The organism is Brachybacterium halotolerans subsp. kimchii, assembly GCF_020792675.1.
Taxonomy (GTDB): Bacteria; Actinomycetota; Actinomycetes; order Actinomycetales; family Dermabacteraceae; genus Brachybacterium; species Brachybacterium halotolerans.
Genome location: NZ_CP086254.1, coordinates 2,268,353 through 2,323,942 on the forward strand (window position 1 = coordinate 2,268,353; position 55,590 = coordinate 2,323,942).

General features: G+C 71.9%; 55 protein-coding genes (2 of these 55 only partly in view). 30 read left to right on the forward strand and 25 right to left on the reverse strand.

Going from position 1 to position 55,590, the window contains the following annotated elements; all coding sequences use genetic code 11:
• Positions 1-691: the 5' portion of a methyltransferase domain-containing protein gene (locus Bra3105_RS10195; RefSeq protein ID WP_228356599.1), read on the reverse strand. The gene continues 134 nt to the left of window position 1, outside the view; only the first 691 of its 825 coding nucleotides appear in the window; the start codon lies at positions 689-691; the stop codon falls past the left edge of the window.
• Positions 688-1,650, reverse strand: coding sequence for an EamA family transporter (locus tag Bra3105_RS10200; RefSeq protein WP_228356600.1), 963 nt, complete (start codon positions 1,648-1,650; stop codon positions 688-690). The genes Bra3105_RS10195 and Bra3105_RS10200 overlap by 4 nt, the downstream gene beginning before the upstream one ends.
• A 71-nt stretch (positions 1,651-1,721) precedes the next feature.
• Here Bra3105_RS10200 and Bra3105_RS10205 point away from each other — a divergent pair, with 71 nt between their 5' ends.
• From Bra3105_RS10205 to Bra3105_RS10215, 3 genes are all read left to right on the forward strand, one after another.
• A complete protein-coding gene (locus tag Bra3105_RS10205; RefSeq protein ID WP_228356601.1) occupies positions 1,722-2,714 on the forward strand; it encodes a LysR family transcriptional regulator in 993 nt (330 codons plus the stop codon).
• Positions 2,711-3,754: a cation diffusion facilitator family transporter gene (locus Bra3105_RS10210; RefSeq protein ID WP_228356602.1), complete on the forward strand. Its 1,044-nt coding sequence runs from the start codon at positions 2,711-2,713 to the stop codon at positions 3,752-3,754. The genes Bra3105_RS10205 and Bra3105_RS10210 overlap by 4 nt, the downstream gene beginning before the upstream one ends.
• 95 nt (positions 3,755-3,849) lie before the next feature.
• The gene (locus Bra3105_RS10215) at positions 3,850-4,269 is read left to right on the forward strand and encodes a YccF domain-containing protein (protein ID WP_200503262.1); all 420 of its coding nucleotides are present in this window, start codon (positions 3,850-3,852) and stop codon (positions 4,267-4,269) included.
• A gap of 27 nt (positions 4,270-4,296) precedes the next feature.
• Here Bra3105_RS10215 and Bra3105_RS10220 read toward each other — a convergent pair whose 3' ends face one another.
• The 4 genes from Bra3105_RS10220 to Bra3105_RS10235 are packed head-to-tail and all read right to left on the reverse strand — an operon-like array spanning position 4,297 to position 6,051.
• Complete coding sequence (locus tag Bra3105_RS10220; protein WP_228356603.1) at positions 4,297-5,046, reverse strand: VOC family protein; 750 nt, start codon at positions 5,044-5,046, stop codon at positions 4,297-4,299.
• Positions 5,047-5,056: 10 nt separating this feature from the next.
• Complete coding sequence (locus Bra3105_RS10225; protein WP_228356604.1) at positions 5,057-5,455, reverse strand: serine/threonine protein phosphatase; 399 nt, start codon at positions 5,453-5,455, stop codon at positions 5,057-5,059.
• 55 nt (positions 5,456-5,510) lie between these two features.
• The gene (locus Bra3105_RS10230; protein WP_200503265.1) at positions 5,511-5,771 is read right to left on the reverse strand and encodes a Txe/YoeB family addiction module toxin; all 261 of its coding nucleotides are present in this window, start codon (positions 5,769-5,771) and stop codon (positions 5,511-5,513) included.
• A 1-nt stretch (position 5,772) separates the two neighbouring features.
• Positions 5,773-6,051, reverse strand: a complete 279-nt coding sequence (locus tag Bra3105_RS10235) for a type II toxin-antitoxin system Phd/YefM family antitoxin (protein WP_200503266.1) — start codon at positions 6,049-6,051, stop codon at positions 5,773-5,775.
• 147 nt (positions 6,052-6,198) lie between these two features.
• Here Bra3105_RS10235 and Bra3105_RS10240 point away from each other — a divergent pair, with 147 nt between their 5' ends.
• The 4 genes from Bra3105_RS10240 to Bra3105_RS10255 all read left to right on the forward strand — a co-directional run bounded on the left by Bra3105_RS10240 (position 6,199) and on the right by Bra3105_RS10255 (position 9,777).
• Positions 6,199-7,083: an oxidoreductase gene (locus tag Bra3105_RS10240; RefSeq protein WP_228356605.1), complete on the forward strand. Its 885-nt coding sequence runs from the start codon at positions 6,199-6,201 to the stop codon at positions 7,081-7,083.
• Positions 7,084-7,148: 65 nt separating this feature from the next.
• On the forward strand, positions 7,149-8,000 hold the full coding sequence (locus Bra3105_RS10245; protein WP_228356606.1) for an alpha/beta fold hydrolase: 852 nt from the start codon (positions 7,149-7,151) through the stop codon (positions 7,998-8,000).
• Positions 7,997-9,310, forward strand: coding sequence for an MFS transporter (locus tag Bra3105_RS10250; RefSeq protein ID WP_228356607.1), 1,314 nt, complete (start codon positions 7,997-7,999; stop codon positions 9,308-9,310). Before Bra3105_RS10245 ends, Bra3105_RS10250 begins: the two co-directional genes overlap by 4 nt.
• Before the next feature lie 26 nt (positions 9,311-9,336).
• Positions 9,337-9,777 carry a VOC family protein gene (locus Bra3105_RS10255; RefSeq protein WP_228356608.1) on the forward strand — a complete coding sequence of 147 codons (441 nt, stop codon included), beginning with the start codon at positions 9,337-9,339 and terminating at the stop codon, positions 9,775-9,777.
• Positions 9,778-9,809: 32 nt separating this feature from the next.
• On the opposite strand, the gene Bra3105_RS10260 is transcribed toward Bra3105_RS10255, so the two are convergent.
• On the reverse strand, positions 9,810-10,388 hold the full coding sequence (locus Bra3105_RS10260; RefSeq protein WP_228356609.1) for a TetR/AcrR family transcriptional regulator: 579 nt from the start codon (positions 10,386-10,388) through the stop codon (positions 9,810-9,812).
• Between the two features lie 143 nt (positions 10,389-10,531).
• On the opposite strand from Bra3105_RS10260, the gene Bra3105_RS10265 reads away from it, so the two are divergent.
• Entirely contained in the window at positions 10,532-10,882 is a 351-nt protein-coding gene (locus Bra3105_RS10265; protein WP_228356610.1) for a hypothetical protein, read from the forward strand.
• 45 nt (positions 10,883-10,927) lie between these two features.
• On the opposite strand, the gene Bra3105_RS10270 is transcribed toward Bra3105_RS10265, so the two are convergent.
• Positions 10,928-11,620: an aspartate/glutamate racemase family protein gene (locus tag Bra3105_RS10270; RefSeq protein ID WP_228356611.1), complete on the reverse strand. Its 693-nt coding sequence runs from the start codon at positions 11,618-11,620 to the stop codon at positions 10,928-10,930.
• Positions 11,621-11,952: 332 nt separating this feature from the next.
• On the reverse strand, positions 11,953-13,824 hold the full coding sequence (locus tag Bra3105_RS10275) for an HNH endonuclease signature motif containing protein (RefSeq protein WP_228356612.1): 1,872 nt from the start codon (positions 13,822-13,824) through the stop codon (positions 11,953-11,955).
• Between the two features lie 418 nt (positions 13,825-14,242).
• Here Bra3105_RS10275 and Bra3105_RS10280 point away from each other — a divergent pair, with 418 nt between their 5' ends.
• Together Bra3105_RS10280 and Bra3105_RS10285 are read left to right on the forward strand one after the other, a co-directional pair.
• Positions 14,243-15,577, forward strand: coding sequence for an FAD-binding oxidoreductase (locus Bra3105_RS10280; RefSeq protein WP_228356613.1), 1,335 nt, complete (start codon positions 14,243-14,245; stop codon positions 15,575-15,577).
• Positions 15,578-15,697: 120 nt separating this feature from the next.
• On the forward strand, positions 15,698-16,474 hold the full coding sequence (locus tag Bra3105_RS10285) for an alpha/beta fold hydrolase (protein WP_228356614.1): 777 nt from the start codon (positions 15,698-15,700) through the stop codon (positions 16,472-16,474).
• Here Bra3105_RS10285 and mraY read toward each other — a convergent pair.
• The 5 genes from mraY to Bra3105_RS10310 form a co-directional block, all read right to left on the reverse strand.
• On the reverse strand, positions 16,444-17,544 hold the full coding sequence (gene mraY / locus Bra3105_RS10290) for a phospho-N-acetylmuramoyl-pentapeptide-transferase (protein ID WP_228356615.1): 1,101 nt from the start codon (positions 17,542-17,544) through the stop codon (positions 16,444-16,446). The two genes, Bra3105_RS10285 and mraY, sit on opposite strands and share 31 nt — an antisense overlap.
• Positions 17,541-19,613: a HelD family protein gene (locus Bra3105_RS10295; protein WP_228356616.1), complete on the reverse strand. Its 2,073-nt coding sequence runs from the start codon at positions 19,611-19,613 to the stop codon at positions 17,541-17,543. Before Bra3105_RS10295 ends, mraY begins: the two co-directional genes overlap by 4 nt.
• Positions 19,614-19,819: 206 nt before the next feature.
• Positions 19,820-21,556, reverse strand: coding sequence for an ABC transporter ATP-binding protein (locus tag Bra3105_RS10300; RefSeq protein WP_323188813.1), 1,737 nt, complete (start codon positions 21,554-21,556; stop codon positions 19,820-19,822).
• 8 nt (positions 21,557-21,564) lie between these two features.
• The gene (locus tag Bra3105_RS10305) at positions 21,565-24,282 is read right to left on the reverse strand and encodes an ATP-binding cassette domain-containing protein (RefSeq protein WP_228356618.1); all 2,718 of its coding nucleotides are present in this window, start codon (positions 24,280-24,282) and stop codon (positions 21,565-21,567) included.
• A complete protein-coding gene (locus Bra3105_RS10310) occupies positions 24,282-24,968 on the reverse strand; it encodes a TetR/AcrR family transcriptional regulator (protein ID WP_228356619.1) in 687 nt (228 codons plus the stop codon). The genes Bra3105_RS10305 and Bra3105_RS10310 overlap by 1 nt, the downstream gene beginning before the upstream one ends.
• A 155-nt stretch (positions 24,969-25,123) precedes the next feature.
• On the opposite strand from Bra3105_RS10310, the gene Bra3105_RS10315 reads away from it, so the two are divergent.
• Positions 25,124-25,666, forward strand: a complete 543-nt coding sequence (locus tag Bra3105_RS10315) for a DinB family protein (RefSeq protein ID WP_228356620.1) — start codon at positions 25,124-25,126, stop codon at positions 25,664-25,666.
• 75 nt (positions 25,667-25,741) lie between these two features.
• Complete coding sequence (locus Bra3105_RS10320; RefSeq protein WP_228356621.1) at positions 25,742-26,215, forward strand: nuclear transport factor 2 family protein; 474 nt, start codon at positions 25,742-25,744, stop codon at positions 26,213-26,215.
• Positions 26,216-26,240: 25 nt separating this feature from the next.
• On the opposite strand, the gene Bra3105_RS10325 is transcribed toward Bra3105_RS10320, so the two are convergent.
• Positions 26,241-26,843, reverse strand: coding sequence for a TetR/AcrR family transcriptional regulator (locus Bra3105_RS10325; protein WP_228359636.1), 603 nt, complete (start codon positions 26,841-26,843; stop codon positions 26,241-26,243).
• Positions 26,843-27,241, reverse strand: a complete 399-nt coding sequence (locus Bra3105_RS10330; RefSeq protein ID WP_228356622.1) for a hypothetical protein — start codon at positions 27,239-27,241, stop codon at positions 26,843-26,845. The genes Bra3105_RS10325 and Bra3105_RS10330 overlap by 1 nt, the downstream gene beginning before the upstream one ends.
• A 96-nt stretch (positions 27,242-27,337) precedes the next feature.
• Here Bra3105_RS10330 and Bra3105_RS10335 point away from each other — a divergent pair, with 96 nt between their 5' ends.
• The gene (locus Bra3105_RS10335) at positions 27,338-27,706 is read left to right on the forward strand and encodes an ArsR/SmtB family transcription factor (protein ID WP_228356623.1); all 369 of its coding nucleotides are present in this window, start codon (positions 27,338-27,340) and stop codon (positions 27,704-27,706) included.
• The gene (locus Bra3105_RS10340) at positions 27,681-28,169 is read left to right on the forward strand and encodes an SRPBCC family protein (RefSeq protein WP_228356624.1); all 489 of its coding nucleotides are present in this window, start codon (positions 27,681-27,683) and stop codon (positions 28,167-28,169) included. The genes Bra3105_RS10335 and Bra3105_RS10340 overlap by 26 nt, the downstream gene beginning before the upstream one ends.
• A 12-nt stretch (positions 28,170-28,181) precedes the next feature.
• Here the strand turns inward: Bra3105_RS10340 and Bra3105_RS10345 are convergent, their stop codons facing one another.
• Together Bra3105_RS10345 and Bra3105_RS18560 are read right to left on the reverse strand one after the other, a co-directional pair.
• Positions 28,182-28,952, reverse strand: coding sequence for an NUDIX hydrolase (locus tag Bra3105_RS10345; RefSeq protein ID WP_200503761.1), 771 nt, complete (start codon positions 28,950-28,952; stop codon positions 28,182-28,184).
• Between the two features lies 1 nt (position 28,953).
• On the reverse strand, positions 28,954-30,993 hold the full coding sequence (locus tag Bra3105_RS18560; protein ID WP_323188814.1) for a nicotinate phosphoribosyltransferase: 2,040 nt from the start codon (positions 30,991-30,993) through the stop codon (positions 28,954-28,956).
• Between the two features lie 102 nt (positions 30,994-31,095).
• Between Bra3105_RS18560 and Bra3105_RS10360 the strand changes: the two genes are divergently transcribed.
• Entirely contained in the window at positions 31,096-32,694 is a 1,599-nt protein-coding gene (locus Bra3105_RS10360; protein WP_228356625.1) for a phospholipase D family protein, read from the forward strand.
• Positions 32,694-33,131 carry an ASCH domain-containing protein gene (locus Bra3105_RS10365; RefSeq protein WP_228356626.1) on the forward strand — a complete coding sequence of 146 codons (438 nt, stop codon included), beginning with the start codon at positions 32,694-32,696 and terminating at the stop codon, positions 33,129-33,131. Before Bra3105_RS10360 ends, Bra3105_RS10365 begins: the two co-directional genes overlap by 1 nt.
• Before the next feature lie 76 nt (positions 33,132-33,207).
• Here Bra3105_RS10365 and Bra3105_RS10370 read toward each other — a convergent pair whose 3' ends face one another.
• Positions 33,208-34,299, reverse strand: coding sequence for an FUSC family protein (locus Bra3105_RS10370; RefSeq protein ID WP_228356627.1), 1,092 nt, complete (start codon positions 34,297-34,299; stop codon positions 33,208-33,210).
• 191 nt (positions 34,300-34,490) lie between these two features.
• Between Bra3105_RS10370 and Bra3105_RS10375 the strand changes: the two genes are divergently transcribed.
• The gene (locus Bra3105_RS10375; protein ID WP_228356628.1) at positions 34,491-36,101 is read left to right on the forward strand and encodes a purine-cytosine permease family protein; all 1,611 of its coding nucleotides are present in this window, start codon (positions 34,491-34,493) and stop codon (positions 36,099-36,101) included.
• A gap of 337 nt (positions 36,102-36,438) precedes the next feature.
• Complete coding sequence (locus Bra3105_RS10380; RefSeq protein WP_228356629.1) at positions 36,439-37,101, forward strand: cysteine hydrolase family protein; 663 nt, start codon at positions 36,439-36,441, stop codon at positions 37,099-37,101.
• A 144-nt stretch (positions 37,102-37,245) separates the two neighbouring features.
• Here Bra3105_RS10380 and Bra3105_RS10385 read toward each other — a convergent pair whose 3' ends face one another.
• Positions 37,246-40,428 (reverse strand): laminin G domain-containing metallophosphoesterase family protein, encoded by a 3,183-nt coding sequence (locus Bra3105_RS10385; RefSeq protein ID WP_228356630.1) that lies wholly within the window; start codon positions 40,426-40,428, stop codon positions 37,246-37,248.
• A gap of 232 nt (positions 40,429-40,660) precedes the next feature.
• Here Bra3105_RS10385 and Bra3105_RS10390 point away from each other — a divergent pair, with 232 nt between their 5' ends.
• Positions 40,661-41,329, forward strand: coding sequence for a DUF5701 family protein (locus Bra3105_RS10390; RefSeq protein ID WP_323188815.1), 669 nt, complete (start codon positions 40,661-40,663; stop codon positions 41,327-41,329).
• Positions 41,330-41,439: 110 nt separating this feature from the next.
• On the opposite strand, the gene Bra3105_RS10395 is transcribed toward Bra3105_RS10390, so the two are convergent.
• The 3 genes from Bra3105_RS10395 to Bra3105_RS10405 all read right to left on the reverse strand — a co-directional run bounded on the left by Bra3105_RS10395 (position 41,440) and on the right by Bra3105_RS10405 (position 44,085).
• Entirely contained in the window at positions 41,440-41,979 is a 540-nt protein-coding gene (locus Bra3105_RS10395) for a class I SAM-dependent methyltransferase (RefSeq protein WP_228356631.1), read from the reverse strand.
• A gap of 190 nt (positions 41,980-42,169) precedes the next feature.
• Complete coding sequence (locus tag Bra3105_RS10400; protein ID WP_228356632.1) at positions 42,170-42,628, reverse strand: HIT domain-containing protein; 459 nt, start codon at positions 42,626-42,628, stop codon at positions 42,170-42,172.
• Between the two features lie 98 nt (positions 42,629-42,726).
• The gene (locus tag Bra3105_RS10405) at positions 42,727-44,085 is read right to left on the reverse strand and encodes a CoA transferase (RefSeq protein WP_228356633.1); all 1,359 of its coding nucleotides are present in this window, start codon (positions 44,083-44,085) and stop codon (positions 42,727-42,729) included.
• A gap of 80 nt (positions 44,086-44,165) precedes the next feature.
• On the opposite strand from Bra3105_RS10405, the gene Bra3105_RS18565 reads away from it, so the two are divergent.
• From Bra3105_RS18565 to Bra3105_RS10425, 4 genes are all read left to right on the forward strand, one after another.
• Complete coding sequence (locus Bra3105_RS18565; protein WP_323188816.1) at positions 44,166-45,248, forward strand: acetyltransferase; 1,083 nt, start codon at positions 44,166-44,168, stop codon at positions 45,246-45,248.
• Positions 45,249-45,342: 94 nt separating this feature from the next.
• Positions 45,343-45,792, forward strand: a complete 450-nt coding sequence (locus Bra3105_RS10415; protein WP_228356634.1) for a pyrimidine dimer DNA glycosylase/endonuclease V — start codon at positions 45,343-45,345, stop codon at positions 45,790-45,792.
• A gap of 66 nt (positions 45,793-45,858) precedes the next feature.
• Positions 45,859-46,404 carry a DUF488 domain-containing protein gene (locus Bra3105_RS10420; RefSeq protein WP_228356635.1) on the forward strand — a complete coding sequence of 182 codons (546 nt, stop codon included), beginning with the start codon at positions 45,859-45,861 and terminating at the stop codon, positions 46,402-46,404.
• Between the two features lie 81 nt (positions 46,405-46,485).
• Positions 46,486-47,052, forward strand: coding sequence for a hypothetical protein (locus tag Bra3105_RS10425; RefSeq protein WP_228356636.1), 567 nt, complete (start codon positions 46,486-46,488; stop codon positions 47,050-47,052).
• 89 nt (positions 47,053-47,141) lie between these two features.
• Here the strand turns inward: Bra3105_RS10425 and Bra3105_RS10430 are convergent, their stop codons facing one another.
• Positions 47,142-47,822: a MerR family transcriptional regulator gene (locus Bra3105_RS10430; protein ID WP_407650875.1), complete on the reverse strand. Its 681-nt coding sequence runs from the start codon at positions 47,820-47,822 to the stop codon at positions 47,142-47,144.
• Positions 47,823-47,999: 177 nt separating this feature from the next.
• Between Bra3105_RS10430 and Bra3105_RS10435 the strand changes: the two genes are divergently transcribed.
• The 4 genes from Bra3105_RS10435 to Bra3105_RS10450 all read left to right on the forward strand — a co-directional run bounded on the left by Bra3105_RS10435 (position 48,000) and on the right by Bra3105_RS10450 (position 52,630).
• Positions 48,000-49,049 carry a DoxX family protein gene (locus Bra3105_RS10435; protein WP_228356637.1) on the forward strand — a complete coding sequence of 350 codons (1,050 nt, stop codon included), beginning with the start codon at positions 48,000-48,002 and terminating at the stop codon, positions 49,047-49,049.
• Positions 49,050-49,195: 146 nt separating this feature from the next.
• Positions 49,196-49,825: a DUF3159 domain-containing protein gene (locus tag Bra3105_RS10440; protein ID WP_228356638.1), complete on the forward strand. Its 630-nt coding sequence runs from the start codon at positions 49,196-49,198 to the stop codon at positions 49,823-49,825.
• A complete protein-coding gene (locus tag Bra3105_RS10445; protein WP_228356639.1) occupies positions 49,822-51,690 on the forward strand; it encodes a S9 family peptidase in 1,869 nt (622 codons plus the stop codon). The genes Bra3105_RS10440 and Bra3105_RS10445 overlap by 4 nt, the downstream gene beginning before the upstream one ends.
• Before the next feature lie 136 nt (positions 51,691-51,826).
• Entirely contained in the window at positions 51,827-52,630 is an 804-nt protein-coding gene (locus Bra3105_RS10450; protein WP_267061618.1) for an NAD(P)H-dependent oxidoreductase, read from the forward strand.
• Positions 52,631-52,969: 339 nt separating this feature from the next.
• Here the strand turns inward: Bra3105_RS10450 and Bra3105_RS10455 are convergent, their stop codons facing one another.
• Complete coding sequence (locus Bra3105_RS10455; RefSeq protein WP_228356640.1) at positions 52,970-53,671, reverse strand: TetR/AcrR family transcriptional regulator; 702 nt, start codon at positions 53,669-53,671, stop codon at positions 52,970-52,972.
• A 64-nt stretch (positions 53,672-53,735) separates the two neighbouring features.
• On the opposite strand from Bra3105_RS10455, the gene Bra3105_RS10460 reads away from it, so the two are divergent.
• The 3 genes from Bra3105_RS10460 to Bra3105_RS10470 all read left to right on the forward strand — a co-directional run.
• On the forward strand, positions 53,736-54,491 hold the full coding sequence (locus Bra3105_RS10460; protein WP_228356641.1) for an SDR family oxidoreductase: 756 nt from the start codon (positions 53,736-53,738) through the stop codon (positions 54,489-54,491).
• Between the two features lie 27 nt (positions 54,492-54,518).
• Complete coding sequence (locus Bra3105_RS10465; protein ID WP_228356642.1) at positions 54,519-54,845, forward strand: nuclear transport factor 2 family protein; 327 nt, start codon at positions 54,519-54,521, stop codon at positions 54,843-54,845.
• 275 nt (positions 54,846-55,120) lie between these two features.
• Positions 55,121-55,590, forward strand: partial view of a phosphotransferase family protein gene (locus Bra3105_RS10470; RefSeq protein ID WP_228356643.1) — the 5' end (the start) only. 529 nt of this gene lie beyond the right edge of the window; 470 of the gene's 999 nt are visible here — the first part of the coding sequence; its start codon is at positions 55,121-55,123; its stop codon lies beyond the right edge, outside the window.

Below are 55,590 nucleotides of genomic sequence, written 5' to 3' on the forward strand. Positions count from 1 at the left end.
CGACGGCGCCCGCGGTGATGCGCTGCGAGGAGGATCCGGCCCAGAAGGCGCGGTCGGCGGGGGTCGCGTAGCACCAGGTGCCCGCGCCGGGCTCCACGTCGCCCAGCCCCGCCTCGAGCGCCCAGCCCAGCAGGCGCCGGCCGGCGTCGGGCGTGCCGCCGTTGTCGGCCATGGCCTCGATGAACAGTTCGCGCCAGCGGTCCAGGCCCGGCAGCTCGGGCCACCAGCGGAAGGCACCGTAGTCGGCCTCGCGGGCGGAGACGATGCCGCCGGGCGCGGTCACGCGGCGCATCTCGGCCAGCACGCGCACGGGGTCGGCGACGTGGTGGAGCACCTGGTGGGTGTGGGCGATGCCGAAGGAGCCGTCCGCGAAGGGCAGGTGGTGGGCGTCGGCCGCGCGGACCTCGACGCCCTCGAGGCCCTGACGGGCGAGCTCGTCGCGGGTGATCCCCGCGGACTCCTCCGAGACCTCGATCGCGGTGACGTTCTCGGGGCCGACGATGCGGGCGAGGTCCGCGGTGATCGTGCCCGCGCCGCTGCCGACGTCGAGCACCCGCATGCCCTCGCGCAGGTGCGGGAGCAGGTGCGCGGCCGAGTTCTCGGCGGTGCGGTGGCGGTGGGAGGAGAGCACCGCGTCCTCGTAGCCGTGGGTGTAGTGGTGCTCGTGGCCGGGACCGGGGTGCTCGCTCATGGGCGCGACGCTACGCGCGCCTCCTCGGGCCCGGGCGCAAGTCTCGCCATCTGACGTTCCTGGTCGGGCACGGCTCCTTCGGCCCGTCGTGCCCGCCGCGGCGCCCACGAGACCAGCAGCACCCCGCCGACCACGAGCACTCCCCCGGCCAGCTCGAGCGGGGCGACGCCCTGGGAGAGCACGATCCAGGCCGCGCTCATCCCCACCACGGGCACCAGCATCGAGAAGGGCGCGACGGACCCCGCGGGATGGCGCGACATCAGCCAGCTCCAGATCCCCGAGGCGACCAGCGTCGCGATGACCACCGTGTACAGCAGGCCGAGGATCGCGAGCAGGCCGCGGGAGGTCAGGAGACCGTCGGCGGAGGCGGCGATGCGCTGCGGCCCCTCGACGAGGAGGGAGAGCGCGAGCGTGGGGATCGGGGGGATCACCGACATCCAGAGCACGAGCCGCAGCGGCTGCGTCGAACGGGCCTCGCGCGTGCAGATGTTGCCGATCGCCCAGCCGAGGCCCGCGAGCAGGGTGAGGACGAAGGGCCAGATGGCGGCGTTCTCCGCCCGGTGCCAGCCGACGACGGCGAGGCCGAGGACCGCCACCGCGATCCCGATCCCGGCGCGCCGGCCCAGCGATTCGCGGGTGAACAGGACGCCGAGGAGCACCGTGAACGGGGCCGAGGCCTGCAGCACGAGGGAGGCGAGGCCGGCGGGCATGCCCAGCGTCATCGCGATGTAGAGCAGGGAGTACTGGGCGACGCCGAAGCCGAGCCCGTAGCCCAGCAGCCAGCGCAGCGGGACCTGCGGCGGGCGCACGAGCAGCACGGTGGGGATCGCGATGAGGGCGAAGCGCAGGGCGACCAGGAACAGCGGCGGGAACTGGGCCAGGGAGGCGTCGATCGCCAGGAAGTTGACGCCCCAGATCGCGGCGACGGCGATGGCGAGGAGGCGATGGCGGCTGGGCATGGGTCCACGGTGCACCCGCGATCCCTTCAGCACAATCGCAGAGTTCTGCATCGTCGTTGTAGCGTTCCTGCATGGACGTGCGTCATCTGGAGCTGCTCCGCGAGTTCGCTGCGCGCGGCAGCGTCACCGCCGTCGCCGCCGCGACCCACCGCACCCCGTCGGCCGTCTCGCAGCAGCTGCGCGCCGCCCAGCGCGACCTGGGGGTGCAGCTCGTGCGCCCGCAGGGACGGGGCCTGCGGCTCACCGAGGCCGGCGAGCTGCTGGCCCGCGGCGGGGACGAGGTCGCCGAGGCGGTCGCCGGGGTCGCCTCCCGGCTCGACGACCTGCTGGGCGCGCCCAGCGGCACGGTCGACGTGCTCGCCCTCGCCAGCGCCGCCGTCTACCTCTACCCGCAGCTGGTGTCGACGCTCGAGGGCTCAGGGATCGACCTCGTCCTGCACGACGACGACATCGCCGAGACCGCCTTCGCCCAGCTCACGGCGGACCACGACATCGTCATCGGCCATTCGCTCGCCGGTCCGGCACCCAAGGGCAGCGAGCGCTGCCGGGTCGTCCCGCTGGGGTCGGAGCCCCTGGACGTGGCGATGGCCGCCGATCATCCGCTCGTCTCCCGCGCGTCCCTCACCGCCGCCGACCTCGCGGACCAGGAGTGGATCGGCGTGCCCGAGGGGTTCCCCTTCGACCGCGTGCTGCAGACGATCTCGCTGGCCACGGGAACGCACCTGCGCGTGGCCCAGCGCCTGCGCGACAACCACCTCATCGAGGCCCTCGTCGCGCGCAGCGACCTCCTCGCGATCCTCCCGCGCTTCACCACGCGCACCGATCGCGGGATCGCCCTGCGCCCCGTGGAGGGCGTGCCCACCCTGCGCCACGTGAGCGCCCTCATGCGCCCGGACGCCGCGCAGCGCTCGGCGGTGCGGCGCGTGCTCGAGGTGCTGCGCGAGGCGGCCGACGCGGCGACGCAGGCCGCCGCGGGCGCACAATGGACGGGCGCACAGCGGACGGCCGGACCGAAGGTCGACACGGCCCGCAGCACCGGAGACGAGGAGAGGGACGAGGCATGAGCACAGCCCCGCAGGAAGCTCACCCGGCGCCGCTCGCGCCGACCCCGCAGGCAGGGGAAGACTCCGGCGGCTCCTCCGGCAGCGGCCTCACCGTCATCCTCGCCTTCGGGGCGAACCTGCTGGTGGCGATCGCGAAGTCGATCGTCGCGGCCCTCACGGGATCCGCCTCGATGCTCGCCGAGGCCGCGCACTCCTGGGCCGACACCGGCAACGAGGTCTTCCTGCTGATCGGCGAGCGCCGCGCCCGCAAGCCGGCCGACGCCGCCCACCCGATGGGCTACGGCCGCTCGGGCTACGTGTGGGCGATGTTCGCCGCGATCGGCCTGTTCGCCGTCGGTGCCGGGGTGTCGATCTGGCACGGCATCCAGTCGCTCGGCGCGAGCGGCGACGAGGGAGCCGACTACACCTGGGGCTACGTGGTCCTCGGCATCTCCTTCCTGCTCGAAGGCACCTCGTTCCTGCAGGCCCTGCGGCAGACGCGCGCGGGGGCGAAGCGGCGCCGGATCAGCCCCCTGCGCTACGTGCGCACCACGTCCGACCCGATGCTGCGCGCGGTGTTCGCCGAGGACTCCGCGGCGCTCGTGGGGCTCGTGATCGCGGGACTCGGACTGTTCCTGCACCAGATCACGGGGAACGCGATGTGGGACGCGCTCGGCTCGATCCTCGTCGGCGTGCTGCTGGGCGTGATCGCCGTGATCCTCATCGGCCGCAACGCCTCGCTGCTCACCGGCGAGGGCGGGACGCCGCTGGTGAGGAACCGTCTGCTGGCGATCCTCGAGGAGAACCCCGACATCGAGACGGTGACCTTCCTGCACACGGAGTGGATCGGCGCGAACAAGCTCTTCGTGGTCGCGTCCGTGGACGTGGTGGGCGACGTCAAGGAATCCGAGCTGCGCGAGAAGGTGCAGGCCGTGGAGGATCTGCTCGAACGCGAGGACGACGTGGAGCGCGCGCTGCTGACGCTCGCGCGCCCCGGCGACACAACCCGGCTCGAGCCCTCGCCGCTGCCCGACTGGTACGAGCCGGACGACGAGGGCTGAGGGCCCGGGTCCGGGCCGGGGCCCGAGAACCGCACGCCGAGGACCGGGGGAAACCCCCATCGACGCCCCCGCGCCGCCCCGCCTACGATCGGGGCATGCGTGGAATCCTCACCCTGATCCTCAACATCATCTGGCTGCTCACCGCGGGCTGGTCGCTGTTCCTCGGCTACGTGCTGGCCGGGATCATCGCCTGCATCCTGGTGGTCACGATCCCCTTCGGCCTGGCGTCGTTCCGGATCGCCGGCTTCGTGATCTGGCCCTTCGGGCGCGAGGTCGTGGACACCCATCGCGGCGGCGCCATGAGCGCCGTGGGCAACGTCATCTGGTTCCTGGTCGCCGGGCTGTGGCTGGCGATCGCGCACGTGCTGACCGCCGTCGCGCAGGCCGTCACGATCATCGGCATTCCGCTGGCCTGGGCGAACATCAAGCTGATCCCGGTCACCTGCTTCCCCTTCGGCAAGGAGGTCATCTCCTCCTCCGATGCCCGGGCGCAGATGTTCCCGACCGCCCGCTGAGGGCGGCCGCCCCGGCGAGGGCCCCGCTCAGGCGCCCGACGGCGCGGGCAGCACGCAGAACTCGTTGCCCGAGGGGTCGGTGAACACCCGCCAGGGCAGGTCGCCCCAGTCGGGGTGCAGCTCAGCGCCGCCGCGCGCGACGATCCCTGCGGCACCCGCGTCGGCGTCCTCGCCCGCTCCGAGCCGCACGTCGAGGTGCATCCGGTTCTTGCCGTCGGCCGCGCCCTTCGGAGCGGGCTCCGCGCACATCTCGAGCAGCGGCCCGCGGCGCGAGGGGTGGCGCAGGGACGCGTCGGCGACGCCCGCGACCGGCGTCCATCCCGTCAGCCACGACCAGAACTCCCGGTCGCGCGCGGGATCACTCGAGTCCAGGGGCAGCGCCGCGATCGGCCCGGTGCCGCGATAGGCCGCGCGCTCCTCCATCACGCAGAAGGGGTTGCCCTCGACGTCGGCCAGCACCACCCACGGCACGTCGCCCTGTCCGATGTCCAGGTGCCGCGCGCCGAGCGCGAGGGCCCGTTCGACGATCTCGGCCTGAGCGGCCCCGCCGAGCAGGTCGAGGTGCAGGCGCAGCGGCTCGGTCGGCGGCACGGGGACGGGCTGGAGGCAGACGTCGAGGAAGGCACCCGGATCGGGGTCGGTCCCGGGATCGAGGTGCACGCGCATCTCGACGCCCTCCGGCCCGTCGGTGAGGGGCTCGGCGTCCAGCAGCCGCCGCCAGAAGCCGCCCATTCGGTGCGGGTCGACCGCGTCGATGACGATGTTCTCGAGATGCACGGCGTCCCCCTCAGCGCGCGGCGCCCGCGAGCCGCAGCCGGTCGGTGGGCAGCGCGACGTCGATGCCGCCCACGAGGTCGATGGCCTTGGCGACGTGGGCGGACATGTTCTCGATCGCGCGGCCGACGACGACGCGGTCCCGATCGATCTCGCGGATGCGCACGCGCGTCCACCCCGCCTCCTCCTGCAGCAGCCAGTCCTCGGCGAGGAGCCGCAGGCCGATCCCGTCGAGCACGGCCTCCGCCTCGTCGAGGTCCATCGGCTCGCCGCGGCGCTGCCACAGCAGGTCGTAGGGGACGAAGCCGCCGTCGGCGGTCATCTCCATGTAGCCCACGTGCTCGCCGTCCTCGGCGCGCAGGTGGTCGAAGACGTCGGCCGCATCGGGACGCGGGGAGGCTCCAGTGCTCATGGCGTGCGAATCTACGCGGCGCCGTCGGGGATGGCGAGGGGTTTGCGCGCCGGGCTCACCCGTAGTGGTACCGGCACGCGGCGATGCGCACTTCGTCCGCGCCCACGAGCTTGTAGACGAGCCGGTGCTCGTCGGTGATCCGGCGGGACCAGTAGCCGGCGAAGTCGTGCTTGAGGGCTTCGGGCTTGCCGATCCCCTCGTTCCCGTTCCGGGCGATGTCCTTGAGGAGCGCATTGATGCGGCGGAGCACCCGACGATCCTGCGCCTGCCACCAGAGGTAGTCCTCCCAGGCGTTCTCGTCCCAGACCAGCCGCATCTCAGGCCCGATCCGGATCCGGACCGTTGTCCTCGATCAGCTCGTGCTCGCTGCCGGCCCCGGACTCGAGTCGCTCCATCGCGTCCAGGAGACGGCGAGCATTGCGAGGCGACCGCATGAGATACGCGGTCTCGCGCAGCGACTCGTAGTCCTCGAGCGAGAGGATCACGACCGGGTCGTGCCCCGCACGGGTGACGACGACCTCCTCGCGGTCGTCGACGACGCCGTCGAGCACCTCTGCGTAGCGCGCACGGGACTCCGTGTAACTCATCGTCTTCATGACCGCCTCGCCTCTCGTGCCGCACTCCGATCACAACCTGTACAGAAAAGTGTACGCATCGCCGGAGCGCTCGTCGAGAGCCGAGGCGCATTCCGCCCACAGCGCACCCGTTGGCGCTCCCCGTCGGCGAGGCGCAGGATGGCCCCCATGAGCACTGGACACATCGGAGACCTCACCGTCCGCCGCGTCGGATACGGCGCCATGCAGCTCGCCGGCCCGGGCGTCTTCGGACCGCCCGCCGATCCCGAGAACAACAAGAAGGTGCTGCGCCGCGCCGTCGAGCTCGGCGTGGACCACATCGACACCGCCCAGTTCTACGGCCCCGACGTCGTCAACGACCTCATCCGCGAGGCCCTGCACCCCTATCCCGAGAACCTGCGTCTGGTGACGAAGGTCGGCGCGCAGCGCGGCGAGAAGGGCGAGTGGCTGCCCGCGGGCGAACCCGATCAGCTCGTCGAGCAGGTCGAGCAGAACCTGCGCGCCCTGGGCACCGAGCAGCTGGCGATGGTGAACCTGCGCCGCTACGAGCTCGACGCCCCCGGCGGCGAGGAGCCGGACCTCGAGGAGCAGCTCGCCGCCCTCGTCACGCTGCGCGAGCAGGGCAAGATCGCCCAGATCGGCATCTCGAGCGTCCCGGCGGCCACGGTGCGCCGCGCGGTCGAGGCGGCCGACGTGGTCTCGGTGCAGAACCCCTACTCGATCCTGGACCGCTCCGGGCAGGAGGCGCTCGAGGTCGCCCGCGAGCACAGCCTGGCCTTCGTCCCGTACTTCCCGCTGGGCTCGGCCTTCACGGGCGGCCCCGAGAAGATCGCGGCCGATCCGCGCATCGCCGCCGTCGCCCAGAAGCACGGCGTCGCGCCCACGCAGGTCGCTCTGTCCTGGCTGCTCGCCCAGTACGAGAACGTGCTGCTGATCCCCGGCACCGCCTCCGTCGCCCACCTCGAGGACAACCTCGCGGTCGACGACATCGCGCTGGACCCCGAGGACCTCCTACAGCTCGCGAAGGTCGAGGAGTCCCCCGTCGGCCACTGACCGGGCACGCCCCGGCGCGCGGGACGGCTTTGCCGCTCCCGCGCGGCGAGGACTACCGTCGGCCCGTGCCGAAGATCCCCTCCCCCGCCGACGGCGCCCGCATCGCCTATGACGTGACCGGCTCCGGGCCCGCGGCCGTCCTCCTCCACGGCTCCGTGCTCTCGCGCGCGATCTGGCGCGCCTACGGGTACGTCGACGCGCTGAAGAGCGACCGCACGGTGATCCGCATCGACCTGCGTGGGCACGGACGGTCCGACGCCCCACACGAGGCGTCGGCCTATACTCAGGGCGCGTTCGTCGCGGACCTGATGGCCGTCCTCGACGCCGAGGGCATCGAGCGCGCGGCGCTGATCGGCTACTCGCTCGGCGCGCGCATCGCCGTCACCGCGGCCGTGCGCCGCCCCGAGCGCGTGACGCACCTGGTCTCCCTGGGCGGCTCCGCCTCCGCGCAGCAGGGCTCCGTGGACACCGTGTTCTTCCCCGGCACGGTCGAGACCCTGCGCAGCGAGGGCATGGAGGGCTTCTGCCAGGCGCAGGGCCTGGGACCCGAGGTCACCGGCCGACGCGACCGCGGCACCCGCACGGCCTTCCTCGCCGCCGATCCCCTGGCGATGGCCGCCCTGTTCACGGCGACCGAGACGACCCCCGGCATCCCCGACGCCGAGCTCTCCGCGTGCCCGGTCCCCGCACTGTGGATGGCCGGAGATCGCGACCATCCCCGCTTCGAGGAGTCCGAGCGTGCGGCGGCGCTGATGCCCGACGCGCGCTTCGTCCCCCTGCCCGGCCGCACCCATGCCGCGACCCTCGCCCCGGCAGAGCCGATCCTCGAGCAGGTCCTGCCGATGCTCGGCGCCGCGTCCTCATCCACGTCCGCCTCCGCCCCCTCCCCCGCATCGACGCGTCAGGAATCCGCATGACCACCTCCTCCTCACCCTTCTCCCCCGCTTCCGGCGCTCCCGCCGCCTCCGTCCTCCCGGCCCCGCATCCGCGCCGCTGGCTGATCCTGGTGCTGGCATGGGCGGCCTTCACGATGACCTCGCTCGATCGCTCCGTGTGGGGCCCGGCGGCGCCGAGCGTGGGCCAGGCCCTCGGGGTCGCGCTCGCCTCCCTGGGCGTGTTCGCGACCTGCTACTACATCGGCTACGTGGTCTCGAACTTCCTGGGCGGACTGGCCTCGGACTGGGTGGGGCCGCGTGTGGTGCTCACCGCGTCGATGGTGCTCGCGGGCGCCGGGATGGTGTTCTTCGGCAGCGTCGAGTCCTTCGCACTGGGCCTCGTGGCGCAGGCGCTCGTCGGCTTCTTCGCCGGAGCCGACTACTCGGCGGGCGCGAAGTCGATCTCCTCGTGGTTCTCGGGACGCGAGCGGACCTTCGCCGTCGGCCTGTTCACGACCGCGACGTCGCTGGGCACGGTGGTCGCGAACCTCGTGGTGCCCACGATGATCGCCGAACACGGCTGGCGGCTCTCCTACCACCTGTTCGGCGCGATCTCGATCGTGCTCGGCCTGGTCATCGCCGTGCTGCACAGGTCCCGGCCCCCGCAGGCCCAGGGCGCCGAGCTCGCGACGCCGGCGGCGCCGCGCACCCCGCACCTGGGACGTGTGCTGCGCAGCCGAGACCTGATCGTGCTGGGCATCGCCGGCTTCTTCTCCCTGTGGGGCACGTACGGCTTCATCACCTGGTCGAACACCCTGATGATCGAGGGCAAGGGCATCGACCCGGTGCACGCGGGCGGGATCGTCGCCCTGTTCGCGATCACCGCCGTGGTGATGAAGCCCGTGATCGGCCTGGTGGCGGGGCGCGTGCCCTTCCACCGCAAGTACCTGGCCGCAGGCATCCTCGTGCTGTTCGCGCTCATGCTGCTGGTGTTCGGGGCGCTGGGCTCCCTGCCGGCGTTCTACATCGCGGCGCCCGTGCTGGGCTTCGCGGCCTACTGCTACTCGCCGATCCAGAACGCCCTGATCCTCGACTACGCGGGCGCGGGCGACTCCGGCTCGGCCGCGGGCACGCTCAACGCGGTGTGGCAGCTGGGCAGCGTCGTGGTGCCGACGGTGGTGGGGGCGGTATTCGCCTCGACCGGCTCGGTCTACTCCGCGTTCGTGACCCTCGCGATCGGCCCGCTGCTCGCGGCGCTGCTCATGCTGCCGCTGAGCGGGAGGTTCCGCTCGGCCGCACCGGAGGACGAGGCCACGGCGACCGCGCCCGCGACGGGTCCCGCGGCAGGCTGAGCACCGTCCGACACGAGGAGCACACCATGGACCAGCGTATCACCCTCATCACCCTCGGGGTCTCCGACCTCCGCCGCTCGACGTCCTTCTACGAGGCGCTCGGCTGGCGGGGCCAGGAGGTCGAGGAGACCGTGTTCTTCCAGGCAGGAGGCATGGGACTCGTCCTGTGGAGCCGCGAGAAGCTCGCCCGGGACTCGGGCGTCCCCGGTCTTCCGTCGGGCGACGGGTTCGACGGGTTCGACGGGATCATCCTCGCCCAGAACCTGCGATCGGCCGCGGAGGTCGACGAGCTCATCGCACGCGCCGAGTCCGCCGGTGCCGCGATCACGCGGGCGCCCGCGGAGACGTTCTACGGCGGCTACGCCGGCTGTTTCGCGGATCCTGACGGCCACCTCTGGGAGATCGCCTTCAACCCCGGGTTCCCGCTCGAGGACGACGGGTCGCTGCGCATTCCTGAGCTGGGCTGAGGGAGGGGTTCGGCCGCCCCGCCACGCACGTTCTACGCGGGAGCAGCCGCGCCGAGGCCGTGTCCCCAGTGCGCGACGAGCCGTCCGTAGGCCTGCGTCACCCTCTCGAGATCTCCGGTGGCCTCGAGGTCGAGCACGAGGCCGCGCACGATCGCGAGAAGCTCCGTGGCCGCCACACGGGCCTCCTGCGCGTCGAGACCGCAGGCGGAGAAGCCGAGCGCGAACTGATCGAGCCAGTCCTCGCTGAGCCCTCGTCGGACGCCCTGGTCGTCGTCGGGCTGCGCGAGCCGCGCCTGGGCCGCGACCTCTCCGAACAGGCGGAAGCTCCCGCGGGCCTCGGGGCTCGTGAACCAGCGCCACGCGTCCGGAAGGCGTCCGACGAAGTCCGCGTCCGCCGGCAGGGCTCGGCGCATGTCCGCGAGCTCGTCCTCGCGCGCACGGGCCACCGCCAGCGCCATGAGCGAGTCCCGAGAGCCGAAGTGGTGGACGAGCATGCGCCCGCTCGTCCCCGCGGCGGCCGCCAGTCGCTGCAGCGTCGCTCCGGCCAGCCCGTTCGCGATCAGATCGGCGGCGACCCGACGCACCAGCTCATCCCGGTGCTTCTGATCCACTGTCCTCGCCACTGCGCGCCTCTCTCCGCTCGCCCGGAAGGATCCGCATTCGGGGCGGATCGTGGGAATCCGATCCTCTCGCAGCATCGGCCCTGTCGGAGAGCCGACGATTCATGTACCGTCCATTACATCAATGATGCCGAATGTTGACGGACGACGACGAGGCAGGACGGACCATGATCATCGCGTGCTTCGCCAGGACCCTTCGACCCGGCATCCCCCTCGACGACTTCATCGCGGCCTGGATGCCGCCCGGCCGCTCGGAGGTCGACTATCCCGTGCGCTGCCGCCTGGCCACCGACCCGCAGAATCCTCGTTCTGTGCTCTCGCTCTTCGAGATCGACGCCCCGAGCGAGAAGCTCGCGGAGATCATCCCGACCCTCGTGCACCCAGACTCCGAAGCGCGGCTGGAGAGGATCGTCGAGACCACGGCCCTGGCGGGAGTCTTCGAGGTGGACCGGGAGTTCGGCGGCGACGTTCCCGCGGAGGGGTGAGCCGAGGCCGCGACGGAGACGTAGGGCCTCCACCTCACCTGCGCCTCAGTCGGCAAGTGCCGCGTCGACGGCGGCCTGCGCGTGCAGTCGCGTGGTCGGGAACACCGGGACGGGGGCGTCGTCGGCCCCGATGAGCAGCTCGATCTCGGTGCATCCCAGGATGATGCCCTGGGCGCCGCGGTCGACGAGACGCTGGATGACGTGCTGGTACTCGCGGCGCGAGGCGTCGCTGACGACGCCGACGACCAGCTCCTTGTAGATCACGCGGTGCACGAGTGCGCGGTCCTCGGCGTCCGGGACGACCGCCTCGATGCCGTGCTCGCGCATCCTGTCCACGTAGAAGCCCTGCTCCATCGTGAAGGCGGTCGCCAGCAGACCGACGCGGCGGATCCCGGCCCGGTCGACCGCATCAGCCGTGATGTCGACGAGGTGCAGAAGCGGGATGTCGACGGCGGCCTCGATGGCGTCGGCCACGAGGTGCATGGTGTTGGTGCACAGCACCAGCAGGTCGGCGCCGGCAGATTCGAGGGCGCGGGCGCGCTCGGCGAGCAGACGCCCTGCCGCGCCCCAGTCCCCGGCTTCCTGCATGGCCTCGATCTGTGCGAAGTCCACGGAGTCCAGGACGATCCGCGCGGAGTGCGTCCCTCCCAGGCGCTCGCGCACGGCCTGATTGGCCAGGCGGTAGTACTCGGCCGTCGACTCCCAGCTCATCCCGCCCAGCATGCCGATCATCCTCATGGGAGTGCTCCTCTACCTGGTGTCTGCGCTTCGGGTCTGCGTCCCGCGCGTGCTGCTCGGGTCTCTGCGGCACGTTCCGCCGAGGCCCGATCCTTGCACGTGGCGCGGATACGGCGAAGGCGCGCGCGTCGGTGCGAGCTGGGCTCTCCGTGGCGAAGGCCGAGAAGCCGATGACGCACCGGCTTATAGGGGCTGGCAGAGCGACGATCAGCCGTCCGCCTCCTTTGGGGCGCAACTGTAGAGGGGCACGGTGGTGTGCCCCTCTACAGATGGGGTGGCGCTGCTGACGGGGTTCTGACTTGCTGGCCTGCGATGGCGGGCCGCGCCGTGGGTCAGAAGGGTGGCGGTCCGGGGTCGAACTTCGGAGGTGGATCCTGGCGTTTGCGTGGCCTTCGGGTGGTGGCGCTGATGGGGATGTCGCCGTCGTAGTGGAACGTCGGGAGTGGCTGGTATCGACGCCTGACGGGTTTCTCGACGGGGACCTCTTCCAGGTCAGGGGCACCGGCCTGGTCCATGTCGACGCGGGGCCACGGGTCCGGGACACCAGGCCGGACCGGCCACGGTGAGTCCAGCCGAGCGGGATCGGGAGACGGCGACTCTGCGCTGGTCCCGTCCGCTGCCTCGCGTTGCTGCTCGTAGTCGTCCTGCCTGCGCTCTATCGAGTCCCAGACGGCGTCGAGCTGTGCGACGGCTTGTGGGGTGAGGAGATCGGTGTCGTCCTCGCGGAACACGCGGAAGCGTTCGTGCATCTCCCACACCGTGCCCGCGGTCCCTGCCGGTGACTCGTCCGCCTCTACACGGATGGGGTCGAGCTTGCCGGCGGTTTTCATCGCGTGGTGGAACCAGCACAGGAAGTGCAGGTTCTCCACCGCCGTCCGACCACCACACACCGGGTCCGCGTGGTTGTACTCCACGATGTGATCCGCTTCGGAGGCCACAGACGCTGCGCGCTCGCAGCCAGGGACGCCGCAGGACTGGCCGCGGAGTCTCAGGTGTTCGAGCATCGCCCCGGTCGGCCGGTACTTCTCCGCCGGACGCGGCAGAAACTCCCCGCTCGAGGGATCGGTGAGGACCCGGAACCACTCGTCGCTCTTCCCGGCGATCTCACGGGCCATCTGCGCCGGGATCGGCGTCCCGTCCTCCAGCACGCCCGGGGCATCGTCGCCGCCGACGAGGGTCAGGAACGGGACGAGCACGTTCAACCGGAACCTGGCCTCCGGAACGGTGATGCCGCCGGTGTCGAGCTGGGCGGCATGGGCGAGGTGGTAGCGGATCAGGTTCAACGACAGGGGCATGCCCTCGTTCTCCACCCGACGATCCGGATCCAGGGGGATCTCCGTGCCCTCCATGAGGGCGTGGCGCTGGGCGTTCTGGATCGCCCGAGCCGCCTGATCGAACTTCCCCGCCAATGCCTTGATCTCCGGTGCCGGGCCGATGATCCGCAGCGAGGCGACGCCATCGAGGGTTCCGGGGTCCAGGACCATGCGACGGCGGGTGGAGGAGATTTCTTCGGGTTCTTTCGGATGCCGCTGCTGAATCTTCGCCACCAGGAGTTCGAGGCATTTCGTGAATACTCTCGGCATGATCGCCAAACACCACGAGGCGACCGTGACATCCACCAGCACCATCTCCGCGGGCGTGAAATCCGCGGTGCGCCGCAGCAGGGTGCGGAACCATTCCGCCGGGAATTCGCCTGCTTCCAGGGCTTGGGTGCAGCGCGGGAGGAGGTCCACGGCCCGGTGGGCGTCGGTGATGGCTTTGGAGGCCTGCCCGCGGGTGCAGCGCATCGCGACCGCGACCATCAGGTCCTGCTGCTCGACCTCAAAGGGGTCGGCGTCCATGTCCTCACGCCCCGCCCAGAACGGCGCCAGGGCCACGAAGCGGCGGGAGAGCTCGTAGGACTCGTCGACGCCCTCGTCCCAGAGGGCGCGGACCTGCGCGGTGAGCTCCGCATCCGGGCGGGACTTGACCCTGCGCGCCACCACCTCCCGGCAGACCGCCTTCTTGGGTTCCTTCACGATGAACAGCGGCTTCACGCCCTCCGGGGGCGCGGCCACGAACCGGGGCGTGTGGGCGTGCATGTCCTCGCGCTGACGCTCGGTCATCTTCTCCAGGTCGTCCAGGATCGTGAACGTCGACTCGATCGCCGGCTGCCCGGGAAGGTCCAGACGCCCCTGCGACTCCGGCTGCTCGACTGCACTCACACCACCCACCCCCTCCCCCGGCACTCCACCACCCAGCGCGAGACTGCGCGATGCGATAACCCTGATTCGAGAGACGAGAACAATGAATCCGGCGACTTCACCTATGAACCCGCCGCCACTCGCGCTCGATCGATATGTCCGATTCTATCCCGTCTTGCCACCGAAAACTAGACCTCAATCGAGAATGTGGATAAGCCGAAGAAACACCTCCCTCTTCCACGCCCAACAACCTCTCAGTGGATAACCCCGTGGAAAACACCCCCATGTGGAGGAACCGCTGCGAATACCCCGACCTCAGCTGGCACCCCAAACACCCCACATCCCGACCCCTTGACCCTGTGCCGACCACACGGACTCCGATGGATCCTTCACGCCCCCTCGAACCCCGCACGAAGCCCACCCGAGAGAACGGACCCGCATGAGCCAGCACGACCTCGTCACCGACCTCCGCGCCCGACACCCGGAGATCGCCCTCGCCCTGCCCGGCGAGGACATGTACGCCCGCTCGCTCGACCTGTGGAACGGCACGGTCACGACGAGACCCGCCGTCATCGCTCGGCCGACCAGCACCGACCAGGTGTCCTCGCTCGTCCGGATCGCCCGGGAGCACGGCACTCCCCTCGCCGTGCGCGGCGGGGGCCACGACTGGCTGGGCCGGTCCCTGGCGGCCGACGGGCTCACGATCGACCTCACCGACCTGCGCGACGTGCGGATCGAAGGCACGGAGGCGGTCGTCGGCGGCGGCGCCCTGGCCCGGGATCTCGTCGCCGAAACGAGCCCCCGCGGGCTGCTCGCCGCGACCGGCACCGCCGGATCGGTGGGGCTGGCCGGGCTCTCCCTCGCCGGCGGCTACGGCCCGCTTCTGGGCACGGCGGGCCTGGCCTGCGACAACATCCTGAGTGCGGAGGTCGTCCTGGCTGACGGCACTGTCACCTCGACGCAGGAGGATCCGGAGCTGCTGTGGGCGCTGCGGGGCGGCGGCGGGAACTTCGGCGTGGTGACGTCGATGCGGATCGCCCTGCACCGCGACCCCGGCATCGTCGGCGGGACCGTGCTCTTCCCGGGGTCGCAGGCGGCGACGGTGCTCGACGGCTGCGCCGAGCTCATCGCACGCGGGATCCGCGGCCTGACCCTCCTCGCCGAGCTCACGCGCGTCCCCGTCGTCGGCCCCAGCGTGCTCGTGGTCGCGGTGTGGTCCGGCGAGCCCGACGGGGCGGGCCCCGCGCTCGACGCGGTGCGAGGACTCGGCACTCCTCTCGTCGAGGACCTGCAGCCGACGACGCAGCGGGACCTGCTCGCGGGCTTCGACCAGCAGGTGCCGCACGGGATGCACTGGTGCATGCGCGCGCGGACGGTCCGCGCCCTGACCCCCGAGGTCATCGCGACGCTGCTCGCCGCGGCCGAGGACCGGCCGGGATCCGGCGCCGGCATCGGGATGCGGCAGTTCCACGGCGCGGCGACCGACGTGCCGGCGGATGCAACCGCCTTCGGCCGGCGCGAGGAGCACGTGGCCCTGGAGATCTCGGCCGGGTGGACCGACGGGGAGGACCCGGAGCCCTACGTCGAGTGGGCGGAGCAGGTGCGGCGCACCCTCGAGCCGCTCGCCCTCCCCGGCGGCTATCCGAACTTCCTCGCTCCGCAGTTCACGGATCAGGTCGCGGCCTCGTACGGGGGCCACGCCGATCGTCTGCGCAGGGCGAAGTCCCGCTTCGACCCCGACGGCGTCTTCACCGCCACGCCCCTGCCCTCCTGACGCGCCCTCATCCCGCCCCGCGGCCGCTGACAGCGCGCCCCGCATGCCCGATCATGGGGCGAGGAGCGTCCATCGCCCGAGAGTCGAGAGAGCCGAGAACGTGCGAGAGCGGGGAACCCTGTGCACCTGAGCGAGACGGTCGGACACGACGCGACCCGCTGCATCGTCCTCGTCCACGCCGTGCGGTCCTCGCGGACCATGTGGAAGGGCCAGACCCGCAGGCTGCGCCGGCGCGGGTACACGGTGATCGCGCCGGACCTGCCGGGGCACGGACGGCGCCGTGACGAGCCGTTCACGCTCGAGGGGGCGCTCGCGACGATCGAGGACGCCGTGAGCGCGTGCGAGGAGCCGCCGCTGCTGGTCGGCCTCTCGCTCGGCGGCTTCCTCACCCTGCACTGGGCCGGCACGCATCCAGGGCGCCTGGCCGGCGTGGTCGCCGCCGACTGCACGATCGTCCCGGGCCCGGCGCTGGCCCGGATCTACGGGCTGTGGATCAGCATGAAGGACTGGATCCCCGGGGATTCCGACGCGCGGGTCGCCCGCGCCTTCGCGCGTCGGCACAGCGAGAAGGCGGCGCGGCGCTACTACGGGGGCGGGCGCGCCCACGGGGTGGTCCGGGGCGTGGTGCGCACCATCGGCTCCCTCGACCTGCTGGCCGACGTCGCCGCGATCGACGTGCCCTTGACCTTCATCAACGGCGCGCAGGATCCCTTCCGGCGGCACGAAGCCCTGTTCGTGGAGGCCGCGCGCGACGCGCGCCTCGTGATCCTCGACGACGCCGGCCACCTCGCGAATCTCTCCCGGCCCAAGCGCTTCACGAAGGTGCTGCGCCGCGCCGCCGGCGAGAGGGCCGACGGCCACCGCGCTCACCCCGCCCTCAGCACCCACTCGCCGTAGAACAGCGCCAGCCCGGCGCCCACGCAGATCGCGCTGATCAGCCAGAACCGGATGGAGACGGTGACCTGGCTCCAGCCGCGCATCTCGAAGTGGTGGTGGATGGGCGTGATGAGGAACAGGCGCCTGCCCACGCCGTTGTTGCGCCGCTTGGTGAGCTTGAAGAAGCCGACCTGCAGGATCACGGTGACGGTCTCGAAGACGAAGAGGCCGCCGAGGAGGATCATCAGCAGCTCGGTGCGGGTCATGATCGCGAGGCCGGCGAGGGCACCGCCGAGGGCGAGGGAGCCGGTGTCGCCCATGAACAGGATGGCGGGCGGCGTGTTCCACCACAGGAAGCCGATGCAGGCGCCGGCGAGGCAGGCGGCGACGAGGGCGAGGTCCAGGGGGTCGCGCACCTCGTAGCAGCCCGGCTCGACCAGTGCGCGGCAGTTCTGCAGCGACTTCCAGATCCCGATGAACGCGTAGGCGGCGAAGGCCATCGCGGAGGCGCCGGCGGCCTGGCCGTCGAGGCCGTCGGTGAGGTTCACGCCGTTGCTCGTGCCGGTGATCATGAGGACGGCCCACGCTACGAACAGGAGGGTCCCCACGATCACCCCGAAGGCGGCGAGGTCGATCGCCGTGTCGCGCACCAGGGAGATCCGGAAGCTCGCCGGGGTGATGCCGTCGCGGGCGAAGCGGCTGGCGAGCAGGGCGAAGACGACGGCCACCGTGGTCTGGCCCAGCAGCTTCTGCCACGATCGCAGCCCGAGGGAGCGCTCCTGGCGGATCTTCGTCCAGTCGTCGAGAAAGCCGACGAACCCGACGCCGAGCATCAGGAACAGCACGAGCATGCCGGACACCGTGGGCGGCGACCACGTGACCAGGTGCGCGAGCAGGTAGCCGGCGAGCGTCGCGCCCATGATGGCGATCCCGCCCATCTGCGGGGTGCCGCGCTTGGACAGGTGGGTCGTCGGCCCGTCCATGCGCACGAACTGGGCCCACCCCCTGCGCTTGGCGAGCTCCGTGTAGAGCCGCGTGCCGACGGCGCCGACGATCAGGGCGATCGCCGTGCCCAGGAGGATCAGGGTCATGACTCGGGATCATCCCATCCCGGCTCGAGGGTCACCAGTCGGTGGGTCGCGCGGGTGCGCGCCACGTAGAGGTCCCGCGCCCCCGCCTCGCCCGCGGCCTCGATCGCGGAGGGGTCCACGACGATCACGCTGTCGAACTCGAGACCGCGCGCGTCGGGCGCGGGGACCACGCTCGCGCCGGTGCCGCGGAGAGCGTCCTGCGCCGCGTCCGCGTCGCCGGCCGTGGTGATCACGCCGACGAGGCCGTCGGGGTCGCTCGCGCGCAGCCCGTCGACCGCGCGGCGCAGGTCCTCGAGGAGACCGCCGCGCGAGGAGGGCACCCGGGCCGGGTCCTCGCCGTGGCGCAGGGAGCGCGAGAGCCGCTGCTGCGGGGCGATCCGCGCGAGCAGCTCGCGGGTGGACTCGAGGATCTCCGCGGTGGTGCGGTAGTTGACGCTCAGGGTCCGATGCTCGAAGCGGTCCTGGACGAAGGGGGCGAGCGCCTCGTCCCAGCTGCGGATCGTGCTGGTGGGCCCCGCCTGGGCGAGGTCGCCGACCACCGTCATCGAGCGCTCCGGGCAGCGCCGCACGAGGGCGCGCCACTGCATCGGGGAGAGCTGCTGGGCCTCGTCGACGACGATGTGGCCGACGACGTCCTCGGGCGGGCCGTCCACGAGCGCCCTCGCCTCGTCGAGCAGGGCGAGGTCGGCGAAGGTCCAGTCCGTCGGGCCGCTCGCGCCGGCGCGGTCGTCCGTCCCCGCCATCTGCTCGAGGTCCTCAGCCGACGCCTCCGGCAGCGCGCGGGCGAGCGCCGCGGGATCGGCGAGGACGCGGCGCACCACGTCCTCGGGATCGAGGCGCGGCCACACGGTCTCGACGGCGCGGTCGATGGCGGGATCCTCGAGCAGGTCCTCGTGGATCTGCTCCCAGTCGATGTCGAGGTCGGCGCCCGTCCCCTGCGCGCCGTCGCCGCCCATCCGGGTGAGGTCTCCCGCGACCGCCCGGTCGAGGTTCAGTCCGTAGGCGGCCTCGAGCTCCGCCTCGAAGGCGCTGTCCTCCCGCGTGGTGCGCGCCTCGAGCTCGCTGACCAGGTCGTCCACGATCGCCTCGAGGAACAGGGCGCGGGCCTCGGTGTGCCCGGAGGCGCCCTGCAGCGCGGATCGTCGGGCGGCGTCGACGAGCGCGGCGTCGAGCACGACGGTGTCGTGGGCCGTGCGCAGCGCGAGCGGCACCCCGTGGGGCTGATGCTCGCGCACGTGCGCGGCGAGGGCGTCCGCGAGCTCGGCGCGGCCCTTGAGCCGGGCGATGCGGTCGGGCTCCGTGCGCGCGGGCTCCGCGCCGACGAGGTCGGGGAGCGTCGCCAGGTGCACGTCGTTCTCCCCGAGCGAGGGGAGCACGTCGGAGATGTAGGTGAGGAAGCGCCGGTTCGGTCCGAACACCATGACGCCGCGCCCGGCGATGGCCGGCCATGCGTAGAGCACGAAGGCGGCGCGGTGCAGCGCGACGATGGTCTTGCCCGTGCCCGGTCCGCCGTCGACCACGGTCACGCCGCGATGGGGCGAGCGGACGATCTCGTCCTGCTCGGACTGCAGGGTGGAGGCGGCCTCGCGCATCCGTCCCGTGCGGGGTCCGCTGAGGGACGCGGTGAGGGGTCCGTCGCCGACGACGTCGCCCGGCAGCGGTGCGCTGCCGTCGAGGATCTCGTCGCTGACGCCGACGACCCGTCGGCCGTCCGTGCGCAGGTGACGGCGCCTGCGCAGGCCCATCGGGCTGACCATGGTCGCGGCGTAGAAGGGGCGCGCGGCCTCGGCGCGCCAGTCCACCAGCAGCGTGGCGCCCTCCGGGGTGCGCATGCCGATCCTGCCGATGTGCAGGCCGTCCGCGGGCGCGGCGCCCCCGTCGCCGCTGCCGTCGATGCGCCCGAAGCACAGCGAGCGCTCGGCCGCCCGCAGCTGCCGGATCCTCTCCGCCAGTCGGTGCACCTCGACGTCCCGCGCATAGGCGTCCGCCGGACCGCCGACGGGGGCCGCGAGCGCCCGCTGCTGCGCCTCGCTCCGCTCCGCCACCTCCCGGTCGAGCTGTGCATGCATGCGGTCCACCGCGCGCTGCTCGACCGCCGCCTGCCCCTCTCGGCTCCCACCTGCATCGATACCGCTATGACCTGCCGAACTCGTCCGTTCGTCCACGCACCCCGCCTCTCGAAGACCCACCAACTATGAGGACGGCGGCGGCGAAGGTCAACGTTGACTTCCTCTCCCGGCTCGTGTCCTCGGCGGGTGCGCAGAGCCGTCGGCGCTCAGGAGCGGCTGGTCAGCCGCCAGGCCCCGGCGGCGTCCTGCTGGCGGCAGAACTCGGCGAAGCGGCCGTCGGCCGCGAGCAGGTCCGCGATGGTCCCGTCCTCGACGATGCGCCCTCCCTCGAGGAAGACCACGCGATCGGCGGCCCGGATGCTGCTGAGCCGATGGGCGACGATCACCCGTGTGCGCGGGGTCGGATCGTCGGTGAGGGCGGCGGCGACCGCGGTCTCGTTCTCGGTGTCGAGCGCGCTCGTCGCCTCGTCCACGAGCAGCACGGGCGAGGGCTTGAGCAGCGCGCGGGCGATGGAGACGCGCTGGCGCTCCCCGCCGGAGAGACCGCCGCCCGCCTCGCCGACCGCGCTGTCCCAGCCCTCGGGCATGCGGTCCACGAGGGCGTCGACCCGGGCGAGCCCCGCGGCCTCCGTGATCCTGTCCTCACCGGCCTGTGGGTCTCCGACCAGCACGTTCTTCCGGATGCTGCCCTCGAACAGGTAGGGATGCTGGAACACCATGCTGATCAGCCCGCGGCGCGTGCGCGCGTCGAGTGCGGACAGGTCCGTCCCGTCGATCAGAACGGAGCCGGAGCTCGGGTGCTGCAGCCCGGCGAGGAGTGCGAGCACGGTGCTCTTGCCGGAGCCCGAGGGGCCGACGATCGCCGTGGTGGTGCCCGGTGCGAGCGCCAGATCGAAGCCCTCGAGCACGGCCGGCCCCGCCTGGTCGTCCTCCCCGTAGCGGAAGCCGACGCCGCGCAGCTCGATGCGCGGGGCGTCGGCCGGCGCCGCATCCGACGTCCCCTCGGGGTCGCGGGGCGCGCGCAGCACCTCGCGGATGTTCCGCAGCGCGCCGGTGGTCGTCTCGATCCCCGGGGAGAGCTCGGCGAGCACGGTGAAGGACTCGAGGCAGCGGACGATCACGACGATCAGTGCGATCGCCTGGGGCGCGCTGAGCGTCCCGCGCACGGTGAGCACGACGGTGGTCGCCGCGAGCAGGAGCAGGGCGATCTGGCTGGCCAGCCCGAACAGCACCTGGCCGGGGACCTGCAGGAGCAGGGTGCGCATGGTCGCGCCGTGCTGTGCGGCGAGCGCCGCCCCCACGTGGCTGCGCGCGGGCTCCGCGCGGCGCGCCGCCCGCAGCGCCTGCTGGGTGCGGGCGAACTCGAGGACCCGCTCGGTGAGCCGGCTGTTCGCGTGGGCGGCGGCGCGGTCGGCGCTGCGCGAGAGGCGCCCCGAGGCCCACATGGCCGCCAGCAGCACGAGGATCCCGGCGAGCGCGGCGACGCCCAGCTGCCAGGCGATCGGGAACAGCGCGATCGCGATCACCGTGGGCAGCAGAACGGCGCTGACCAGCGGCGTCACGAAGTTCAGGATGATGCCCACGAGGTCCGGCCCGGTCGCCGCGACGGCCTGCCGCGTGGTCGCGGTGTGCTCCGCCGTGAACCAGCCCAGGCGGATGCCGGTGATGCGGTCGGCGACGGTGCGCTGGCCGTCGCGCAGGATCCCGAAGCCCAGGCGGAAGCCGAGCCGGCCGGCGGAGCGGTCGACGATCCAGCCGACGACGGTGACCAGGGCGAGCGCGCCCAGCCACGGCCAGGCGGTGGCGGGCGTCCCGCTGAACAGCGCCGAGACCAGGAGCACGAGCAGCACGCAGCCGACGGCGCGCAGGACCACGCCGAGGACCGTGAGCGCGAGGTGCCGGGCGACGAGTCCGCCGCTGTGCGGGGGCAGGAGGGAGATCATCGCGCGGATCATCGGGCCGCCTCCGTTCCCGTGCCGGATCCCGCGTCGAGGGCCGACGCGAGGGGCCTGCCCGCATCCCACAGCCGTCGGTATCTGCCTTCGCGCGCGAGCAGCTCCTGGTGCGTGCCGGTCTCGGCGATGCGGCCGTGGTCGAGCACGACGATCCTGTCGACGCCGGTGACGGTGTGGAGGCGGTGGGCGATCACGAGCACGGTGCGCCCGGCCGTCAGCCGGTTCAGCGCCCTCTGCACGAGGTACTCGGACTCGGGGTCGGCGAAGGCCGTGGCCTCGTCGAGCACGAGCACAGGGGTGTCGGCGAGCAGCGCGCGTGCGATGGTCAGGCGCTGGCGCTCCCCGCCCGAGAGCGCCGCGTCCGGACCGAGCTCGGTGTCGTAGCCCTGCGGCATGCGCCGGATGCGCTCGTGCAGCTGGGCGTCGCGGGCCGCGGTCTCGACCTGCGCGTCGCTCGCGTCCGGTGCGGCCAGGGCGATGTTCTCGCGCACGGTGCCCTGGACCAGCTGGGTCTGCTGGAGGACGAAGCCGTTGCGGCTGTAGAGCTCGTCGGCTGTGAGGGAGCGCAGGTCGGTTCCGTCCACGCGGATGGCGCCGCCGTCGACGTCGTGGAAGCGGGCGAGGAGCGCGGCGAGCGTGGACTTGCCCGATCCCGAGGGGCCGACGAGCGCCGTCACCGTGCCGGGCTCGAGGGTGAGGTCGATGTGCTCCAGCACGGGCACGCCGGGGCGGTACGAGAAGCCGACGCGGTCGAACTCGACCCGGCCCGCGCGGGCGGGCTCGGTCGCGGGGTTCGGGGCGGCCGCCGGGACCGCCGCGCCCGTCCCGTCCGTCGGCGACGGAAGGGTCTCGAGCTCCGGCTCGTCCAGCGCCACCTGGATGCGGCGCGCGGCGAGCATCCCCGTGCGCAGGCCGCCCAGCCCGTAGCCGACGCCCAGCAGGCGCGCTCCGAACGTCGTCCCCAGCAGCAGGAACGGCAGCAGGTCGATCGGCGCCATGGAACCGGTGACGATGAACAGGGTGCCGGGGGCGCAGATGAGCAGCAGGAAGGTGCCGGGCCTGGTCACGAGGTTGATGAAGGTCCTCTGCCCGAGCATCGGCTGCTGCCAGGCCCGCAGGAACTCGACGTACTCCCCCAGGCGGGCGCGGAAGCTCGAGGACGCGGCGCCGCCGAACACGCGGATCACGGGCTGCCCGTCGAGATAGGCGCCGGCCTCGACGTTCATGCGCTCGGCCCACCGCAGCGCGAGGGCGGTCTTCGGGCCGGACTGGACCAGCATCACCATCATCCCCCACACGTAGGCGAGCACCGGGAGCAGCAGGATCAGGGCGAGCCGCCAGTCGACGACGAACAGGTAGACGAGCACCCCGATCGGCGCGACCGCGGCGGCCGCCGCGTCGGGCACGGCATGGGTGACCAGGTAGTGCAGCGAGAGCGTGTCGTCCTGGACGAGCTGCTTGATGCGCCCGGAGCCGCGGGCGTCGAACCAGCCCAGCGGGACCCTCGAGAGCTTCGCGAGGAGCCGCTCGCGCACGTCGCGCGCGAAGCGCGCGTCGACCGCGTGGAGCCACGCCATGAGTGCCGCGGAGGCGAGGACCCCGAGCCCCATGAGGACCACGGCCCAGATGCCGAGGGCCCACAGACGGGATGGGTCGTCGCCCCGCAGCAGACGGCGCGCGAGCTCGACGAGCAGCACGAACGGCGCCAGCTGGAGCAGGGTGACGAGGGCCTGCACGACGCCCGCGACGATCAGGTGCGTGCGCATCGGGGCGAGCAGGCGGCCGCCGGCCTGGGTGCTCCATCGACCGGTCGACGTGCGGGCAGCGGGGACCGGTGCGCTCTCCTGCTCCTCCTCGGTCCCGGGCGCGGACGACCGCGCCTCCTGCTCCGCCCCGCTCTCCGGCACCGGCACCGGCTCCGTTTCTGGCTCCGCCACCGGCTCCGGCACGGGCTCCGGTGCGGCCTTGGAGCGGTTCGACCCGAACGCCCGGCCGTAGTACCAGTAGGCCTGCGCGTGCATCTCGCTGCGGGGGAAGCCGAACTCCTCCTTGAGGCGTGTCCGCAGGATCTTCAGCGAGCCCGATTCCGGCGCCGTCCAGACGTACCAGTCCGACCAGTCGCGGGTCTCGATGGCGGCGGCGAGCGACTGCTCGCCCCGGCGGGGCACCCAGTGCACCGCGGCTCGCGGGTGCTCGGCGAGGGGGATGCTGCGATCGGTCTCCGCGTGCTCCTCGAGGTAGAGCTCGATGGGCACCTCGGCGGGGACGACGCCGAGGATGCCGTTGATCGCGGGGATCGAGGCCGAGTCGCCGATCAGCAGGTACCCGGCGGGGAGCTCGAAGGGCAGGTCGAAGCGGGGACTGCCGAAGGGGGTCACCTGGACCGTGGTCCCGACCTCGGCGCCGCGCGCCCAGGCGGAGGCGGGCCCGGCGGGTTCGTGCAGCACCATGTCGATCGCGAAGTCGCCGGTCGCGGCGTCGCCCTGGGCGACGGTGTATCCGCGCTGGTGCTCGAAGTCCTTGCCCTCGTGGTCCGGGAACCAGAAGCGCACGGCCGCGGCCGGGGCGAGCACGTCGTCCTCGAGCAGCGTGTCCGAGTGCATGTGGATGCGCACGAAACCCGGTGCGAGGGTCTCGGTGCCCGTCACGGTGGCCTCGTGGTCCTTCGCGCCGTACGCGCGCATGATCGCGCCGCCCACGCCTCGTCTGGCCATCACTGCTCCTTCTCCGCCGCGTCGAGGGCGGCCCTGATCTGGTGGGCGCTGGATCCGGGCGGCGCCGACGCCACGAAGCCGCGCACCGCGGCGCCCAGCCAGAGCCGCACGTAGTCGTCGTCGCCGACATCGGGCAGGGAGCGCACCGCCGGCCCGAGTGCGGTGTCGGCCAGCAGCTGGGCCTCGGCAGCGAGCTGCTGGGAGCTCAGGCCCTCCCGGTGCTGCCTGCGGGTCTCCTCCGCGGCGGCGAAACCGATGGCGACCGAGGCGACCGCGGCCGCGAGCACGATCGCGGCGTCGGCGTCGTAGCCCCGTCGGCCCAGGGCCTCGACCTCGGTCGCGAGCAGGCGGCGCCCGTTCTCGCCGCGCGGGAAGAGGGTCTGCACGTAGCCCGCGAGGCCGGGGGTCGCGAGGATGGCCGCGCGCAGCTGCATCCCGAAGCTCAGGAGGTGGCGCTCGGTGCTGTGGGCGGGGTCGTCCTCGAGCTCGATGTCGGCGAGGAAGCTCTCCCCCACCAGGCGCTCGAGGCCCCGTCGCCCCTCGACGTGCCGGTAGAGCGCGGTCGCGGTGACGCCGAGGCGCTCGGCGACGGCGTGCATGCTCAGACGCTCGAGGCCCAGCTCGCGCCCGACGCGGACGATGTCCTCGCTCCGGACCTGCCGGGGCCGCCCGCCGACGCGCGCCATCGGCGCCCTCCCGTCCTCGAAGTTATGGGTATCAACTAAGGGGAGGCTAAGCGAACCTCGGCGGGGGCGCAAGAGCCGGCCGACGGGCGGTCCGGGACCGGCGGACGGGCGCGCGGCCACGGGTCCGTCGGACCCCGGGTCTAGGCTCGCGGAGCATGACACCGGAACTCGACGAGCACGGCCGCCTCGACCCGCCCCTGGACGCCGACGAGTGGGGGACCCTGTGCGGGTTCCTCGACTACCAGCGAGCCACGTTCGCCTGGAAGTGCCGGGGGCTCGACGCCGCGCAGCTCGCACGCACCCTCCCGCCGAGCCCGATGACGCTCGCGGGGATGATGAAGCACCTGGCCTACGTCGAGGACGACTGGTTCAGCCGCGACCTGCACGACGAGCCGCTGCGGGAGCCCTGGGCGTCCGTCGACTGGAGGGCCCGGCCCGACTGGGAGTGGGAGACCGCGGTCGCCGACGACCCCGACAAGGTGCGCGCGCTGTGGACCGCGTCGGTCGAGCGCGCCCGCGAGCTCGCCGCCCGGGCGCACGAGGAGGGCGGGCTGGGCATCGCGGCCAGGCGCCGGTTCCCCGACGGGCGCAGCCCGAGCCTGCGCTGGATCATGACGCACATGATCGAGGAGTACGCGCGCCACAACGGCCACGCCGACCTGCTGCGCGAGTCGATCGACGGGGAGGTCGGCGAGTAGCGGCGCGAGGATCGGCAGGCAGGTCGGCGCGCCCGACCCCTGGTGCTCGCGGCCGCCCCGCGCGAGGATCGAGCCATGACCACGCGCACCGATCCCACGAGTCCCGATCCCGACCCGCGCCCTCCGCTGCCGCCCTTCACCGAGGAGACCGCCCGGGCGAAGGTCCAGGCCGCCGAGGATGCCTGGAACACGCGCGACCCCGAGCGCGTCGCCGGCGCGTACACCGAGGACACCGTGTGGCGGAACCGCGACCGGTTCCTCGTCGGCCGCGAGCAGGTGGTCGAGTTCCTGCGCGGCAAGTGGGAGCGCGAGCAGGAGTACCGCCTGCGCAAGAACCTCTGGGCGTTCACGGACGACCGGATCGCCGTGCGCTTCCAGTACGAATGGCACGACGCGGACGGCCAGTGGTGGCGCTCCTACGGCAACGAGCTCTGGGAGTTCGACGAGCTCGGGTACATGAGCCGCCGCGAGGCCTCGATCAACGACGTGGCGATCGACGAGGCGGACCTGCGCGTCACGCCCGGCGAGGGCGAGCTGCCCGCGCACTGACCCGTCGGGCCCGGGCGCCGAGGCGTCAGGACCGCGCCGCGATCCCGGTCAGCAGCACGTCGGCGACGCCCTCGGCGAAGGCGTCGGTGTTCGCCTCGGGGTGGGCGCGCAGGTGGGAGACCATGGCCTCGACGGCGCCCTCGTAGACGAGGGCGAGGGTGCGCAGATCCGCCCCGGCCCGGATGACCCCTTCGCGCTGCCCTCGGGCGAACACGCCTTCCTGCCCTTCGAAGGTCTCCTCCATGTCCGCGATGCCGAGCACCGGTCCGCCGTCCTCGTCGCGCAGTCCGGCGACGATCTGCTCGAGGGCCGCGAGCTCGCGCTCGTGGGTGCGTGCGAGCCGCGCCGCTCCCCTGATCGCCGCGCGCAGGAAGGTCACCGCGTCGGCCTCCGCGTCGAGACCCTGCGCGACCTGGCTGCGCAGCTGGACGAGCGCGGTCCGCGCGGCCTCGGCCATGAGGGCGTCTCGCGAGGAGGCGTAGTGGGCGACGAGCGCCTTGGAGACGCCCGCCCGGGCGGCGATCACCTCGAGGCTGCTGGCCGCGAAGCCGCGGGCGGCGACGGCTTCGATGGTCGCCTGCACGATCTGGGCGCGACGCTGGTCGGGCGGGAGCCGGCGGCCCGCCATCACGCGGCCCGTCCGCCGGGGCTCGTGCGGGCGGCCTCGAGGCTCACGCCGGTGACGACGCCGGCCATGAGCACCGCGATGACGATCATCTCCGCGCGCATCCAGGTCGGGAAGAGGCCGGGGATCAGCGCCTCGACGACGTTGGCCAGCAGCAGCACGGCGGCGATGATGCCGGCCGCGCGCAGTGCGGAGCGGGAGCCGGTCGCGGCCCGCCGCAGCCGCAGCGGGAGCAGCACCCCCAGCAGCAGGACGATCACGGCATGGATCCAGGCCTCGACCGGTGCGAGGTGCGGGGAGACGACCGTGAGGACGATGAGCGCCGGGATCGCCACGACCACGAGCACGAGGTAGACGGCGGCGAGGGTCGAGGCGAGCGAGAGGCGGGGCGATGCGACCATGCGGCCACTCTATTGACCGTTCGATCAACAGGCAAGGGGTCGCGCCCAGGCCTCGACCCTTGACAATCTGCAACCATTCGGTTGTAGGTTGTGCGTGTGCTCGACATCGACGAGGACCGCGCGGACGCGCTGTTCCATGCGCTCTCCGATCGCACGCGGCGGGACATCCTGAGGCGCGTGCTGGTCGGCGAGAAGTCGGTGTCGGCGCTGGCGCCGAAGTACGACATGAGCCTCACAGCGGTCCAGAAGCACGTGGCCGTGCTGGAGCGCGCGGGGCTCGTGACCAGGCGCCGCCAGGGGCGGGAATCCCTCGCCCGGGGCGACGTCGCGGCGGTCGGATCGGCCGCCGCCCTGCTGCGCGATCTCGAGGAGATCTGGCGCAATCGCATCAGCCGCATCGACGACCTGCTCGCCGACGGCCCCGACCAGGAGGACCACCATGCCGGTCACCGACATCACCACTGACCTCGCCGCCCTGACCATCACCATCACCGCGCAGTTCGACGCACCCGTCGAGCGCATCTGGCAGATCTACGCCGACCCGCGCCAGCTCGAGAGGATCTGGGGCCCGCCCGCCTACCCCGCGACCTTCGTCGACCACGACCTCACGCCCGGCGGCCGCATGAACTACTACATGACCAGCCCCGAGGGCGAGAAGCTCGGCGGCTTCTGGGAGATCCTCGAGGTCGACGAGCCCCGCTTCTTCCGCTACCGCGACGGCTTCGCGGACGCCGAGAACGGCTTCGCCGTGAACACCGACCTCCCCGTCGCCGAGAACACCGCGACCTTCGAGGCCGCGGACGGCGGCACCCGCGCCGTCTACGTCTCGATCCACCCCACCCGCGAGGGCCTGCAGCAGGTCATCGACATGGGCGTCGAGGAGGGCTCGCGCGAGTCGATCGACCAGATCGACGCGCTGGTGGGCTGAGGGGCTCCCGCCTCAGACCTCGCCGAAGCCCTCCCAGACCTCGTCTCCCGCGCGCGGGCGCAGGAGGGCCGGCTGCAGGGCCGTGGCCTCGCCGCGCGTGTAGAGCGCGGGGTGCGGGCTACCGGTGGGCGCGCCGTCGACGGAGCGCTCGTCGGGCACCACGAACCCATCTGTCGAGAGCACCTTGCGGATGAAGGTGCCGCGGTCCGGGAGCGCTCCCCAGACGGCGCCGTAGACGCTGCGCAGCTCGGCGAGCGTGAACGGCTCGGAGAGGAACTGCGTGGCCAGGGTCGTGTACTCGAGCTTCGCGCGGACGCGCTCGAGCGCGTCCGTGAGGATCTCGCGGTGGTCGAAGGCGAGCTGCGGGGCGTCGGGGTCCTCGAGGATCTCCTCGACGCCCCACCAGCGCGCGAACGCGGCATCGTCGCCCGCCGTGGGATCGGGCAGGTCCGGGGCGAAGGCCAGGTGGGCGACGGAGACCACGCGCATCCGCGGGTCGCGGTCGGGGGCCGAGTAGGTGCGCAGCTGCTCGAGGTGGTAGCCGGCGGTGTCCATGCCGGTCTCCTCGACGAGCTCGCGCGCCGCCGCGGTCGCGGCGTCCTCGTCGGGCTCGATGAAGCCGCCGGGCAGCGCCCAGCTCCCCTCGTACGGGTCGGCGCCGCGCCGCACGAGCAGCACGCTGAGGGCGCCCGAGCGGATGGTGAACACGGCGAGGTCGACCGTCACCGCGAAGGGCGGGTGCTTGCTGGCGTCGTAGCCGGCGGGAGCGGTGTTGCCGGGCATCTCAGGCGTCCTTCCGGGAGTCGGTCGGGGCGATGGAGGCTGCGGGCGAGACCGTCCGGATACCCGCGTCCGCCAGGTGCTGCGCGGTCTCCGCGTCGGCCTCGGGATGCACGGCGGCGGTGAGGTCCCCGAGGACCCGCACGGTGCCCGCGCCGGGCAGGGCGGCGATGTCGCGGGCGCTCGCGGCGACGCAGTAGTCGAAGGCCAGGCCGGTCACGTCGACGTCGCCCGTGAACAGGTCGGGCAAGTCGGTGCCGCCGGCGGGGGCGCCGCCGTCGACGCCTGCGACGCGGCCCTGGGCGAGGCTGTAGTCGGGGGTCCCCTCGCCCTTCACCACGTGAACGACCTCGGCGCCGCTGCCGACGAGCCGCTCGAGGGCCCCCAGGATCGCCGGGTGGTACTCGGCGCCACCGGTGCCCTGCACGCAGTGGATGGGCCAGGTGTCCACGAAGTCGGGCGCGGAGGGCGGGAGCGCGAAATGGCCGCCGTTGTCGCCCTCGGCGAGGTGCCAATCGCGGGAGAAGACTACGCGTCGGTAGTCGCCGGCGTGCTCGGAGAGGTGGGCGGCGATGCGCTCGGCGACGGCGTTCCCGCCGGTCACGCCCAGGGCGCCGCCCTCGCAGAAGTCGTTCTGCACATCGACGACGACGAGGGTGCGGAGCACGTCGGCCGGCTCTCCGTCGGCCGGCACTCCCCCGTCGGCCGCCTCTCCCTCGCCGGCCGGCTCCGTCCCGTCCCACTGCTCGCTGACGCGGAAGGCCTGGCCCTCGCTGATCTCGCGGGCGCGCGCGGGCAGGCTCGCGAGACTCGCGGACGCGACGTCGCGCGCCTCCTCGGCGCTCGCGAGGCGCTGCGGGACGCCGTCGCGGATCACGTCGACGTGCACGGGGGCCGCGCCCTCCGGCACCGAGCCGTCGAGGGTCCAGACCTCGCGGCCGTCGGGGAAGCGAGAGACGGTCTTCGCGCCGCCCGTCGACCCCTTGTCGGCCGAGAGCTTCTGGACGCTGCGCAGCGGCGTGCCGGGCCCGTCGCCCACAGCGACGAGCTTGAACACCATGCCGGCCGTCGGATGGTCCGAGCCGGTCGCGACGCGCGTGCCCACGCCATAGCCGTCGATCGGGGCACCGGCGAGGTGGACGAGCGCATATTCGTCGAGATCGCTGGTCACGGTGATGCGGGTGCTCGTCGCGCCGAGCGCGTCGAGCTGGGCGCGGGCCGCGGGGGCGACGGTCATCAGGTCCCCGGAATCGATGCGCACGGCGCCGAGCCCGGTGCCGGCGACCTCGACCGCGGTGCGGATGCCCGCAGGGATGTCGTAGGTGTCCACGAGCAGCGTGGTGCCCGGCCCGTAGGTCGCGATCTGGGCCGCGAAGGCGTCGCGCTCGGTGGGCCGGGCGAGGGTCGCGGCGTGGGCGGCGGTGCCCGCGACGGGGATGCCGAAGCGCCTGCCCGCCTCGAGGTTCGAGGTGGTCGCGAAGCCCGCGATCCACGCGGCCCGGGCGGCGGCCACGGCCGCCTCCTCGTGGACGCGGCGCGAGCCCATCTCGATGAGGGGGCGATCCCCCGCGGCGATCACCATGCGCGCCGCGGCGGAGGCGATCGCGGAGTCGAAGTTCAGCACCGAGAGCACGAGCGTCTCCAGCAGCAGGCACTCGCCGAGGGTGCCGTGCACGGTGAGCAGCGGCGTGTGCGGCCAGTACAGGCTTCCCTCGGGCAGGGCGGTGATGGTGCCGGTGAAGCTCCAGTCGCGCAGGTACTCCTCGGTCGCCTCCGTGATGGCGCCGACCTCGCGCAGATAGGCGAGGTCCTCGGCGTCGGGAGCGAAGTCCGTCAGGAGCGGCAGCAGGCGGCCGAGCCCCGCGAACAGGCCGAAGCGTCGGCCCTCGGGGAGGCGGCGGGCGAAGGCCTCGAAGACGGCCTCGTGGTGGACGCTGCCGTCCTCGACCATGGCCGAGAGCATCGTGTACTCGTACATGTCGGTCAGCAGTGCGGTGCTCGCAGAGGTGCTGCCGGTGCCGCGGCGCGACGCGGATGCCGTCATGAGCGCTCGCCCTTCATCGGTTGCGGGGTGACGGAATGGCGGGCCCGAAGGCCCGTCCCAGCCTAGCCCCGCGCGCACAGGGGGATGGTGTGTGATGGACGGATGAGCACGGACGACTGGTTCCTCTCCACGATCGAGCGCGGCAACACCTTCACGCGCCTCGACCACCGGCACGAGGGACGGGCGCTGACCAGCGGCAACACGGCCCGGGTGCATGTGCACGGCGCGGCGTACTTCGCCCGGCTCAGGGAGCTGGTCACCGCGCAGGGGCCCGGCGACCTGCTGATGTTCACCGACTGGCGCGGCGATCCCGAGGAGCGGGTCGGCGAGGACGAGCTCACGATCGTCGAGCTGATCGCCGATGCCGCCCGCCGCGGCGTCATGGTCAAGGCCCTGTTCTGGCGCTCGCACCTGGACTCCATCCACTACTCCGAGGAGGAGAACCGCAGCCTCGCGGACACCGTGCGCGCCGCCGGCGGCGAGGTCATCCTCGACCAGCGCGTGCTGCCGCTGGGCTCCCAGCACCAGAAGTTCCTGGTGATGCGCCATCCCGGGCAGCCGGAGCGGGACGCGGCGTTCTGCGGCGGCATCGACCTGTGCCACACCCGCCGCGACGACGCCCGGCACCTGGGCGACCCGCAGACCGCCTCGATGGGGAAGATCTGGGGCAGCACGCCCGCGTGGCACGATCTGATGGTCGAGGTCCGCGGGCCCGCGGTCGGGGACCTCGAGGCGACGTTCCGGGAGCGCTGGGAGGATCCGACGCCGCCCTCGCTGGACCCGCTCTCGCAGATCCAGGCGAAGATCCACCGCGACGACGAGCATGCCGACCCCCTCCCCCTGCAGGAGCCGGACCCGGAGCCCGCGGGCAGCGTGGACGTGCAGGTGCTGCGCACGTACCCGCCCAAGCGCCCGCGCTTCCCCTTCGCCCCGTCGGGCGAGCGCAGCATCGCCCGCGCCTATGTGAAGGCGGTGCCGCGCGCCGAGCGGATCATCTACCTCGAGGACCAGTACATCTGGTCGCCCCAGGTGCTCTCGTGCTTCGCCGACGCGCTGCGCCAGCATCCCGGAACGCACCTGGTGATCGTGCTGTCGACCTTCACGACCGCGGACACGACGATCGCGAACGCGAGCGCGATGAGCGCGCGCAACGCCGCCCTGGACCTGCTGCACGAGGCCGGCGGCGAGCGCGTCCACGTGTTCGGGATCGAGAACCACGAGGGCACGCCGGTGTACGTGCACTCCAAGGTGTGCCTCGTGGACGACGTCTGGATGACCGTGGGCTCGGACAACGTGAACCTGCGCTCCTGGACCTACGACACGGAGATCGCCTGCGCGCTCGTGGACCAGGAGGAGGACCCGCGCGAGCCGCGTCGCCTGCGCTCGGACGACGACGCCGCCCGGGTCCTCCCCCGCGAGGTGCGCCTCGAGCTCGCGCGCGAGCACCTGGATCGGGCCGACGGGGACGACGCCGACCTCGTGGACCCGGACGCCATGGTGCGGGCCTTCGAGGAGAGCGCCGCGCGGTTGGACGCCTGGCACGAGGGCGGGGAGCAGGGCCCGCGGCCCGCGGGACGCCTGCGCCGGTACGTGCGGATGCCGATCCCCGCGCGCGAGCTGCCGCTGGGGCGGCTCGTCTACAAGATCGCCGACGACCCCGATGCGCGGCCGCGGCGGCTGCGCGGGACGGACTGGTTCTGATGACGCACGATCCGACGGACGACGAGGCAGCGCTGCCCATCGCCGAGTTCGCCTTCCCGGGGCCGCTGCGGGACCAGCTGGTCGGGGCGATCCTGGCCGGCGCGAAGACGACGACCGCCTCGCTGCGCGAGGAGTACGCGCGCGAGGGCGCGGCCCTGCCCGCCGTCGGCGCCGAGGAGGTCGTGGTCGACTCGGACGAGCGCCCCGTCGCGGTGATCCGCACCCGCGACGTGCAGGTGGTGCGCCTGGCCGACGTGACCGACGAGCACGCCCGCGGGGAGGGCGAGGGCTACCCGGACGCCGCCGCCTGGCGCGAGGGCCACGAGGAGTTCTGGACCTCGATCGAGTTCATCGCAGCGCTCGGGGAGCCGAGGATCGCGATCGACGACGACACCGAGGTGGTGTGCGAGACCTTCGAGGTCGTGCGCAGGCTCTGAGGGGCGCGGCGGGGCTCAGTTCGGCTCGGCGCAGCGCGGCTCGGTTCGGTTCGGATCGGCTCAGATGCTCATGCGCTCACGGCTGCGCGGTACGCCCGGCCCTCCGTCGCTCGAGGGCGACGGCCAGCAGCACCGTGCCGATGCCGACGACGGCGCCGATCGCGGACTCCGAGACCCTCGCGACCAGCAGCGAGGCGACCGGCCGCGGGCTCGCGAGCTGCACCATCAGCAGCGCGAGCGGAGTGATGAAGACAAGGGCCAGCGAGTAGTTCCGCAGCACGAACATCTCGGCGAGGAACTGGAAAAGGATCACCCACACCAGCAGCTGCCAGGGCTGGCTGGGGAAGGACAGCAGGAACGCAGTGACGCCCACGCCCAGGGCAGTGCCCACGATGCGATGCAGACCGCGCTCGATCTGCAGGCGACGCCCGGGAGCCGAGAGCGGGACGACGGCCGCCACCTGCGCCCAGTAGGGCGAGGGGATCCCCGTGAGGGAGGCGATGACGCCGCTGACCAGCGCGGCGAATCCGTAGCGGGTGAACTCCTGGCGGCGCATCGCCGAAGTGATGCCGGAGGTGTCCGGGGCGGCGGCGTCGACGTTCGCCTCACCGGTCCAACGGGCCAGGAATCCCAGCAGCACGCACCACGCGGCCGCCGCGCCCGCGATCAGCAGCGCGAGCCAGAAGGGAGCGGCCGACGGCGCGCTGGAGACCGCGGTGATCGCGAAGACGGGGAACACGGCACCCGTCGGCCGCAGCCCCTTCACCATCACCATCACCGAGCCGATCGCGGCGGCGAGCGCGCCGCCCAGCGTGGTGAGGGCGAGGTGCATCCCATGTCCCAGGACCCCGGCGGCAGCCAGCTGGGAGAGGAGGGCGCCGATGCCCACGCAGATCGTCAGAAGGATGCCCACGCGCACGTGGTGGCGCACCCGGATCGCGGTGGGGACGTAGCGCGCGTAGATCGAGGTGAAGCCGCCGAAGGAGGCGAACATGGCCCACTGGATGTGACCGCTGAGCAGCAGGATCACCAGCGGCGCGGCGAGCGAGAGCGCGATCCTCACGGCCGGTGCGAGGTCGGCTCTGCCCGGGCCGAGCGTCACCATGCTGCGGGCGGTCGCGGACAGCTGACCGCCGAGGGATCGGGAAGCGGGGAGGGAGGAGCGCACGGCTCTCCACGGTATGTCCCGCTCGGGCCGACGTCCCGCTGCTCCCGCCGATTGCCTGCAATCTCTCACGCCCCGTCCCGGGTGGGATGATGGGACTCCCCGTTCCTGCACAGGCCTTCCGGCCGACCGGGAGCGCGCACCCCGTCCCTGCAGCGCGGTCCGTCCGCGTGACCACACACCTGGAGGCGACGATGTCGTCCGCAGATCCCCTTCCCGTCGGCCCGTCCGACCCCTCCACCGGCCCGACCGGCTCGAGCGGCCCGACGGGCTCGAGCGGCCCAGCCGGCCCGTCCGGGCCCACCGCCGACCCGACCGGCTCGACCGGGTCGACGCTGATCGAGACCACCGGCATCGAGATCATCGCCGAGTCCGAGCGCACCGCGAAACCGCACCAGCTGTTCTGGCCGTGGTTCGCCGCGAACGTGTCCGTGTTCGGGATGAGCTACGGCGCGTACGTGCTGGGCTTCGGCATCTCGTTCTGGCAGGCCGTGCTCGTGTCCCTGATCGGGATCGTCGTGAGCTTCGCGCTGTGCGGGCTGATCGCGATCGCCGGCAAGCGCGGCAGCGCACCCACGATGGTGCTCTCGCGCGCGGCCTTCGGCGTGCACGGGCAGAAGCTCCCGGGGCTGGTCTCGTGGCTGACCTCGATCGGCTGGGAGACGATGCTCGCGATCTCCGCAGTGCTCGCCACGGCCACCGTCTTCCAGGCGCTCGGCCTCGCCTCGGGCACGGCGGTGCTGGTCATCGCGACCCTCGTGATCGCGGCGATCATCGTCACCGCCTCCGTGCTCGGCTATCACACGATCATGCGGATCCAGTCGGTGCTGACCTGGGCGACCGGCGCCATGACGGTGCTGTTCATGCTGCTCACGATCCCGCACATCCACCTCTCGGCCGTGCTGGCCGCCCCCACCGGCGACGTGCAGAAGATGATCGGCGCCCTGGTGATGGTGTTGACCGGCTTCGGGCTGGGCTGGATCAACATCGCGGCCGACTGGTCCCGCTACCAGCGCCGCTCCACGTCCGACGGCGCGATCATCGCCTGGAACACGATCGGCGGCTCCGCAGCCCCCGTGATCCTCGTGGTCTTCGGCCTCCTGCTCGCCGGCTCCGACGCCGACGTGATGGCGAAGATCGGCGACGACCCGGTCGGCACGCTCGTCACCCTGCTGCCGCTGTGGGCGCTGATCCCCTTCTGGATCGTGGCCGTGCTGACCCTGGTCTCCGGCGCCGTCAACGGCATCTACTCCTCGGGCCTCACGCTGCTGAGCCTGGGCATCCGAATCCCCCGGCCCGCCGCCGCGTTCGTGGACGGCGCGATCCTCACCGCGGGCACGATCTGGGTGGTGTTCTTCGCCGGCAGCTTCATCGGCCCCTTCCAGAGCTTCCTCATCACCCTCGGCGTGCCGATCGCCTCGTGGGCGGGGATCCTCATCGCCGACGTCCTCACCCGCCGTACCGAGTACGACGAGCAGGCCCTGTTCGACGCCCGCGGCCGCTACGGGGCCGTGGACTGGACCTCGATCGCGACGCTCGTGGTCACCTCCGTGCTGGGCTGGGGCCTCGTCGTGAACTCCTATGCGGCCGACGCACCCTGGAACAACTGGCAGGGATACCTGCTCGAGCCGCTCGGCCTGGGAACGCTGGTCGAGGATCCGACGGGCGCGTACTGGGAGGGCCCGTGGGCCTACTCGAACCTGGGCGTGCTGCTCGCGCTCGTGCTGTCCTTCGCGATCGCGATGGTGTTCCGCCGCCCACGGATCCGCCAGCAGGAGGTCGGCCTCACGCGCCGCGCGGGGTGAGCATGACGTGGGGTGAGCATGGCGCGGGGTGAGTACGGCGCGGGAGTGTGCACGACGCGTAGTCATGCGTCAGGTCACCGCATATATGGCCGGTCACCCGACCCCTGACTACGCGTAGTGCACGGGGCGGCGCGGGACGACTGCGCGGCTCCGCGAGTGGCAGCGGCGCGCGGCGGCTGCGGGAGGCTCGGTGGGACTCGGCGGCGGCTCGGCGGAATGCGGCGTTGGTCGCGCCGTGGGCCGATTGCCCGGGGCACGCGTCCGCGTCATAGTCTGGGCGTCCGGATCGACGGCGGGCGGACGCCCGAACGGACGCCCACACGGACGAAGGAGTCCCATGACCTCGCACGACGCGACCCCAGCACCCGACGCCGCGCAGTCGCTCGGCTCCGACGACCGCGCTTCCGCAGACGACCACGCAGCCGCCCCATGGCTCGTGGTGGTCGACCCGCAGCGGATCTTCGCCGACCCGGCCTCGAAGTGGTCCTCACCGTTCTTCGACCAGGCCATGGAGCGCATCGCCCTGCTCGCGGCGCACGTGGGGCCCGAGCGCACCGTGGTGACCCGCTGGCTGCCCACGGCCGACCGCGCCGGATCCTGGGGCGCGTACTTCCGCGCCTGGCCGTTCGCCGACGTCTCCGCCGAGGACCCGCTCTACGACCTGGTCGGCGCGGCGCAGGGCCTGTCCTCGCACCTGAGCGTCGACGCGCCCTCCTTCGGCAAGTGGGGCGACGGGCTCGAGGAGGTCGTGGGCTCGCAGCCCGAGCTGCTGCTCACGGGGGTCTCGACCGACTGCTGTGTGCTCTCCACCGCCCTCGCCGCGGCGGACGCCGGCGCGCACGTGCGCGTGGTGACCGACGCCTGCGCCGCCTCCAGCGGGGAGAACGCGACGGCGGCCCTGCACGTCATGGGCCTGTACGCGCCGCAGATCGAGCTGACGACCTCGGCGGAGCTCCTGCAGGGCGCCGCCGGGCCATGGCAGGGTGAGGCGCAGGACTGACGAGAGCGACGGCTCGTCGCCGCCGACCAGCAGCCGGGCGGGAAGTGACCGGCCGCGGCTGCGGCGGGTAGGCGCTTCGATGTCTCCCAGTGAGGTCTCAACGCCATAGAGGGCGTGAGGTCTCACTGGGAGACATCGAAGGGATCAGTGGCGGCCGTGGCCCTTGCCGCTGCCCTTCCCGTGGCCCTTGTCCTTGCCATGGCCGTGGCCGTTGCCCTTGTCCTTGTTGCGGCCCTGGCCCTGGCCCTTCCCGTCGCCCTTGCCCTTCCCGGGGTGGCCGCCGTCGTCGTCCTGGGCGGTGCTCGTGCCGGTGAAGACGCCGTACTGGACGATCCCCTCGGAGAGGTCGTTGGAGGAGCCCTTCAGGGCGACCTTCCGCGCCGCCTTCCTGTCGGCCGCGGCGGCCTTCGGATCGGCCTGCTTGCCGTCGCCCACCCGTGAGACGTCCCGGGTGACGGCGAACCAGCCGTAGGGCTTCCCGTCCTCCAGGCCCTTCCAGGTCACGCGAGCGTCCTCGCCGGATCCGTGGGTGACCTCGCCGATCGCGTCGTCGGTGGGGGTGACGCCCATGAGCGCGTCGGTCGTGAAGGCGGTGGTGCGGCCGTTGAACTGTACGGGGACGGTGAAGTCGTCCTCGTGGCCGTCGTAGCGGCCCTTGGTGTCGTACTCGCCCGCCCCGAACTCGTCGAGGTACGGGGAGAAGGTGTCCACGGAGACCTCGCCCCTGTCCAGGTCGAACTGGAGGAGGCGGAAGAAGCTCGCCCCGAAGCGCAGCCCGGTGTCCTTCCCGTAGCCGCCCTCCTCGGTGAGTCCCAGCTGGTCGGAGCCGACCTCGTAGAACTGGTAGTCGGCGAGCAGCTCGGTGACGTCGTTGCCCTTCTCGCCCACGTCGCGGCGCACGCTGATGCTGACGCCGTGCTCGTGGCCGGAGAGCACCAGGGCCGCGTTCGGGCTCTTGGCGAGCACGCGGTCGTGGATGATCTGGCCGTCGGCCGAGAACGGACCGCCCCGGCCGTCGGGCGAGCTGCTTGGCTTGTTGTAGGCATGGGTGAGGACGATGCCGTTGCGCGTGGGGTACTTCGCGAGGATCCCGGCGGCCCAGTCGGCCTCCTCCTCGCTCACCGAGTAGCCGAGGTTCACGGTCACGAAGTCCTCGCCGCCCGCGCTGAACAGGTTGTAGGAGTTGGAGTTGTCGCCCTCCTTCCACGGGTGGTACTCGGCGCCCTCGGCCTTCCACGAGTCCTTCTGCTCCTGCGCCTCGTAGCGCTCGGGGCCGAAGGTCTCGTTGAACAGGGACTCGTCGGTGCCGCCGAGGCTGTCGTGGTTGCCGGGGATCACGGCGTTGGGGATGCCGGTGTCCTCGAGCTTTTTCTGGGCGCCGTCGGCGAAGACCATCTCCTTCTCGGGGACGGAGCGGTCGGTGGCCCCGGAGTTCCAGGACTCCACGACGTCGCCGGTGTGGGCGACGAAGGCGACCTTGCGCTCCTTGCCGTGCTCGGCGAGCCAGCGGTAGGAGTCCTCGTAGGCGTTCGCCCACTCGGTGCGCTCGGCCGCGGTGGGCCGGGCGGTGGCGCCCTGCGAGAGGTACTGGGTGTCGGTGATGTGCATGAGCGAGAAGTCGAAGTCGTCCGGGTCCTCGAAGGAGTCCTGGACCGGGGTGTCGAGATCGTCGGCGAAGGGATCGGTGCCCAGCACGAGCGTCCTGATGGTGCCGTCGTCGTCGTTCGCCTCGTCGGCCGTCGCGCTCAGCTCGACCTGCCCGTCGGAGGAACCGCGTGCGGAGTCGAGCACCTCGTAGCGGCCGGTCTCGGTGTTCAGGGCGAGCAGCTGCACGGCCCGCTCGGGGTCGACCTCGCCGCGCCACAGCAGGCTCTGCCCGGCCTCGGTGAAGGGGATGTCGCTCGCGAGCGCCGGGATCTGGTCGGTCGCGGGGGTCTGCAGGGTCTTCCCGTCCGACGGCTGGAGCGCATCGTCCACGCTCTTCGCACCCTTGAGCTGCACGTCCCCCGCGACGCCGTCCTTCTCGTCGAAGCTCGAGGCGGGGATCGTGCCGAGCTGCGCCTTCTTCGCGGAGGAGACGTCGCCCTCGAGGAAGGTGGTGCGCAGCGAGGCGCCGGTGGGACTGGTGGCGCGGGCGGTGAGCTCCGCGGAGCCGCCGCCGCTGGACTGGGCGGTGCCGCCCGCGGTGGGGATCGAGGTGGAGGTGAAGGCGGTCGAGCCTGAGACCTTCGCGCCCAGGGAGTCGGTGCCGGAGTACGAGATCGCGTGGGTGCCGGCCTTCAGGCCCGGGCCGATCTCGTCGCCGAGCGCGATCTCCTTCCCGTCCAGCTTGTACGTGAGGTCCTTCGCGAGCAGGTCGTCGTTCTCGACGGTGCCCTTGAACGTCGTCGGGCCGGTGAGCTGCTCGCCGGACGCGGGGCTGGTGAGGGTGAAGGCGGCCTGGTCCTCGGTGCGCTTGCCGAAGACGTCGGCGTAGCGGGCGGTGACCTGGTCGGCGCTGAGCGCGCTCGAGTAGATGGCTGCGTTGGCGACGCTCGTGGTGCCGTGGAACTGGGGCTTGCCGCTGGCGTCGGTGTCCGCGCCCAGGAAGAACTTCCGGGCGGAGTCCTTCGGGGCCTTGATGGCCGAGCCCTTCGTCGGCGTCTCGGCGACCTTCTTGCCGTTGAGGTAGAGGGAGACGGCCTTCCCGTCCCAGACGCCCACCGCGTGGTACCAGACGCCCTGCTCGATCTCGGTGCCGGCGCCGTAGTAGGTGCCGTCCACGTTGACCATCATCTTCAGCGTGCTGCCGTAGGCGGTGAGCGAGTAGCCGCCGGCGTCCTTGGTGCCGCAGAAGTTGCCGGTCTCCTCGCCGTCGCCCGCGCCGAGCGGGGCGTCGAAGCGCACGGTGCACTCCATGGTGATGGCCTTGGCGGTCCTGTCGTAGCCGTCGGCGAAGTCGTAGCCGATCGCGTTCGAGCCGTCGAAGGAGGTCACGTCGCGGCCGAGCGCGTGGTCGGATGCGGTCTTCGGGGCGTCGCCGAAGACGCTCGCGGCGCGGCCGGTGGCATCATCCGTGCTGCCGCGCGAGGGGTCGATGTCCAGGACGTCGGGCGCGGGGACCGTCGCGTCCGAGCTCGGCAGGGGCGAGCGGGCGCCGGGTTTCGAGGGCGCGGGGTTCGCAGGGGCCGGGTTCGAGGGGGCCGGGTTCGCGGGGGCCGCGGCCGACGGGCCAGCGGAGAGGGGGCCCGCGGGCAGCGGGGCGGAGGAGGCCATCGCGGGGCACAGCCCCAGGGAGAGGGTCGCGGCGAGGGTGAAGGTCGTGGCACGCCAGGGCGTGGTGGTCACGGGGGCTCCTTGGGGATTCTCGGGGAGAGGGATCTCGCCGGACGCTAGGGAGCCTGGGAGACGGGGGCGTGGCCTGCGGGCGTCGCGTTCGCGGCCGCGCGGGGGCCCGACGATGACGCGCGGGCGAACCCGAGGAATAGTGAACGGACCTGCGCCGTTGCACAGTGCTCGGACCAGCGGGGGCGCTGCGCGCCCCGGAGCCGGTGAACACGGATGTCGGAATGGGGAAGCGATGATGACGATCCGAGCGCAAGCGGACCACCTGGTCGATCTGGGCCTCGCCGAGCTCGCGGGCACGACGCCCAAGCGGCTCCGGGAGCTGGCCGCGGGGCTCGAGGCGGAGACGTCAGGGGACGGTGCGAAGTCGCAGGGGGACCATGCGGGGTCGCAGCCGGTCCTCGCCGTGCACCCGTCCCTCGTGGACCCGCGCCGGCTCGTGGCCCTCCTGGAGCACGCGGGCAGACCGGGGTTCGTGGTCGTCGACATGACGGACCTGGACGAGTTCGTGCCGCTGGACGGGCTGGACGTCCCCGACGCCCCGCTCTACCTGCTGCGCGATGTGCGCCGGGGCGACGAGATGCGCAACTGGTCGCCCGACGAAGCGCTGCCGAAGATCACGGGCGAGGGCCGCAGCCCGCTCACGATCAGCGAGGGCATCAGCTGGCTGCTCCAGCAGCCCGCGCAGCTCGAGCCCGGCAGCTGCTTCATGTGCATCGGCTCCCGGCGCCCCAAGAGGAGCGGCCGCGGAGGGCTCGATGCCCGCACGCCCGCGCTCTGGATCAGCGGCGGCACGGGACGCGACGGCGCGGAGAACAAGGGCGCGCCGAAGCTCGGCTGGTGCTGGGCGGGCAACCGCCACACCTGGCTCGGCTTCCCCTCGGCCGCGGGGCGCGCGGGCTGAGGCGGACGACTGCTCGCGGTGGCCGCTTCGGGGACCGCGTGCCCGGTGAGCGGCCCGTCGTGCGCGAGTCGTTCAGCCGACGAGCGGGGCGGCCGCAGCTCGAATCCGGTTCACTCCACCGTCCCCACGAGGCGCACCTCGTCGGCCGTCGAGTGGTCGCTCCAAGAGATGTCGGTCGGCCACTCGGCACGCTCCGTGATTGCGTCGGTGACGGCAGCGCCGGCGACGATGACGACCCGTCCGCCCGGCACCAGTCGACGTCGGCACTCGCGGTTCCACGCGAACCAGTCCTCGCGCCGCGGCAGGCGGACCCAGGCGCTGGCGATCACGTCGAAGCGCTCGTCGGGGTGGAGCGGGATCGGCAGCTCGGTGAGGTCGGCCGCGATCGCGCGGTAGTCGACACCGACGGATCGGGCGCGCTCCCGTGCATCGGCGACGGCGGAGGGGACGAGCTCGAGGCCCGTCACCGTGTGGCCGAGCTCAGCGAGCCAGACGCCGTTGCGCCCGTAGCCGTCTCCCGGGCAGAGGATGTGCAGGGGCCCTGCGGGCAGGCCGTGCTCGATCGGGTCGCTGAACACCTCACGCACGAACGGCGTGGGCTCCTCGCCGAACGGCCTGCGGTGCTGCGCGTAGCGGGTCTCCCAGTCCACGTGCGGCTCCTCGGGTGGTCGGCGGCGGGGCGGCGATGTCAGCGCCAGCGGGCCGGCGCCAGCACGGGCATCAGCACTGACACTGGCACGGGCATCGGCAATGATCGACTCGACCTCATCAGATGTACCGATGATGCCCGACCCGGGCCGCGGAGACGTTCCCGCGGGAAGGTCATTTCACGCTGATGTGTCAGAACGTCGGGTGCTCGGGGGTCGCAGGGGTCGAGAGGGTGTCGGCGAGCCGGGCACGGATGTCGCCGCGGACCTCGTGCTGCGACAGGCTCGTCGGCCAGGTGTCGAGGCCGTCGGCCGGCCATCGTGGCACGACGTGCACGTGCAGGTGGGGCACGGACTGGCCCGACGCGGGACCGCTCGCGTTCAGGACATTGACGCCGTCGGCCCCGAATGCGTTGGTCATCGCGCGTGCGACTCGCTGGACGAGATCGGCCACGGCGTGCAGGGCGCGCGGGGAGGCGTCGTGGACGCCGACGCAGTGCTCGGCGGGCAGCACGAGGGTGTGGCCGGGCGCGAGCGAGCTGTCCGGAAGGGGCAGCAGGGCGACGGCGGCCGCCCCGGGCTCCCGCGACACCCATGCGGCGGTGCCACGGTCCCCGAGGAGCCCGCAGAAGAGACAGTCGTCCTGGTCCATGGTGGGAGCCTGTCAGCCGGGGCGGGCGCTGTCATCCGGATTCGCACGACGCCGCACCCTGAGAACCTCGAGCACACGCAGCACGCATGCTGGCCCGCTCACCGCCAGGCCGGCGCCGCCGCCGCGTACTGCGTGATCGCCCCGGTCAGCGGGATGCCGTCGAGACGCAGAGGCGCCGGGACCCTGCAGATCCTGCCGTACGGGGTCGCCTGCTCGAGGGTCGCGACGGGTTCAATCGGGTCGGGGTCGGTCGGACCGGAGTCGGCCGGACCAGGCTGATGCGGGTCGTCCGGCGCTGTCGGCCGCTCCATCAGTTCACGAGCCGCGCCGAGCAGGCTGGCGCGGACCACACCGCCGCGTCCGTCGGCCAGCAGGCCGAGGATGCCAGCTGCTAGCACGTTCCCGGTCGCGTGGTCGAGGGCCTGGACCGGCAGCGCGCCGGGCTTCCGGTCCAGAGGGACACCGTGCACCGGGTCGCTCCCTCCGTCCGCTCCCCCGCTCCCGTAGACGTCGGCGATGCCCGTGGCGGCCTGCACGATCGAGTCGAAGCCCGCGCGCTCGCCCCACGGGCCCACCTCGCCCCAGGCGGAGAGCGCGCCGATCACGAGATGATCGAAGCGTCCACGCAGGTCATCAGGGGCGAGACCGAAGCGGGCGAGGGAGCCGGGCCGGTAGCCGAGCACGATCACGTCGGCCGATCGGAGCAGGCTCTCGAGGACCTCGCGCGAGGCGGAGAGATCGAGCTCGACGGAGCGCTTGCCCATGCCGCTCGCGAGGTATGCGTCGCGCAGCTCGGGCCGGTGGGGAGGGTCGATGCGCAGCACGTCCGCGCCGAGGCACCCGAGCAGCTGGGTGGCCATCGGCCCGGCGACCACGCGCGTGAGGTCCAGGACGCGCACACCCTCGAGCGGCAGCGGGGCCGCACGGCCGACGGGCCGGATCATGCGGCCGACGGGCGGGTCCTCGCGCTCCTCGCCCACGTCGATCCGGCGCCAGGGGACGTCGTGCATCGCGCGGGCCTGCGGATGCGCTGCCCAGTCCTCAGCGGTGCGCACCGGGGTGGCGATGCCGCCCTCGGCGAGGAGCCGCTCGGCAGCGTCGACGGCGGGGAGCCGGCGGATCGCGGCGGCCGCGCCGTCCCTGTCCTCGGCGCCGAGCGCGCGGCGGATCGCCGCCTGGTGGTGCGGATAGTTGCCGTGCAGGCGCACCCAGCCGTCGTCGGCCGCGAAGAAGCCCGAGAGCTCGCCCCATGCCCCCACCGGACGGCCGTCGATGCGCAGGTGGTCGATCGCCGCGAAAGAGCCCGCGACCAGCGACGGCGTGGTGTCGACGGAGATATCGAGCCCGCGCGCCCGAGCGAGCCTGCCGGCGGCGGAGGCGGCCTGCCGGACGGCGTCCATCGCGAATGCGGGGACGTCGAGCGGGCCCGACCACGCGGGGATCGGCGACGTGTGCATGCCCGGAGCCTCGCACATCCCGCGTCGGCTGCTCCTCAAAGAGCTCGCCGGCGCCCGCGCGGACCTGGCAGGCTCGAGGGGTGGAGAACCTGACCATCCGGCTGACGATCGGTGCCGCCGAGTACCCCGCCCTCGTGGAGATCTGGCGCAGCGCCGTCGAGGCCACGCATGTTTTCCTCTCCCCCTCGGATCGAGAGGAGATCGCCGCGCACCTGCCCGGCGACTACCTCCCGGCCGTGGAGCTGCGCGTCGCCCAGCGCGACGGCCGGCCCGTCGGCTTCTCCGGCGTGAGCGGCGACGAGCTGCAGATGCTCTTCGTCGACGCCTCGGCACGCGGCAGCGGCGTGGGCTCAGCCCTCCTGCAGCACGCGATCCGCTCGCAGGGCGTCTCGCGGGTGGACGTCAACGAGCAGAACCCGCGGGCCGCAGGCTTCTATGCGCACCACGGATTCGAGGTCGCCGGGCGCAGCGAGAGGGACGACGCCGGTCGGCCGTATCCGATCCTGCACCTGCGGCTGGCGACACCCTGGCAGCTGCGGACCCTTAGCGATCTGCGCGCGGCGCTGCCGGGAGCGGAGGTCGAGGCGTACGGATCCGCGACCGACCCCGCGTCGCTGGATGCGTGGAGCGACCTGGACGTGCGCATCAGGACCGACGCCCCCGTGGACGTGGCCGCCGCCCTGGGCGCGCCGATCTGGACGTTCCAGCATTCCACGACCGAGGAGCGCACCGTGGTGCGCACGGTCCTGGCCGACGGCCGGGCGGTGGACCTCTCGATCCTCGAGGGATCGGCCGTGCTGCCGGAGCCCCCGTCCGATGCGGCGGTGCGCTTCGACGCCGCCCTGGCGGCGACCCGATTCGGTCGCGGCAACGAGCTGATCGGCCTGCATCTCACGCTGGGCGTCCTCCGCGAGACCCTCGTCCAGGGCATGCTCCTGGCCGATCGCAGCGAGGGCACGGACCACCACCGCTTCGCGACCGGCGAGGACGCTCGGGCGCGGGACGTGCTGCGGGCGCTCCAGGGACCGCTCACCCCGTGGACGGCGCTCGAGGCGTTCTCCCATTTCGCGGCACGGCTCCGCGAGGTCGATCCCTCGTATCGCCCCGATGCGACGGGGCTCGAGGCTCTCATCCGCCGCGGCACCGCGGGTCGCACGTCCTGACCCACGGCATCGCCGGCGACCGCCCCTTCCGAGCGCCCCGCGCGAGATCGGGCGCGATCAGGTCGGGCACGACCCGACGTGCTTGGATCGAGGGATGCGACTGTGGAGCCTGCACCCGTTCCTCCTGGACCGCGCCGCGCTCATCGCCGGCTGGCGGGAGACGCTGCTCGCGCAGAAGGTGCTGGCCGGCGGCACGAAGGGATACACCCGCCATCCGCAGCTCACCCGCTTCCGCGCACACCCCGAGCCGCTCGATGCGATCGGTGCGTACCTGGTGGGGCTGCGCGAGGAGGCGACCGCCCGCGGCTACCGCTTCGACGCCACACGGATCCTGCAGCCCGGCGACCCGTCGGCCCTGCACGCGACCGCACCGATCCCCGTCACCACGGGACAGCTCGAGTTCGAGCTCGCGCACCTGCGCCGCAAGTGCGAGGGCCGCTCGCCCGAGTGGCTCGAGCGCCTTCCCGCCGACGGCGAGGTCCCTGCCGCGCATCCGCTGCTGACGACGGTGCCGGGAGACGTGGAGGCGTGGGAGGTGCGGTGAGCGCTTCCGCGTCCAACCTCCCCTGATCCTCCGCTGGTGCCCCGGCCGCGGTGCCATCCTGGACGCATGTCCTCGCTGCTGATCACACTGGGCCACGGCACTCTGTCGCGGGACAAGCTCGCCGCGCTGCTCACGGACGCGGGAATCCAGCGCCTCGTCGATGTGCGCCGCTTCCCCGGCAGTCGCGCGAACGAGGCCGCGGCGAAGGGGTCGGTGCCCGAGATCTGCGCTGAGGCGGGCATCGCCTACCGCTGGGACGAGCGCCTGGGCGGCAGACGCCGTCTCACGAAGGACGAGGACAACGCCTCGCCGGATACCTGGTGGCGGGTCGCGGCCTTCCGCGCCTACGCCGCGTGGACCCGCTCCGCCGATTTCCGCGCCGGCGCCGCCGAGCTGCTCGAGGACTGCAGCACGGCCCCCACCGCGATCATGTGCTCCGAGGCCGTGTGGTGGCGCTGCCACCGTCGGGTCATCGGCGACGTCATGGAGCTCGAGCTTGGCGTCGAGGTCCTGGACCTCATGCACGACGGGACGCTGCGACCGCACGAGCCCAGCGAGGGCGCACGGCTCAACGAGGACGGGCGCGTGGTCTGGGACGGCGCCGGGGCCTGAGCCGACGTCGGTCGCCAGCCATCCGCTGCCGACGCCGGACATCGGGCTTGCGGTAACCGCTCTGCGATCTACCCTTTGCTCATGCACCTGGATTGGGACTCGCTGGCGCCGCTCGCCCTCAAGGGGCTGATCTCCCTGGGCGCCACGCTGGGTGTCTGGGTCACGATCCTGATCGTGAAACGGTGGCGGGATCGGCCTGCTGTCCGACGGGACCCGCAGGCGACCATGCGACGGCGCATGCCGCTGTTCGGCCCTCTCGCGGGAATGCTGATCTTCCTGTTCGGGGCCCTCATCGGCCTGATCGGAACCACGCAGGATGCCGACCCGGAGAACGGCCGGGAGATGATGATCGCCGGCCCGTGCATGATGCTGCTCGGCATCATCCTGCTCGTCCTCTACGTCATCGTGTACGTCGACGCATCGCCGACCGCCTTCACGCTGCGCGGTCCGCTCGGACGCACCCGCACCATCGCCTACGAGGACATCGCGACGATCACCGACACCGTCGCCTGGGGCGCCCCTCTGGTCCAGATCCGCTCGCGCAGCGGCGCACGCATCCAGGCCGGGCCGATCATGTTCGACTGGCACCACTACCAGCGGTGGCAGGCGGAGCGTGAGCGGCGGGCCAGAGTCAGCGGCTGGGCATGATGCGAGTCCGGTCGAGCGGGACCCGCGCATGCGCGCGACGCGCACGAGCGCCCCGCACCCTCCCGTCCCCACCGCTCCAGATACCGGTGCTACGGCACCTCGTCGCTCAGGAGAGCGTTCACCCGTGCCAGGACGTCGAGCTGCGCCGGCCGATAGAGCTCCTTGAGGGCGACCCCGATCGCCTCGCGCGCGATCGGCCGCTGGCGCCCCGAGGCCAAGGCGGGCGCCACCAGCTCAGGGTGGTCGGAGTAGATGCGGCGAATCACATCGACCAGCTCGGTCGCGACCTCGGCACGCCGCTCAGGGCTCGCCGCGTCGTCGATGTCCGCGAACGCCACGAGCGCGGCATCCCGGGGCGCCGAGTCGTGCAGTGCGTTCCACGACTCGAGAGCGTCCGCGCGGAGCACGCGTGACAGGACCTTCATGAAGCCTTCGTCGGCGGGCGAGAGCTCCTGACCATCGCCTTCCGCCTCGGGTCCGTCCTCACGGGCTTCCAGCTCCTGACGGATGCCGGCCCTGATGGCCTGGAAGCGCAGGATGGCGCGCTGCGCCTCGTCGTCGAGGCGGCGCAGGGTGGTGAGATACCCCGCCGAGGCCGAGCCGGAGTCCACGCTCAGGTCCATGGTGCGGATTTCGCTCAGCGGTGCGCCGAACTCGACGAGGCGGCGAATGTGCAGGAGCTGGGTCAGGTGGCTCACGCCGTAGCTCTTGTACCCGTTGGTGCCACGGGGCGGCTCGGGAAGGAGACCGATCTCGTGGTAGTGCCTCACGGTGCGCAGCGTCGTCCCCGCGAGATCGGCGATCTCCTGAGTGCTCCACCCCATGCGCCCCACTCCCACATCACCAGGTCTGGACCATGCCGTGACGGCCAACTCTACCGTCGGGCCACCTCCGGGATGCTCTCCATCGATCGGCATCCCGCACCCGAACCATCAGGAGCTGCCGCCGTGAACCACCCGACCCTCGTCCCGGATGACACCGACACGGGCACCAGCCGCGCGGAACAGGTCGGCAGCGGACCGCCCGAGCCCTCACGTCATGTGCTCCTGTGGTGGCTGCACGGCGCGACACGCCTCCTGCTCGCGGTCATGCTGCTGTTCAACGGAGTCATCAAGCTGGGACTCTGGCAATTCGGCCACCCTGACGTGGGCGAGGCGCTCATCGCCCTGGGAGAGATGAGCCCCATGGGCCTGCTCTCCCGCATGGTGGGCTTCTCGCCTCTGTTCCAGCTCCTCGCCGGGCTCGCCGAGGTCGGCGCATCCGTCGCGCTCATATGGCGACGCACGGTGGTGTTCGGCGCCCTCGTGTCGACCGCCTCGATGACGTTCGTCCTCGTGCTCAACCTCGGCTACGACATGCCGGCGAAACAGCTCGCGATCGCCCTGCTGGTGATGAGTCTCGTCGTTCTCGCACCCTGGGCGAAGCGGATCGTCGTGGCGATCATCGGCGACGGGCCCGTCCCGGCTGCGGTCCGGCCTCGGCTCTTCCGGTCCGAGCGCCCGCAGCGGCTCGCTCGTGTCATCGCACCCGTGACGGGATTGGTCGTCCTGATGGCGACCGGCCTCTCGGTCGCCGCCGCACAGCCCACGAGCTCGATCGACGAGTCCCTTCCCTCGGGAGTGTGGAGCGCACCCGCCGACGACTCCGCCCAGGGGTCGAGCTGGGAGGATGTCGCGCTCGGGAACATCCGAACCGACGGCGCTGCCACCGCGCAGGTCCGTCTGCGCGATGGATCCCTTCTCACCGGTACGTACGTGCGGGAAGGCAACACGCTCACCCTCACGCTCAAGCCCCTGCAGCAGCCGGGACAGTCGGCGCTCCAGTACGCCCGGACTCGCGCGGAGACCGTCGACCTCGCCTATGCAGCGGATGGCGACGACCGCCTCACGCTCAGCGGAGACCACGACCTCGCGCTCGAACGTGACGCGAACGGGTCTCTGCTCTTCGACCGCGGGTTCACGTGGAAGATCCGGGCCGACGACCCCTTCGAGCGATGACTGCTATCCCCCTGCCCGAGAGGACTCAGCGCCCACAGCCCTTGAGTGTGCCGTTACGGCATGCCGTTGCCTCTGTCTCAGCTTCTACAACCGCTGGAGGTCCGATGAGTACCCGACTCGAGAAGAACGAGCGCACGACCCGCAGTGTGGTCGACCAGATGGGCGGCCCGCTGGGGCTGACGTACTCCGTGGTGCCGGTGATCGTGTTCGTCCTGGCGAACACGTTCTTGTCGCTCACCCCGACCATCGCGCTGTCGATCACGGCCGGCGTCGGTCTGTTCGTCGTGCGCCTGGTGCGTGGCGAGCGAATCGCTTCTGCCGTCGGCAGCCTCGTGAGCGTCGCTGTCGCCATCGGGATCGTGATGTGGACCGGTTCCGCGCGCGATTTCTTCGTCGTGGGGATCTGGGCTTCCCTGGCCGGGTTCGTGCTGACGGCGGGCTCGCTCCTGGCGCGACGCCCCGTATCAGGAGTGATCTGGAATGCCGTCCACGGTGGGCGGAACAACTGGCGTGCGCACCCCGGTGACCTGCGTGCCCATGACATCGCCACCGCGTTCGCCGCGCTGGTGTTCGGCGCCCGGTTCGTGATCCAGCAATGGCTGTACGTGCAGTCGAACACCGGGGGCCTCGGTATCGCACGCCTCGCGATGGGCACCCCGCTGACGATCCTGGCTGCGCTCCTCGTGGTCTGGGCCTTCCGACGCAGCACCACCAGCATGCGCGCCACCACCTCGCCCGCCTCCGACGACCGTCGCCCTGAGAGGACGCTCCCATGACCGCCCCCGCACTGATCCCCACCGAAGACTTCTTCCGTCTGCCCGATCGCACCGGGTTCACGATCTCTCCGGATGGCACGAGGATCGCGTTCCTCGCGCCGTGGAGGAACCGGCTGAACGTATGGATCCAAGATCTCGAGGGCGACTCCCCTCCCCGATGCGTGACCGCCGACGAGTCCCGCACCGTCTCCCGCTACCAGTGGACCGACGATCCTCGGTGGCTGCTCTACCAACAGGACGATCGGGGCGACGAGAACTGGCACCTCTACCGCATCGACCTCGAGGACCCGTCGGCCCCGACCGTCGATCTCACACCGTTCCCCCAGGCCACCGTCCAGGGGCTTGAACTGCGCCCGGAGTCCCCGGGCCGTGCCCTCCTCCAGCTCAACGAGCGCGACCCTGCGGAGTTCGACCTCTACGAGCTCGACATCGCCTCCGGAGAGCTGCGAGTGCTCGCCCAGAGCCCGGACCCGGGGGCCACGCATGTCGTGGCCGGGGAAGCGGTGCTCACCCAGAGGCAGCATGCCGACGGGACATGGGAGCTCTGGCACGGGGATCACCGCATCGCCGGTTTCGACGGCGACGCCTACCCCATCGGAGTCCACCCGTTCGAGGCGACGCCCGACGGCACGGGCATCTGGTTCGGCTCGTATCGGGACACTGACCACATGCATCTTGCGCGGCTCGACCTGGAGACGGGCACGGAGACCGAGATCGACCGGCATCCGACCTGCGACCTCGACACCCGCGGACAGATCTTCTCCGGCGTGCCTTCGCCGCTGATCCGCGATCGGCGCACCGGAGAGCTCCTGGGCGTGCGCTACCAGGGGATGCGGATGGATATCCACGCACTCGAACCACGCTTCCGAGAGGTGCTCGACGAGATGCGTGCACTCTGCGACGGCGATATCGGCGCGATCTCCAGCGATGCGGAGAACCGCAGGTGGATCGTCTCCTTCCTGCACGATCGCGATCCGCAGACCTGGCTCTACGACCACCGAACGCGCACGGGCCGGCGGCTCGCGCGGACCGCCGGACACCTCGACCCGGAGCTGCTGGCGCCCGTGCAGGAGACGGAGATCCCCGCTCGCGACGGCCGCCTGCTCCCGGCCTATTTCACCCTTCCCCATGGTGCAGTGGCAGATAGCCCGCCGCCGATGGTCCTCATGCCCCACGGAGGGCCGTGGACGAGAGACTGGTGGGGGTTCGACGCGACGGTCCAGCTGTGGGCGAATCGCGGCTACGCGGTCTTGCAGCCCCAGTTCCGCGGTTCCGCAGGGTTCGGGCGCGACCACATGGAGGCGGCGGTGGGAGAATTCGCCGGCCGCATGCACGACGACCTCCTGGACGCTGTGGCCTGGGCGGTCGCCCATGGCCATGCCGATCCCGAGCGCGTCGGCGTCTTCGGCGGCTCCTACGGCGGCTACGCGGCCCTGGTGGGAGTCGCCTTCACTCCGAACGTGTTCGCAGCCGCCGTGGAGTACGTCGGCGTCACCGACCTCGCGGACTTCATCCGTTCAGTGCCCGAGTACGCGAGAACAGGCCTGACGAACAACTGGCTGCGCTACGTGGGCGACCCCTCCGACCCCGAACAGGAGGCCGACATGCTGGCACGCTCACCGATCAGCCGCCTGGATGACATCCACGCACCGCTGATGGTGGTACAGGGCGCGCACGATGTTCGTGCGCGGCGCACGCACTCGGACACGATCGTCGAGGGCTTGCGCGGCAGAGGAGTTGACGTGGGCTACCTGGTCTTCGACGACGAGGGCCACTTCATCGTCAACCCTGAGAACCTCTTGGCCATGTTCCGCGCCGCGGAGCGGTTCTTCGCGACCCATCTCGGCGGGCGCGTTGCGGACTGAGGACAGGAGGCCCTGGGCGGACCGAAGCCGGGTGCCCGAAAACGGCACGGGACGATGCCCCGACTCTCACCCTGACGATTATCGCGAAGGAACCACCATGATCAGTCATCGTCCGAAGCCAGGGACCGCTCTGTGGGTGAACGCGAACCCACGGAAGGCGTCTCTGAACGACCACCTCTTCCAGGCCGGCGTGCGCGAGCTCTCCAGAACTTTTGACGTCCGCACTTCCGACCTCTACGCGCAGGACTTCGACCCCGTCCTGTCCGACCGCGATCTCGGAGAACTCGCGGGGTCCACCGGGAACATCGGCGATCTCGCCTCCCACGCGCATGCTCGCGGTCTGCTCACCGACGAAGTCCGCGAGGAACAGGCGAAGCTTGCCGCGGGCGAGCTCCTTGTGCTCCAGTTCCCGCCCTGGTGGTACGGGCCACCGGCGATCCTCAAGGGCTGGATCGATCGTGTCTTCCTTGCGGGATTCGCCTTCGGTGACCTGGATCCGGAGCTCGGCGTTCCTCGGCGGTACGGGGACGGCGGCCTCGCCGGACGCAGCGCGCTGATCATCGTCACCGCCGGTGAGGACGAGCGCACGCTGAGCTCACGAGGGGTGAGCGGCGATCTGGACACGCTGCTGCTCCCACTCACCCACGGCGCCCTCTGGTACACGGGCATCGCATCGTTCCCGCTGCATGTCGTCTACGACGCCGACACCCTGAGCAGCGAAGACGGCGACCGGGAAGCGGATCGTCTCCGTGCCAGGTTGGCCGGGATACCTCAGGAACCGACGCGACTGTTCCGGCGGCTCCGAGACGGAGACTATTCCCGGACACGCTCACTGAGAGAGGATCTCCTGCCGGGGCGGACGGATCTCGGCATTCACGTCGTCCCACCGAGCGAGCAGGCACAGAATGCAGTGGGGAACTCACCGAGAGCGAAGCCCTGATAGGACTTCGAAGGCCACGGCGATCATCCCGACTGAAACATGGGGGCCGTCGTGCTCTCGGTCCGCTCGCTGCGCGAGACTCACGACAATCGAGACGTCCTCATGTACTTGACCCGGACGTCCTGTCAGGGTCTTTGCTGATCTCATGCCACCTGTCGCGCTTGCCCACTTCGCATCGCACGTTCTGTGCCGACAAGCCCGTCTGGAACGCTGACCCATCGAATACGAGATCATCATGAACCCGCCGTGGACCTCGCGGCCTGACACCCGAACTGACCTGATCGTGCGGCAGTCCCGACCGGGCAGCTTCCCCCGGAGACGCACCCCGCAGCGTCAGAACTACCGCGAGCCGGGTTCGTCGCGTCGATCACCGCGCAGACGGGTCAGCCACGAGAGGAGCAGCGCGGTCTCCGCCTCCCCGAGGACGTCGGGCGCAGCCGCGACGATCTCGATCGTCGCGGCCACAGGGTCCGTGGAGGCACGGGCAGTGCCGGTGATGGCGGCGATGACTCCCTCGCGGACGGCGGCGGACAGCTCCGGATCAGGCTGCGCCAGGACGATCTGTCGCAGCGTCACCCCGATGTTGGCGACCAGGACATGGGCCGCGGCCTGGTCGGACGGCACCGCGAGGCGTCCCTGCTCGGCCGCGCGCGCCGTCAGCCCTCGGAGGATCTCGCTCGGGCGGGTCTGCGCCTCCGGGGAATGGCCGGGCCGGACCTTGCCGTACATGAGCGTGTAGAAGCCGGGGTTCGCGAGGCCGAACGCCACATGCGCATCCCATCCCGACCGGATGTCCTGGATGGGATCGCCGGAGGATCCCATCGATTCCTTCCGGCCCAGGTACACGTCGAAGCCGTGCTCGACGACGGCGTCGATCAGCCCCTGCTTGGAGCCGAAGAAGTGGTAGAGCGTCGGCATCTTCACGCCGACGGCGTCGCACACCGCGCGCAGCGAGAAGTCCTCACCGGGGCTGGCGGCGATGAGCTCCGCCGCAGCGGAGATCAGGCGCTCCCGTGTACCGCTTCCCCCGTGCTCTGTCATGCTGCTACATTAGCCAATGTATCGCCGCTATGGCGTTGCATATCTACGACATGGAGGTTGCGAGATGACGGAACCGACCCTCGCAGGCAAGAACGTCCTCATCGCGGGTGGTGCGAAGAACCTGGGCGGCTTGATCGCCCGGCAGGCCGCGCAGGCCGGGGCGAACGTCGCCATCCACTACAACTCCGACGCCAGTCGGGCCGATGCGGAGGAGACTCTCGCCGCGGTGCGCGAGGCCGGAGGGCGGGGTGCCATCTTCCAGGGCGACCTGACGGTCCCCGCCAACATCGCCCGGCTCTTCACCGACGCGGAGAACGAGATCGGAACGATCGACGTCGCCGTGAACACGGTCGGCAAGGTGCTGCGCAAGCCGATCGTCGAGACCACCGAAGCCGAGTACGACTCGATGTTCGACATCAACGCGAAGGCCGCCTACTTCTTCATCCAGGAGGCCGGGAAGCACGTCGCGGACGACGGCAAGGTCATCACGATCGTCACGGCTCTGCTGGCAGCCTTCACGGACGGCTACTCCACGTACGCAGGCGGAAAGGCGCCGGTGGAGCACTTCACCCGCGCCGCGGCCAAGGAGTTCGCCGAGCGCGGCATCTCCGTGTCGGCCGTGGCCCCCGGCCCGATGGATACGCCGTTCTTCTACGGGCAGGAGACCCCGGACCGCGTCGAGTTCCACAAGTCGCAGGCGATGGGCAACCAGCTCACGCAGATCGAGGACATCGCTCCGATCGTCCGATTCCTCGCCACCGAGGGCTGGTGGATCACCGGCCAGACCATCTTCGCCAACGGCGGCTACACCACCCGCTGACAGCGCCCCTCACGACAGGAGACACCGATGACCGACACCATTCCTGAGCCCGTGGCCTCGTTCCTCGAAGCCGTGATGGCACACGACACGACCGCATTCACGCAGGCGTTCACCGCGAACCCCACCGTCGACGACTGGGGCCGAGTGCTCACCGGGTTCGATGAGATCCACGCATGGAGCGAGAAGGAGTTCATCGGCTCCGCTCCCACCCTCGACATCACCTCCGTCACCACCGACGGCGACTCGGTCACGGTCGTCGGCGACTGGCGCTCTCGACACGCCAACGGCCCGTCGAGCTTCCGCTTCGACCTTTTGGGCGACAGGATCTCCGCCATGACGATCCGTGAAGGCTGACACGGCGCCGACCCCGAATCCACACGGCGACGCGTCACCGCCCACCAGCTGCTGATCCTGGTCGAGCAGTACCCGGAGTACGCGGCGTTCCTCGCACCGGAGGGCGTCGAGCGCCTCCGCCGCGCGTTCGACGTGCTCCTGAGTGGGTGGAAGTCGGGCGGGTGACCGCTTGGCCCTTGTCCGCCTTCCGGCGCGGGGAGCCCGTCAAAGGGGGCGAGAGGAAGCACTGTCCTCATCCATCGACCGGCAACGAGGACCCATGCCACGCTGAGCGTGTGCACCCCGCAGAGCAGTCGGCCGAGGATCCGAGCGCCGATCACGTGCTGCGGCGCATCCTCTCCGAGGCCAGGCTGCCCACGTCGGGCGACTTCCGCCCGCGGTCTGGCTGGGTGAGTCGGGCGTGGGTCGGCGACGAGTTCGTCGTGCGGCTCAACACCGACCCTCGGCACCGCGAGGCCTACCGTCACGAGGCACGGGTCGTCGGACTGCTCGCCGACACCGACGTCCCGCACGCACGACACATCGCCCACGGCGAGGGCCCGGACGGCCCCTGGTACGTCTCCGAGCGCCTTCCCGGACGGACCCTGCACGAGGAATGGCCGACGGCCGACGAGCGCACGCGCCGCACGATCGTCGAGAGCCTCGGCGCGGCGCTGCAGGCGCTCCACCGCGTCCCCGTCCCCGCAGATCTCCTGCCCCCGTGGCTCGCGGGTGCTCTCTCCGGCGGCGCGTGGCCCGCCTTCCA

Bases quoted from the DNA above. Each gene is read 5' to 3' on its own strand.
- Bra3105_RS10255 (WP_228356608.1), top strand. From the start codon at position 9,337: ATGGACCAGCGTATCACCCTCATCACCCTCGGGGTCTCCGACCTCCGC.
- Bra3105_RS10240 (WP_228356605.1), top strand. From the start codon at position 6,199: ATGAGCACTGGACACATCGGAGACCTCACCGTCCGCCGCGTCGGATAC.
- Bra3105_RS10320 (WP_228356621.1), top strand. From the start codon at position 25,742: ATGACCACGCGCACCGATCCCACGAGTCCCGATCCCGACCCGCGCCCT.
- Bra3105_RS10420 (WP_228356635.1), top strand. From the start codon at position 45,859: ATGTCCTCGCTGCTGATCACACTGGGCCACGGCACTCTGTCGCGGGAC.
- Bra3105_RS10460 (WP_228356641.1), top strand. From the start codon at position 53,736: ATGACGGAACCGACCCTCGCAGGCAAGAACGTCCTCATCGCGGGTGGT.
- Bra3105_RS10210 (WP_228356602.1), top strand. From the start codon at position 2,711: ATGAGCACAGCCCCGCAGGAAGCTCACCCGGCGCCGCTCGCGCCGACC.
- Bra3105_RS10415 (WP_228356634.1), top strand. From the start codon at position 45,343: ATGCGACTGTGGAGCCTGCACCCGTTCCTCCTGGACCGCGCCGCGCTC.
- Bra3105_RS10400 (WP_228356632.1), bottom strand. From the start codon at position 42,628: ATGGACCAGGACGACTGTCTCTTCTGCGGGCTCCTCGGGGACCGTGGC.
- Bra3105_RS10330 (WP_228356622.1), bottom strand. From the start codon at position 27,241: ATGGTCGCATCGCCCCGCCTCTCGCTCGCCTCGACCCTCGCCGCCGTC.
- Bra3105_RS10315 (WP_228356620.1), top strand. From the start codon at position 25,124: ATGACACCGGAACTCGACGAGCACGGCCGCCTCGACCCGCCCCTGGAC.
- Bra3105_RS10270 (WP_228356611.1), bottom strand. From the start codon at position 11,620: ATGAGGATGATCGGCATGCTGGGCGGGATGAGCTGGGAGTCGACGGCC.
- Bra3105_RS10300 (WP_323188813.1), bottom strand. From the start codon at position 21,556: ATGATCTCCCTCCTGCCCCCGCACAGCGGCGGACTCGTCGCCCGGCAC.
- Bra3105_RS10405 (WP_228356633.1), bottom strand. From the start codon at position 44,085: ATGCACACGTCGCCGATCCCCGCGTGGTCGGGCCCGCTCGACGTCCCC.
- Bra3105_RS10225 (WP_228356604.1), bottom strand. From the start codon at position 5,455: ATGAGCACTGGAGCCTCCCCGCGTCCCGATGCGGCCGACGTCTTCGAC.
- Bra3105_RS10200 (WP_228356600.1), bottom strand. From the start codon at position 1,650: ATGCCCAGCCGCCATCGCCTCCTCGCCATCGCCGTCGCCGCGATCTGG.
- Bra3105_RS10325 (WP_228359636.1), bottom strand. From the start codon at position 26,843: ATGGCGGGCCGCCGGCTCCCGCCCGACCAGCGTCGCGCCCAGATCGTG.
- Bra3105_RS10375 (WP_228356628.1), top strand. From the start codon at position 34,491: ATGTCGTCCGCAGATCCCCTTCCCGTCGGCCCGTCCGACCCCTCCACC.
- Bra3105_RS10465 (WP_228356642.1), top strand. From the start codon at position 54,519: ATGACCGACACCATTCCTGAGCCCGTGGCCTCGTTCCTCGAAGCCGTG.
- mraY (WP_228356615.1), bottom strand. From the start codon at position 17,544: ATGACCCTGATCCTCCTGGGCACGGCGATCGCCCTGATCGTCGGCGCC.
- Bra3105_RS10340 (WP_228356624.1), top strand. From the start codon at position 27,681: ATGCCGGTCACCGACATCACCACTGACCTCGCCGCCCTGACCATCACC.
- Bra3105_RS10425 (WP_228356636.1), top strand. From the start codon at position 46,486: ATGCACCTGGATTGGGACTCGCTGGCGCCGCTCGCCCTCAAGGGGCTG.
- Bra3105_RS10345 (WP_200503761.1), bottom strand. From the start codon at position 28,952: ATGCCCGGCAACACCGCTCCCGCCGGCTACGACGCCAGCAAGCACCCG.
- Bra3105_RS10365 (WP_228356626.1), top strand. From the start codon at position 32,694: ATGACGCACGATCCGACGGACGACGAGGCAGCGCTGCCCATCGCCGAG.
- Bra3105_RS10215 (WP_200503262.1), top strand. From the start codon at position 3,850: ATGCGTGGAATCCTCACCCTGATCCTCAACATCATCTGGCTGCTCACC.
- Bra3105_RS10305 (WP_228356618.1), bottom strand. From the start codon at position 24,282: ATGGCCAGACGAGGCGTGGGCGGCGCGATCATGCGCGCGTACGGCGCG.
- Bra3105_RS10205 (WP_228356601.1), top strand. From the start codon at position 1,722: ATGGACGTGCGTCATCTGGAGCTGCTCCGCGAGTTCGCTGCGCGCGGC.
- Bra3105_RS10380 (WP_228356629.1), top strand. From the start codon at position 36,439: ATGACCTCGCACGACGCGACCCCAGCACCCGACGCCGCGCAGTCGCTC.
- Bra3105_RS10390 (WP_323188815.1), top strand. From the start codon at position 40,661: ATGATGACGATCCGAGCGCAAGCGGACCACCTGGTCGATCTGGGCCTC.
- Bra3105_RS10360 (WP_228356625.1), top strand. From the start codon at position 31,096: ATGAGCACGGACGACTGGTTCCTCTCCACGATCGAGCGCGGCAACACC.
- Bra3105_RS10310 (WP_228356619.1), bottom strand. From the start codon at position 24,968: ATGGCGCGCGTCGGCGGGCGGCCCCGGCAGGTCCGGAGCGAGGACATC.
- Bra3105_RS18560 (WP_323188814.1), bottom strand. From the start codon at position 30,993: ATGACGGCATCCGCGTCGCGCCGCGGCACCGGCAGCACCTCTGCGAGC.
- Bra3105_RS10280 (WP_228356613.1), top strand. From the start codon at position 14,243: ATGAGCCAGCACGACCTCGTCACCGACCTCCGCGCCCGACACCCGGAG.
- Bra3105_RS10445 (WP_228356639.1), top strand. From the start codon at position 49,822: ATGACCGCCCCCGCACTGATCCCCACCGAAGACTTCTTCCGTCTGCCC.
- Bra3105_RS10455 (WP_228356640.1), bottom strand. From the start codon at position 53,671: ATGACAGAGCACGGGGGAAGCGGTACACGGGAGCGCCTGATCTCCGCT.
- Bra3105_RS10265 (WP_228356610.1), top strand. From the start codon at position 10,532: ATGTTGACGGACGACGACGAGGCAGGACGGACCATGATCATCGCGTGC.
- Bra3105_RS10250 (WP_228356607.1), top strand. From the start codon at position 7,997: ATGACCACCTCCTCCTCACCCTTCTCCCCCGCTTCCGGCGCTCCCGCC.
- Bra3105_RS10235 (WP_200503266.1), bottom strand. From the start codon at position 6,051: ATGAAGACGATGAGTTACACGGAGTCCCGTGCGCGCTACGCAGAGGTG.
- Bra3105_RS10295 (WP_228356616.1), bottom strand. From the start codon at position 19,613: ATGCATGCACAGCTCGACCGGGAGGTGGCGGAGCGGAGCGAGGCGCAG.
- Bra3105_RS10230 (WP_200503265.1), bottom strand. From the start codon at position 5,771: ATGCGGCTGGTCTGGGACGAGAACGCCTGGGAGGACTACCTCTGGTGG.